This is a genomic window from Planococcus soli (assembly GCF_016881065.1).
GTDB classification, from domain to species: domain Bacteria; phylum Bacillota; class Bacilli; order Bacillales_A; family Planococcaceae; genus Planococcus; species Planococcus soli.
In genome coordinates this window covers 1-57,671 of the sequence record NZ_WXYN01000008.1, presented here as the reverse complement: position 1 = coordinate 57,671, position 57,671 = coordinate 1, and the positions used below count along the sequence as shown (strand labels likewise).

Genomic DNA, 57,671 nt, shown 5'->3' with positions numbered 1-57,671 from the left:
CTCGCAAACAAAGCGGGCGATTCCGGACAAGGTTCAAACTGAAAATCTGCTGCACGACAAGCCGGTTCAGCTCGGAAATATGTACTTTAGAATTTCTGAATTGCCGATTTGCCCATTATTCATTTGCTGCTCCGTAAACATCCGTTCCTGTGTGGAAGCCATCTGCAATAACTGTATCCCGCATATTCTCGGCCGTTACCGGAATCGGCGCCAGAAGAATGGATGGCACATCGATCTTGCCGTTGTTAACAGATCTAACGGTAGTGACGGTTTCCCCTCTTGCCATCCTGACAGCCAAAGCAGCTGCTTGTTTGGTTAAAGTCTGGATGGGTTTGTAGACGGTCATTGTCTGTGTTCCGCCGACAATCCGCTGTGCGGCTGCAAGTTCTGCATCCTGTCCCGCTACCGGAATTTCCCCTGCTAAGCCTTGTGCTTCCAATGCCTGAATAACTCCGCCCGCAGTCGCGTCATTTGCAGCGATGACCGCATCGATTTGATTGTTGTTCGCAGCGAGCGCTTCAGTCATATTGAGAAATGCTTTTTCCGGCGACCAGTCTTCGGTCCATTGGTCGTAGACAATTTTAATGTCTCCCCGATCGATGGCTGGCTGCAGTACATTAAATACGCCTTTTTTTATCAGGTGAACATTATTGTCGGTCGTTGCTCCTCCAATATAGACGTAATTCCCTTTTGGCACCAGGTCCAAAATCGCCGTTGCCTGCATTTCGCCTACTCGCTCGTTATCGAATGATACGTATAGATCGATATCGGCATTTTTCACCAGACGGTCATAAGCAATAACCTGAATTCCGGCACGGTGCGCAGTATGGACGATTGCCGCTGTCGCCTCTGCGTTATGCGGCACTATAACCAAAAGGTCGATGCCTTGTTGTATCAGCGTTTCAGCCTGCGTAAGCTGCAACGCATCATCGCCGTTGGCTGCCACAATCTCCACTTCGGCACCCAAATCCTCTATTGCTTCCTTGAACAAAGCCTGGTCTTTCAGCCAGCGCTCCTCCTTTAGCGTATCCATGGAAAATCCGATTTTGATGGTCTCTTCATCCACAACCGGTGTTTTTTCGGGAACGGCTTTGCTGGCAGGCACGCCGGCTGTGCAGGCAGCAAGCAAAAGACTGATGAATAAAAACAAAGCCAAATGAATTTTTTTATTCATCGCTGTGATCTTTCCTTTCCGTCAGAAGTGTCCGGCGGTATTCCTTTGGAGACACCTCATTCATCTTTTTGAACACTTTGCTGAAATAATTCGGCTCATGGTAACCAATTTCAAAGGAGATTTCCTTTAAGCTTTTCTGCGGGTCTCCCAATAGTTTTTTTGCTTTGTCCATACGGCAGGAAGTCAGGAAATCAATGTAATTGATGCCCAGTTTTTCTTTGAACATCTTGCTCAGATAAATCGGACTCAGCTCTACTTTGCGCGCCAGCGCGTCCAATGAAATGTCTTCATGGGAATGATCCATAATATACTGCTTGATCTGATGGATTTTATCCACTTCAAGGCGGTCATAATGTTCCAGGTAAACCCTTTTTAATCCCTCGATCACTTGAAGTGTTTCGCCAAGCAGCTGCCGATGATCTTTGGCTTGGATCGTGTAATAGGGGATCGTGGCGTCAATGCCCATTTCTCCCATAACCCTCGCGGTGACCCATAAAAATTCAAGTGTTCGCTGCTGGGTCCACAGGATATTGGCTCCTTCCTGCTCGAAGCGCCGGATCAAGTCCATCACCAAGCGGTCGATCGACTCCCATTCTCCTAACCGAATAAAATCGAACAGCCTTTTCTCCTGCTGCTTGACGAAAGCTGCATCGCCCGCTTTTTCAAGAGATGGAACATCAGAGGAGAATCGGTATCTTGCTGGCAGCGACAAATCCATCGTGGCGATCAGGGATTTCTGGTAGGAATTCCGGATATCCTCCAACGATTCACAGACCGGACCCACGCCGACAAACCAGCCATCCTGCCGGTTTTCCGAAATCGACAAGATTGCTTTCACCAGCGAAACTGCCTGGGAACGAAACGACTTTTCTTTATTCCGAAAGACGATGATAGGCAATTGGCGGCCATACAACGCCCCGATCCATGCACTTTCAGTTTGGCGAATTTTCTCTTTTACTTGCGGGTAAAATTTCTCCAAGCCTTCCGGCACCAGCACCGTCATGACGAACTTTTCTGCAGTCGCCGGTATTTCCAATAAATCCACGAGCAGTTCGATATGGACATCGTGGACATGGTCGAACAGCAATTGAGTAACGATATCGGTTTCCACAATAGCCAAAGCTTTTTGAAAGTCTTCCTGCTGCTGGTGTTGAACAGCGGTAGCCTGTTCTTTTCGGGCTCGCTGCTCCAACAGTTTGCCAACCGTCGCCACGATTTCTCCGGCTTTGCTCGGTTTCAGCAAATAATCTTTGACACCCAACTTAATTGCCTGACGGGCATAATCAAACGTGTCGAAAGCCGTGACCATGACGAATTGAATATCCCGATTTTCCAGCTGAATTTTTTCTATTGCTTCGAGCCCGGTCATTCCCGGCATCATAATATCCATAAATATCCAGTCTGGTTTCCAGGACTCCGCCAAGTCAATCGCTATTTTGCCGTTTCTCGCCTGTTTGATATCAAAATCGTTATAGGAGCGCTGCAAAATAGCCTGCATGCCGTCCCGTTCAATCGGCTCATCATCTACTATCAACAGCTTGATCATGGTTAGTTGTCCCCCTGACTTTCGGTAATTTCAAAATAATTTTGGTTCCTCGTCCTATTTCACTTTCTACAGCCACCAAATCATCCTTGCCATAAAACAGCTGCAGCCTTTTAACAACATTGGCAAAACCAATGCCGGTCGAGTGGCCTTCGGCGGGCACAATTGTACCTTCGAGCAGCTGCTGTCGCTTATCCGAACTCATCCCTTTGCCGTTATCCTCGATTTCAATCCATACTTCATCTTGTTGGTCTTTGATGCGGAACCATATATGGCCACCATCTTCTTCCGGTTCAATTGCATGAATCACTGCATTTTCAATAAGCGGCTGCAGCGTGAGGCCCGGAATCTGCAAATTTAAGCAGCCGGAATCCAGCTCCGTAAAAAACTGCAGCCGATCGCTGAACCGCGCTTTCTGGATTTCCATGTATTGGCGGAGGACAAATTCTTCTTCAGCCAGCGTCACAGCACGGTCCATGCGCTTTAAGTTATAGCGCAGCAAACTGGCAACACTGACCAGCAAGTCGCTGGTTTCTTCAGCGCCATCCAAGTAGGCTTTTTTTGATAAAGTATTCAAGGTATTGAAGAGGAAATGAGGATTGATCTGGCTTTGCAGGTTGTGCAATTGGCTTTGCTGAAGCAGCAGCTTGCTGTCCTGCAGCTCCCGTTCCAATTGGGCTTTCTGCTGGATTTCCAAAATCATGCCATTGATATTCCGGCGCATATGATTAAAAGTTTTAGCCAAAAAAGAAATTTCGTCGTTGGAATCCACATAAATTGTCTGATCAAAACGGCCCTTCGCCAATTCGTTCGCCGCTTTCGTCAATTGATGGATCGGCTTAGTGATGCTGAGTGAGAACAAGTACGTAAACAGCAATAGCGCCGCTGTAATCAACAGCAGCAGCCAGACACCCAGTTTTTTTAATTCCGCCGATTGCTCGATGATTCCCCTGTAAAAGCCTTCGTACGTTTTCAACTCTGTATCAATAATGGTTAGCGTCATTTCTGAAATATACATGGATATGCGGTTAGCTTCCGTAAATTCCGTCAGGGAAGCTTCGGTGTCTCCCTCTTCTTGAAAACTTACGGATCGATCCACTGTTTCTATAAAACTGCCGATAAGGTGGCTGTAATTTGTCAATGCAAATTCATTTTCCACATTCCGCAATCCATAGACCGTCGATTGAACGTCTAGAAGGCGTTCTCTGCTGGCTTGCAGACTAGATTGCGTATCATCTGAGGGCATCAATAAGTAATTATTCAAATCCGTCACCATCTGCTGGCTTTCACTGGTGATTTCATTCATCTCCAAGTAGCGCTGCAAAATGTCATTGTATTGAGTCTGTATTTTTTGATTGTAGAAGGTCAGCGTCAGCCATATGGCAATCATCATCACCAACACCACGAGTGCAAGCATCCAGATCTTTTTCTGAATTGTATTCATGGCTGAGCTTCCGCCCCTTTCACGATGCGGATATCAGTGGTATATCCCGCAGATTCCAGAGGAACCACTTCATTTCTTAACCATTGCATCATCAATTCAACACTTTGCTCACCCATCTGTTCGGGCGACTGCTGAATCATTGCATCGAGCTTGCCTTGTTCCAGCAGGGACGCCGTTTCGGATCCATCATCAAATGAATAAAGGTAGTATGGCTCTAATTGGGCGCGTCTGCTGATTTCTTTCATCATCGGTCCGACATGATTGGCATTCAAGGCAATAAATGCCTCGACAGCCGGGTGCTGGTTGAGGATATTTTGAGTGGCAGCAACGATTTCTTCATCCGACTTTCCGCTTTCTGCATAAACCGTTGAAATATCGGCATGCTGCGCCAGACTTTCCGTCACTCCCTGCAGCCGCTGCTGTTGGCTGTATTGCTGCTCGATATCGCCAAGCACCACGACCTGCCCGCTCCCGCCCATCTCCTTAACCAATTGTTCTGCCAGCATTTTTCCGGCAGCATAATGGTCAGATCCTACAAAAGTTTTGCGCAAACTCTCTTCTACCGGTACGTCATTGGCAACCGTAATAACAGGAATGCCATAAAACGCCGCTTTCTCTTTCGTCAACGCCTTAAACTCATCCGTATCCAGCCCTTGCACGATCACGCCATCCACTTTGGAATGCAGAGCGATTTCGATCTGCTTTAAAAAATCTTCACGGTTATTACCATAGCTTCCCCAAACATCCAAAATCACTCCTTCCTGTTCGGCTTGCGCTGCGGCTCCTGCTCCAACTTTTTCCCAGAAAGGCGTTTCCAGCTCTTGCGTGATTAGTACAAGCCGGTAGCTTTCTTCATCCGCCGGAACTGCGGCAGGCAATTGCCAGTCGGATCGAAACGCGCCTTCTGCCGACCATAAGGTGAAAAATCCAAGAACTGCACAGAGGGAGCAAAGGACGATTATGACTTTTTTTCTCACGGGATTTGGCTCCTTTTCGGTAGTGAACTCTTTCCATCTTACCACTTGGCTGAAAATTCACAATATGTCACCAGATGAGCAAAAAGCATCTCCCAAAAAGGAGATGCCGCTCTATTTTCTTTGCTCTCAAACCCGCCTAAGCACGCTGACGGCGCGTCATTACATCAAATATCACAGCCGCCGCCAAAACGCCGCCGCGAATCATGTATTGATAGGAAATTCCGGTGCCCAAAAGGTTCATCCCGCTCGATAAGCAAGCCATAACCACAGCCCCGATAATGGCTCCTGTGACACGTCCCACACCACCTGCTGAAGAAACGCCGCCCACATAAGCAGCTGCAATGGCGTCCAACTCGAACAAAGTACCGGCCGTAGTTGTTGCCGACTGAAGACGTGAAGTAAACAGCAATCCGGACAAAGCTGCCAGCATGCCCATAGAGCCGAACACGATATAAGTGATTTTCTTCACATTAATACCGCTTAAATGCGCTGCTTCCGGATTACTGCCGACTGCGTAAATATTGCGCCCTAACACGGTCTTTGTCGTCAGGAAATGATAGATGACCACGACCAGCAGCATAATGACCATGGTCCATGAAAATCCGTTATAGCCTGCTAAAATCCAGGTAATGTAGGCAATAATCAAAGAAACCAGCAAAAGCTTGATGAGGAAAATGCCGCTCGACATGACGTCAAACCCATAAGTCATTTTATTTTTCCGAGTGGAAATTTCACTGTAGATGTATAAGATGATGGCTGCAACGCCGACCAGCAAAGAAAGCAGGTGAAGGCCGTTGACCAGCATCAGTGAAGGAATAAAACCGTTGCCGATGGCATTGAATTGATCATTGTTGATGATGATTGTTCCGGTATCTTCCGTGACGTTCAGCAAAGCTCCACGGAAAATGAGCATGCCCGCCAGTGTTGCTACAAAAGCCGGGATTCCAAGCTGCGCAATCAAAAACCCATTGAAGCAGCCGATCAAAATCCCAAACAGCAAAATGACGGGAATGGTGATCCAAATGGAAAAACCAAGCTGCGTCATGAAGATGGCCGCGACAGCCCCTAAAAAGCCGGCAACAAAACCTACGGATAAATCGATGTGGCGGATAACGATGACCAACGTCATGCCGACAGCGAGGACAGCAATATAGCCTGCCGAGTCAAGCAAGTTGCTGATGTTCCGGGAAGAGATGAACAGGCCATCAGTCATGATTGTAAATGTCAGCATGATGACGATCAACGCGATGTACATGCCGTAATCGCGGATATTTAGTTTTACGATGGATTTGGCTTCCGTAAATAGATTCATTGTGACTGCCTCCTATTGCGTCGCGAGCTCCATAATGGTCTCTTGAGTCGTTTCTTCAATTGCCAATTCGCCTTTTACCGCACCTTCAGCCATGACGTAGATGCGGTCGCTCATCCCCATAATCTCGCCAAGTTCCGAGGAAATCATGATGATGCTGAGCCCTTCTTTGATCAGTTCGTTCATGATGGTATAGATTTCGAATTTTGCTCCAACATCAATCCCGCGGGTGGGTTCATCGAGGATGAGAATTCTCGGTCCTGTGAACAGCCATTTGCCGAGCGAGACTTTCTGCTGGTTTCCGCCGCTCAATTTGCCGACAACTTGTTCAAGTGAGCTGGCTTTGATGTTGAGCGATTTTTTATAATCTGTTCCGACTTTCACTTCTTCGTTCAAGTTCAGGATGCCTTTTTTGGAAATGCCTTTCATGTGGGCAGCCGAGACATTGATTTTGATGTCCTGTATCAGAAACAGGCCGTCGCCTTTGCGGTCTTCCGTCACATAGGCAATGCCCGCTTTGATGGCATCGCTGGTGTGCTTGAAGTTTTTCTTTTCCCCGTGTACTTCCAGCTCTCCTGCGAGCTTGTAGTTTTTAGGATTGCCGAAGATGCTGAGTGCCAGCTCTGTCCGGCCAGATCCCATGAGACCTGCAATGCCAACGATTTCTCCTTTTTTCACTTCCAGGTTGATGTTCTTTGCCACTTTTCGGCCCAGTTGCGTGTCGTAGGCAGACCAATCTGTCAGCTTTAACACCGTTTCGCCGATTTTCTTGTCCGGCCGTTTCGGATAGATGTCTTCAATTTCACGGCCGACCATATTTTTGATGATGATGCTTTCAGTGATTTCACCTTTTTGCGCATCCAGCGTGCAGATCGTCTTGCCATCCCGCAGCACCGTGGCTTTGTCAGCTATCGAAATCACTTCTTTCAATTTATGTGAAATCATGATGCAGCTGATGCCCTGGCTTTTCAGTTCCTTCAATAAATCCAATAAATTTTCGCTGTCATTTTCGTTCAAGGCAGCCGTCGGTTCATCGAGAATCAGCAGTTTCACGTCTTTGCTGAGGGCTTTGGCGATTTCAACCAGCTGCTGTTTTCCGACGCCGAGATCCTTGATCAAGGTTTCCGGCGTGACATTCAGTTTTACTTTTTTCAGCATGCGAGTCGCTTGAACGACGGTTTCATTCCAGTCGACAAAAGGCCCTTTTTTGATTTCGTTGCCCGCAAAAATGTTTTCGTATACAGTCAAATCCGGGAACAGGGCAAGCTCTTGGTAGATGATGCCGATTCCGGCCCGGACACTGTCATTGATTTCGTTGAACTGCTGTACCTCTCCTTCGAAAACGATGTCTCCTTTATATGTTCCGTAAGGGTAAACACCACTCAGAACTTTCATCAAAGTGGATTTTCCAGCTCCATTTTCACCAATCAGGCAGTGGATTTCTCCCTTTTCGACTTTAAAGCTGACATCGGAGAGGGCCTTTACGCCTGGAAACTCTTTGGTGATATTGTTCATTTCCAAAATATAATCATTCATGCAATTGCCTCCCTGCTTTAAATACGAGTGAAACGGAAGAACAGCGATAGAAGTTCTATCACTATTTTTCCGCTTCGTCGTACTTTTACTCTAGCCCTGTAAACTCACTTGCTTCGTAATACTCGGAATCGATCAATTCAGCTTTAACGTTTTCCTGGTCGACAACAATGACCGGTGTCTGTTTCGCTTTTACTTCTACCGATCCATTGTCATAAGTTCCAGTCGTTTCAGGTGTATTGCCGTCCAATACTTCAACTGCCATACCCATTGCATCTGTAACCAATGAACGAACATCTTTAAAGACCGTCATGGATTGCTTTTCGTCAATGATGTACTGGATCGATGCTTTCTCTGCATCTTGTCCAGTAATCAAATAGCTGGATACCGCACCATCTGAAGCGAATACATCTGCGATCGAACGAGCCGTCCCATCATTCGGGGCAAGAACTGCTACATCGCCTTTCATGTCATCCCCTACAGAAGTCAAATGTGTTTGTGCTTTGTTTTTGGATTCATTCGGGTCCCAGTTGGTCGTAACCTGGCCGATGATTTGGCTCAATTGCTCACGTGAAAGTTCTTTCGTATCTTTTAATGCTTCCGCTTCGCTGGAGTTGGCTACTTTAAACGTGCCATCCGCGATTTTCGGCTGAAGCACTTCCCATGCTCCCTGGAAGAACAGGAAGGCATTGTTATCTGAAGAAGCTCCTGCATACAAGTAAAGAGGAATATCCGTGCCTTCAGCATTGTCGACCAGGTACTGTGCCTGAGCCGCTCCCACTGCCAAACTGTCAAATGTCACGTAATAATCGACTGCATCCGTGTCTGTGATCAAACGATCGTAGGCAATGATGGTCACATCTTCTGCTTTTGCCGCTTCCACTGCTGCTGCAGCTGCTGGCCCATCGTGAGGAGTAATGATCAGGACCTTGATGCCTTTGTTCAACAAAGCTTCAACATTTTCTTTTTCTTTTGCTGAAGATCCTTGGCTGAATAGAATTTCGGTCGAATAATCTGAATCTGCCAATGCATCTTTAAAGCGCTGTTCATCCTGAACCCATCTTGGCTCGTCCTTGGTCGGCAATACAATTCCTACGTCGACAGCTGACGAAGATCCTCCTCCACTGGCGTCGCTATTACATCCGGCAGCTACTAGGGCAAATACCACAAGCATCATCAGAAACAGAACACTTTTTAAACTCTTTCTCATTTTTTTCCCTCTCCCTTTGAATAAATTAAGTACTACTTTAGTATAAATTCAGTTTTCATTAATGAAAGCGCTATCACTAGCACTCTTTTAACATTATCTGTATTTTTTCAACTTTCTATAACTTTTTTGCACAAAAAAAGCAGGTCCACTTGCCGATCAATCCGACAGGTGGAACCGCTCTTTTATTTTCTGTATTTGATCGCCAGTCCTTTAAGGAAGTTGCGCGCGTAGCGATCGCCGCATTCTTTGTAATTTTTGTGGCCCACTTTTCGCAGCAATGCGCCAAGTTCCCCTCTTGTTACGGTAACGCCGGCTAAATCCCAAATTTCCAGGACATCTTCACTGTTCAGCTGCAAAGCGATTTTCACCTTTTTCAACAGCAGGTTGTTTGAGCGTTCGTTCGTCAAGGCTGGAATCTCAGGCTGCCCGGGTTTAGGCTCCTGACGGCCTCTTTTGAAAATGATCAGGCCATTCAAAAACGACTCAAACAAATGGTCGTCCGCTTTGATGTAGTCTTCGTTAACCGGCTCAGCCCAGATGCTGTTATCGTCTTCTTCGTCGCTTTCCGGCGTTTTCGTCAGCACTTTCAGCACTTCTTCTTTGCTCAGTTCCACGCCGCCCAGCTTGAAAATCTCGACCATATCTTTGTTTTTTATGTCCAGCGCATAGCGCAGCCGGATCAATAAATCATTGTTATCCATTCTATTTGCCTCCTGTTGACTTCCCATATTGATGTCTATCCACATTAAATCCAATTCTAATAATAGCACATATTTTCGAGTCCATCAGGCTTGCAAATAAACTGCAAAAAAGACAGCTTATATGACTGTCTCGTGGTTTTCCCTATTCTTTATAGCTTTTAATTGCTTGACCTTATCCTGCAGGTCCACAATAATTTCCAGAGACTCTTTATCATCTTTTGACTCTTCATAAAAAAACTGCAAATCGCGCTCCATGTCTGCCAAACGTTCGTTGTAATGCTTGAGTTTCTCGGCAATAAGCAACCGCTTTGCTTCTTCTACATTCTTCATTTCTTTTTACCTCCGCCTTAAATGACAAAAGCTTCATTTTCTTCAGTATTCCCCTTTTCATACCTTCTAATCAATTCTTTTTGTCTTTTCTGTGTCTAAAGAAGCAAATAAAAATCGTTTAGTCTCTTATCTTGAACCTTATCACCCAATAACCACTCTGAATCATCCTGCTCACTATTCGTTCATGTTATGGGATATGTCTCCCGGCACTCGCCTGCTATACTGTAAAGTAGCAAATGCAGATGGAGGTTGTGCAACATGAAAAATAACGAGATTCAAACTAAATTTCCGCATGACTTTTTGTTCGGCGCAGCTTCTGCTTCCTACCAAGTAGAAGGTGCCGCCAATGAGGACGGCAAAGGCCCTACTAACTGGGACGTCTTTTCCAAGATTCCCGGTAAAACTTTTGAAGGAACAAATGGCGACATCGCCGTCGATCATTACCACCGCTACAAGGAAGATGTCCGATTAATGGCTGAGATGGGCCTTGAATCGTACCGTTTTTCCGTTTCATGGGCGCGCATTTTGCCTGACGGTGATGGCGAAGTGAATGAAAAAGGCCTGGAATTTTACAACAACCTGATCGACGAATGCCTGAAATACGGCATCGTTCCTTTTGTTACATTATATCACTGGGATTTGCCGCTGGCACTGGAAGAAGATGGCGGCTGGACCAGCAAGCGGACAGCCGAAGCATTCGTCAAATATGCGAAAATCTGTTTCCAATCGTTCGGCGACCGTGTCAAGCATTGGATCACGTTCAATGAAACCGTCATGTTCTGTGGATTGGGCTATTTAAAAGGCGCTCATCCACCCGGCATCCAGAACAATGAAAAGAAATACTTCCAAGCCACGCATAATGTTTTCTACGCGCATGCCAAGGCTGTCGAAGCTTATAAGAAGCTTAAGCAATACGGTGAAATCGGCATTACCCATGTATTCCTTCCGGCTTACAGCGTCGACGGCAACGAAAGCAATTTAGAAGCTGCCCAGCACGCCAATGAATATGAAACGTTCTGGTATTACGATCCGATTTTAAAAGGAGAATACCCGCCGTACGTCGTCAAGCAGCTGGAGGAAAAAGGCTGGACACCCGACTGGACCGACGAAGAGCTGGACACCTTGAGAAGAAATGCCGACAACAATGATTTTATCGGCCTCAACTATTACCAGCCGGTCCGTGTGGAAAAAAACTTCGAAGCGGTTTCGTCCATAGAGCATTCAAGAGAAAGCTCCACACTGGTACCCGGCAGCCCTTCTTTTGACGGCTACTACCGGACCGTCAAAATGGATGATAAAACTTATACCAAATGGGGCTGGGAAATCTCGCCTCAAGGATTTTTGGATGGACTGCATATGTTAAAAGCGCGTTACGGCGACATCAAAATGTATGTTACTGAAAATGGGCTCGGCGATGAAGACCCGATCATCGACGGCGAAATCGTCGATGTTCCGCGCATTAAATACATTGAAGAACATTTAAAAGTCATCAAACTCGCCATAAGCCAAGGCATCAACCTGAAAGGCTATTATGCCTGGTCGGCTATCGATTTGCTGAGCTGGCTAAACGGCTATAAAAAGCAATATGGCTTTATTTATGTCGACCATAAGGATGGACTGAACCGCAAGAAAAAGCTGTCGTTTCACTGGTACAAAAAAGTGATTGAGACACGTGGAGAAGATCTATAAAACCAATAATAAAACCAGCCGTTTGTGAAATCGATTGATTTCACAAACGGCTGGTTTTTCTTTTGAGCACTATTCGTTACTCGCGTTTGATTTCCGCCAGCACTTTCTCATACATGGCATCAACGCCGATGCCAGTCAACAGCGGCACTCCATCAATCACTTTGTCTTTTATGTTATTCGGCACCAAAGTGGTCGACAGCACAACATCGTATTCGTCAATCCGGCCGATTTCATCACTGACTTTCGACTGGTAAATTTTCACTTCCTGGCTCAAGTTATTATCTTTCAGCCATTGTTCGACTTTTCCTTTGACCACAGTCGAAGTGGCAATGCCTGTGCCGCACATAATCAATAATTTTTTCATTTAATGTCCTCTCCCTCTCCTGTTGCTGTCTGTTTCTGGCGTTTCGGCTTGATTTTATTCTGGTAAATCAGTCCGAACAAGATCAATAACCCCAACCCTATCATGCCGTACCAGCTGAGAATTTTAGGAATCCAAACAAAGATAAAAGTTGTCCAAACCGCTCCATCGATCAAGGACGAAATACTGGTGTTCTCGCCCATCTCGAAATTCGATGCAATGGCAGCGTCCGTAAAGAGGGGCGCAATCCATGTAGCGATATAGAAACCAACGCCGATATAAATCGATCCGCCAATTACCGTCCGGATGATATTCCCTCTGAATATCGGTACCATTAAGCAGATCAGGAAGGGGATGGAGGCAAGGTCTGCAAACGGCAGAACGGAATTTCCCGGCAGCAGGACGGCCATAAAAATGGTGATCGGCACTATCAGCAACGCGGAAGACAGCACAGCCGGATGGCCAATCGCCAAAGCGCTGTCCATGCCGATGTAGAGGTCTCTTCCCGGGAAACGTTTTTTGACAAACTCGCCAGCCGCCTCCGAAACCGGTATCAACCCTTCCATCAACAAGGCAACCATTCTTGGAAGCAGAACCATGACGGCACCAGTCTGAATAGACAGTTGCAGGATGCCTGGGATGTCGTATCCTGCCAACACCCCGATCAGGATCCCGATCAATACGCCAATGATGGTGGAGTCGCCCAAAATCCCCAGTCTTTTTTGGATCGATTCCGGATCGGCTTCCAGCTTGTTGAATCCTGGAATCCGGTCAAAAACCCAGTTCATCGGCATCGCCACAAAAGCGGACGGCGCCGAAGTTCCATGTGGAAAGGTGATGTTCTGGAACCCGTAAAATTTCTCGATATGCTTGGCCAAGACGTCTGCCATCAAATAAAGTAGCAGCAAGTGAACAATGATGGTCAAGACCCCCAGCCAAAAATCCGAAGTCAATGCGTAGACCAAGGAGCCGGTGAATGCCACGTGCCAAAAATTCCAAATGTCGACGTTCAGCGTTTTGGTCAAGCCAAAAGTCAGCAACAGTAAATTGACACCAACTCCCAGCGGAATGGCCAAACTCCCCAAAGACGTGCCGTAAGAAATTGCAGAAGCAGCTGGCCAGCCTACGTCGATGGTGTTTAACTCAAATCCGAAATTATCGACCATCGACTGAGCGGCTGGTCCCAAGCTCGAAACCAGCAACCCGATGACCAGGTTGATCCCGACAAACCCAATCCCGACAATGATGCCGGCCCGAAGTGCTTTGCCCGGTTTGGTGCCCAGTACCAGTGCAAAGATAAAAATTAAAATTGGAAGCAAAACAGAAGCACCAAGATCTACAAACCATTGCAGGAATCCCATCAACTTCACTCCTCGATTTTTGTTGTATTTATCGAAAGAAAAGGGCTATTCAAGCGGTTTTTCAGTGATTTTATACTTTGCCTGCTACTAACTCATTCAGTGCTCCAACACTTTCGATCCGGACCAGCTTCGAGACCATTTCCGGGTCCTGGATCAGTCCCATTAACTTCTGCAGCATTTCAAGTTGGTCATCCGGATTCTTTAACGCGAGCATAAAAATCAGCTGCACATCCACCAGCTTGTCGTCTGTTCCCATCATCAGAAACTGCACGGGGTTCTTCAAGCTGGCAAAAGCGACAGTTGATCGATGCACCATGTCGCCATCGGTATGCGGAATCGCCACACCATAGGGCTCAGTCGGCAACCCCGTCGGATAGGCCACTTCTCTTTTGAGTATGCTCTCGATAAAGCCTTCCTTGACATAGCCTTGGTCGATTAGTCGGCTTCCCAACAGCTGCAAAACTTGTTCTTTTGAATCTGCTTCCAGTTCTATAATCGCCAGCTCTTCTTCTATTCTCATTAGCCACTCTCCTTTCCTGGTCTCTTTTGTGCTGTTTCGACAAAAAGCGGCAGCTCGGCATATGTAGGGCAATGATGGCATTCAGTGTCTGGGAGTTGGAAAGTCTTAGCTTTTACATATGTTCTTATTCAGCACATTTGATATTAACTTCATTATAAAAGCGCTTTCAATGGAAAGCAATAGAGAATACAGAATAGTTTGTTAATTAGGGTTTTTCTATTTTTATTCTTATATTCTTTCATAAGAACAAAGTAAACAAAAATTAAAATAAGTCTTCACGGACTAATACAACCTGTGGCCAAAGAAAAAAACTGCCCCCCATTTTAATGGGAAGCAGTCTTTTAGTTATTTTCCGGCTCTGTCCATATCGGACTCTCCAGCTACTTCGATTCCTGTTTCTTCTTTTACAACAAAGAACGATTTAAAAACAAGGGCTGCCAGAGCTGCTCCGATCAAAGGAGCGACAATGAATACCCAGACTTGAGCGAGTGCATCACTGCCAGCAAAAATAGCCGGAGCCAAACTTCTCGCCGGATTTACCGAAGTGCCGGTCAGCGGGATGCCGATAATGTGAACCAATGTCAATGTTAAGCCGATGACAATTCCTCCCATGTGAGAAGTTGCCCTGCTTGAAGTCACACCAAGAATGGCCAGGACAAAGATGAATGTAAGGATTACTTCAACGACAAGCGCTCCTGTCAGATTTAATCCCACTGCACTCAACTCTCCATAACCATTTGCACCAAATCCTTCCAAGCTCGTCGAATTGGCGTTGACAAAAGCAAGAACCGAACTTCCGGCCAATGCCCCTAACACTTGCGCGGCTACATACCCACCAAACTCTTTAATAGTTAGATTGCCGGACATCAGCACAGCCAGTGAAACTGCCGGATTGACATGGCACCCTGAAATGTGGCCGATGGCATACGCACCCGCTACAATTGATAGGCCAAAAGCAAATGCAATGGCCAACACGCCGAGAAATCCTGTGTCTGTCCCTCCTGTATATCCTCCCAAAACAACTGCTGCGCCCGTACCTAAAAACACCAAAATAAAGGTGCCGATAAACTCTGCCAAATATTTCTTCATCAAAACCCACTCCTCTGACCTGAATAGATTTCCGAAAGACTTGTTTTCACCCGTTACATTAAAGCGAGAGTGCCTGGCATTCAGAAAGTGATATGATCTTTTTCATCCGGACAGCTGCGTCATTTTATCTAAGAAGTTTTCACGAAGGCGAAACTGGAAACCTGCCTGTAGACTCTTTTAAACAAGCTTTACTCCTTTCCTATTTCCTTCTATTTGTTCTTGCCCTCCTTTTATCATCAGCTCTTTTTATTTTTTCAATTCTCGTAGCAAGTTTTTTTGCTTTTATTGTAATTTTATACCCAAAAAAACGCAAGAAATTCCTTAAGCTGTAAAAAGACTTCCCATCAATTCATTGAATTGATGGGAAGTCTTTGTCAAGAACTATTTTTAGGATTATTCAAAGCTCAACTGTGTTCTGCAGCTTGCACCAAATTCTCTTCTTCCAGAGAAGCCTCGAAGTCATTAAGCAAAGCACGCACTTCATCCGTCGTTTCTGTATACATCAATTGATTTCTCAATTCCCCAACCCCGCGGACGCCGCGGACATAGATTTTAAAGAAACGGCGAAGCGGTTTGAATGAAATCGGTTCGATGTCTGTAGAATATTTGTCGTGAAGATCCAGGTGCAGCCTCAACAGATCAAACAATTCTTTGCTGCTGTGTTCTCTCGGTTCTAATTCAAAGGCAAACGGATTGTGGAAAATCCCTCTTCCGATCATGACGCCATCGATGCCGTATTTATCGGCAAGCTCTTGCCCTGCCTGGCGATCCGGGATATCCCCATTGATCGTCAAAAGTGTATCCGGCGCTATTTCGTCCCGGAGTTTTTTGATTTCCGGAATGAGTTCCCAGTGTGCAGGGACAGCACTCATTTCTTTTTTGGTGCGCAAGTGGATCGACAGATTGGCGATGTCCTGCTCCAATACATGAGTCAGCCAGCCTTTCCACTCGTCCACATCCGTGTAGCCGAGGCGCGTCTTGACACTGACAGGCAATCCACCCGCTTTTGCTGCTTGAATAATCTCAGCCGCATTGTCGGGGTAGCGGATCAATCCGCTTCCTTTTCCTTTGGCTGCGACATTCGGCACCGGACACCCCATGTTGATGTCGACTCCTTTAAAGCCCTGCTTCGCCATTCCAATACTCATTTCACGGAAATGCTCAGGCTTGTTTCCCCATATGTGAGCCACCATCGGCTGTTCGTCTTCTGTAAACGTCAAACGTCCACGTACACTGAAAACCGCTTCGGGGTGACAATAGCTTTCTGTATTCGTAAACTCGGTAAAAAATACATCCGGTCTTGCCGCTTCAGCCACTACATGGCGAAACACGACATTCGTAACATCTTCCATTGGCGCCAACACAAAAAACGGCTTCGGCAAATCACGCCAAAAATTCTCTTTCATATTCAAGTTTCAATCCTTTCATTACGGGATGAAAAGCCAGGCTTTCATCCGAAAATTCCTCTTAGTTTTATCGTGAAAATCAATAATCGTCATCTATATCTATAATGCCATCCCTTTTTTTCTTAACCTTATACAGTTTACACGAATCGTCCGTTTGTGGAAAGCGGCGGGCTTTAAACATCGGTGTATATGTATAATTGGTACTTGTTTATTTCCCGGGGACAATTTAGGAAATAAGAATACTGAACCGGCAATAAAAAACCTCTCCACAATTCGGCGAATTGCAGAGAGGTTTATACTATTGACAGCTGTTCGATACCAGCTTCTAGTCTTTGAAATGATGTTTCATGCTTTTATCAAGCTGCTCAAATACCTTTTTTACAAGTTCTTTAGGTACTTGGGAATACTGATCTCCCATGCTCACTTCAAACGAACACGACTGTCCTCCGTTCGCTTTTAAATGAGTGGTTATTCCAACTCCCATTTCTTGTTCCAACTCTAACAACATAGATTCTATTTGCTCTTTAGCTTGCTGGAAGTGGACATGGAACATATTTGAAACAGGAAAAACAGGTAGTGTGGAAGTGCCATAGCAAGAATTAAACGCTGCCGCAAGTTCCTTGGATTCTTCGAAATACTGTTCCATTTTGTGTGAACGCAGATCAAAGTAATAATTTGCTGCGATAATGTAAGGGTACAAACTAATTAAATCACCGCCATGCCTTCTTTTCCAAACTTTTGACTGCTCCGTAAAATCTCGATCCCCGGCTAATATCGCACCAGCAATTCCGCCTATCCCTTTGTACAAAGATAGGTACACACTATCAAACAGCGCACAAACTTCAGCCGCCGTCTTTTGATAATAAGGCAGAACTTCAAGCAGCCGCGCTCCATCTAGATGCAGCCTGATTTGCTTGTCACGGCAATGCTGTGAAATTTGTTCGAGTGTTTCAAAGCTCGGCAATTGCCCGCCGATTTCGCGTTGCGGCAGTTCCAGTAGCACAGCCCCTACCCCGTCTTCCATTTTCAGTACATCATCCAATTCGATTACGTGGTCACGATCAGTTAGAAAAACCGATTCAATGTTATGTAATTTTTTTAGCCCATCTTCTTCATGAATTTCTAGATGGCTAAGCGGATGGTAAGCTACTTTCTGTAGCCCTTTTTCATCACACCAGATGCGCAGAGCAATTTGTTGGGCCATGGTGCCGCTCGGAAAAAAGACAGCGCTCTCTTTTCCTAATAGGGCAGCCATTTTCTCTTGAAAATCCTCGATCACTTTGCCTTTTCCATACAAATCACTCAGCAACTCATCATCTGCACGTTGAATAGCTTCTTTCAACACTTGAACATCCCGCGCACCATGGCCCGTCAACTTGTAGGTGGATTGGTTGTATACGTTTTGCAATTGACTTAGTTCTCCCATTTTGTAAACTCCCCCTCAAGTTCTGCTGTCCTATCAAGCATAACTTATAGATTTATTTTTTTTGAATCCGTGTGCGTGTTGGAAGAACCGCTTAGAAAAAGCTATATGTGTTTTTCCCAGAATTTTTTGCACGATACAATGCCTGATCTGCATTTTTCAAAAGCGCCTGTAAATCATACCTGCCATTTACCGGATACGTGACAATTCCGATACTCACAGAAAGTTGGTAGTCGGCATCCCATGTACTTAAGCTTTCGAGCAACTTTTCTGCCTGTCGAGTCATATCTTCCTTGCTCGATACCGCAGCGAAATAAACAACAAATTCATCACCGCCAATTCTGACGACAAAGGAATCAGAATGCTGCCTGACAAATTCCTGAAGCCTTGAAGCGACTTCTTTTAATACCAGATCTCCAGCATCGTGGCCATGCACATCGTTCACTTTTTTGAATCCATCCAAATCCATGAAAAACATTGTGCCCCCGTGTTCGGCATTTTGCTCGTAAAACTCGGATAAATATCGTCTATTATAGAGATCCGTCAATGAGTCGCGGTAAGCAAACCGTTCCAGATTTAAGTAATAAGAAAACATCCGAACAATTCGCTGCAATAAGTTGATGCTTTTTTTATCAAAATGACTGGTTTTATCATTTACCGCACACAATGTCCCAAACTTTTCTCCGTTTACTAGCGAAATTGGAATACCTAAATAAGAGCGGACATTAGCTCCCTCAAGCCCTGCTCTTAAGTAATCTAATTCGTTTGCTTCTCTCGTGTCTTCAAAAATCGCCGGTTTTTTTTTCTCGAAATCGACCTGGTGGCACAAGGAGTCGCTAATATTCAACATCATGTTTTCAGCCATTGGTATACTGGTTTCATGGTCAGAAAGCTTCAAAATCAGTTGTTTACTGCCATTAATAGAACTTAAATAAAACAAATGATCCGGCAAAATTTCTTTGGCCAAGCCAAGCACATCACTCGCCAGTTCTTCAAAATTCTTGTACATCTCTAATTCCTGAAATGTGATCTCCATAAAGCACCTCGATTGTTATTATAGTTTACTTTCTTAGTAATTCAGGTAGGTGAAGTAAAAAAATAACAGAATTGAATCTGCCCTATCGACTTTTATTTCATACAATATTTAACTATATTCACTTAAGTTTAGCATAAATATTGAGAGGTGTTTAACAATGTGGCTGAGGGGTGGTGCGTCAGGACACTTTCAGAAAGTTCATTTCTGGCTCTGTTCCAAACGACAAGGTTCATGCCGGAATTTATCTCCTACTCTTCCTGAAAAATTATAGAAACTATTTAAACAATGCGATTTTACATCCTCTTAGCCGTGAGCAGACCAGGCATTTGGACTGGCAAAGAAAAAGACAGATAAAAACTCTCAACCTCATACGTATAGGTTAAGAGTTGTTCTCATGCATAAAATCGCCTGCTCTACGAAAAGAATTTATATCTGTTCTTTCCTGAAATTTTTGCATCATACAATGCTTGGTCTGCATTTTTTAAAAGTATTTTTAAATCGTCAGTGTGGTCAACCGGATATGTCACAATTCCCATACTGGCAGAGAGGTGGTATTCTTCATCCCAGTCATTTAAATTATGAAGTACATCTGCTGCTTGCTTGCTCATTTCTTCTCTGCTGGAAACATTGGAGAAATGAACGATGAATTCGTCGCCTCCCAATCTAACCACAAAGGCATCCTGATGTTCAGCTGCAAAAAGCTGAAGCCTAGAAGCGACTTCTTTCAATACTAAATCCCCTGTATCATGGCCGTATAAATCATTGACCTTTTTAAATCCATCCAAATCAAGAAAGAACAGCACCCCACCCGCTTTAGCATCATCTTCAAAAAACTTCGTAAGGTACCGTCTGTTGTATAGTTCGGTCAGCGAATCTCTATAGGCAAAGCGTTCCAAATACAAATAATAGGAGAACATCCTGACGATTCTTTGCAGCAATTCGACACTCTTTTTGTCAAACTGGCTTTCTTCATCGTGCACGGCGCACAAAGTTCCAAACCTTTCGCCATTCATCAAAGAAATCGGGATTCCCAAATATGATCTGATGTTGGCCTCTTCAAGTGCATCTCTTAAACTGTCCAAACTGCTTTCTTTTCTTGTATCCTCGTAAATCAATGGTTGTTTGTTGTCAAAATCAATTCGATTGCACACGGTTTCGTTAAGGTTTATAACCAGTCCTTCGGTAATGACAATATTTGTATCATCATTCGAGAGCTTCAGAATCATTTGCTGCGTGTCGCTGAAGGAAGTTAAATAAAGCAATTGATCTGGCAATATTTCTTTTGCCAGATCCAGTACATCACTGCTCAACTCATCAAAATTTTTGTACATCTGCAACTCTTGAAATGCCGTTGCCATAAAGCAAACACCCCCTTATTGTCATATTTTTCTTTTATCCGGCAATCAGATGTCAGGTAAACACAACAAATTCATGTCTGTTTTTCATTTTTCTAAAAGTCCTGTATCTTACAGTATTTCTTAAAGCTTAACATACAAGTGGAAGGTGCGTTCAACAACTTTTCCTCTTGTATAACGGCATCGGAAGACCAGAGTTTTCTTAGGTGCCAAAGCTCCATTCGCTGCATTTTAACCAAATAAAAAAAGAAGAGTCCATTACGGATTCTTCCTCACTTTACACACGAATCAACTTTACAAAAAATTCAATCAGCAACCCAACTCAACCCGGTTGTTCCTTCACCAGCATGTACAGCTACACACACGCTCAATGAAATAACCTGCACTTTTAAATCCGGAAACTCCTGCAGCAGCTCGTTTTTCCAGATTTCTGCATCATTGGCATTATTGCAGTGAATCACAGCCACTTCCGGCACAGCACTCCGTTCCATATCTGCACGAAGCGATAAAGTCACCTTTTCTTTTGCCCGCTTGTTCAACCGGACTTTTTCTTTCATGACCGGTTTGCCGTCCTCAAAACTGATGACCAATTTAATGTTCAGCAAATTGCTGACAAATGCCTGTGTTCCCGAAACACGCCCGCTTTTATGCAATTGCTTTAAGCTTGAAGGAATAAAAGACAACTTCGATTTAGTCGTCATTTCAGTAATAGCTTCAACTACTTCATCTACACTTTTGCCATTGGCCAACAGCTTATCACCAGTTTCAATCATTTTCACCATTGGGAAAGAACCAATCTTGGAATCGATTGGATAGACTTTGAAATCGGACATTTTTGCAGCTGCCTGCGCGCTTTCAAACGTTCCTGAAAGCCCGCTTGATAAGTGCAGCGCAATCGCAAAATCATACCCTTCTTCTTGAAGCTTTTCATATAAAGAAATCATTTCGCCAATTGCAGGCTGCGAAGTTTTCGGTGAGGCTTTCGCTAAACGTAATTTATCGTAAAACTCTTCTTGTGTAAGGTCAATCGATTCACGAAACGATCCATCAGAAAAAACCACACTAAGAGGCAGGATGTGTACATTGTGTTTTTGGATAAAAGCCTCATCCAGTTGCGCAGCAGTATCTGTAATCCAAGCGATTTTCTTCATTCAAACTTCTCCTCTAAATGCAAATTTACTATCAAAGTATGCGGTCTACAGCTAACTTACAGGACAGCCGAATAGAGCGCTAGTGACAGTCGTCACATACGGAAAAAGTTGTGAATTAGCCGACATGATTTGAACATATTTAGGTTTCCCCTTTTTATTTGTAGGAGAATCGGTAGAGAATTTCTGACAAAAAAACCTCTCGCCAATTCAATGAATTGGCGAGAGGTTTTCAGGATTTAGATTTAATATGACCAATACATGACCCCTGTTCGATGAAACATTCTTTAGTCCTTGAAAAATTGAGAACCTGAAGAATCTGTTACATCATGCCGCCCATATGTGGGAGCATATTTTGCCTTTTCATAGGATGTAAAACATAGCGCTCTTAAAAATTTTGGAACTAACTAACTTATAGAATCACAATCTAAGGAGTGATTCTATGGAAACCGGCAATTTAAAACTGATTTTTATAAAATCGAATCCTTTTCGATCAAGATTATTCAACTAAACTTCTTTCTTTAAAAAAGATAAATGGGCGATTTTCATCAATACAAAACTAATTAAGCTTATTCCAAATAGCAATATTAATACTGGTAATTGTAGATATAAAAATAAGATGGTGACTATACTGGCTGCCATTATCAAAGTATGCAAGGGTCGGGCAATGACAAGAATGAATGCGTGCTTTGGGTACTGCCAAAGCTTTAAATCATAGTGAACAAATACTGAGAAGATATACAATAAACTGAGAAGGTATATGAATATAACAAGCATCGTCACACTCATCAGCATTATATAAAGCGTCTCCTGATTTATATAGTGTAGTACTTTAAAATCTGTATATAATACTAATCCAATAAACAGCATAATATAACCAACGACGTTGGATGCTATGAACTCCGATTTAAATTTATCCCAAAACAGCTTTATAATGGAACCATTGTCTGATTCCATGATAATAAGCCTCATTACCGCAAATAACGCCGCAGTCGCAGGGAAAATTCCTAATATAAATAAACCGAAAAAGGAAAACAATAACCACAACAAGTTTAACAATACTAAATTAAATCCAAGATTTCCTATTCGTATATACCATTGTGTGCCATACATAATTTCATGGACCCCCATTTAAGCTGGCAAAATCGATTCTTCAGCTGATGGCATTAACTTCTTTATCCTATATATTATATGACTTCATCTAAAGTTGGAATAGCAGAAATTGCACCTACTCTTGTACAAACAATCGCACCCACTTTATTGCTTAGATAAGTTATTTTTTTTATCTTCTCAAAGTCCTCCAGGACTTTTTTTGCATCCTTCTCTTTGGCAAGCTGGTACAGCATTGCGCCAACAAATGCATCCCCCGCACCAGTCGAATCTACGGAATCTATTTTAATACTTGGAACTATTTCTTGCTTATGGTAATTAGAAATCAAAGTTCCCTCTTCACCTAGTGTCAGTGCAATTAAACTCGTTCCCATTTGGTGTAGAAGCTGAATTCCGCTACTAAGATCCTCTGTACCCGTAATAATCTCTAATTCTTCTTGACTGACTTTTACAAAGTCAGCTAGTGCAACTCCTTGTTTCGTTAACTCTATAAAATGAGTTTTCTTCCCTTTCCAGAGATCTGATCTGTAATTAGGATCAAAAGAAACAAATTGCCCATTTTTTTTTGCCAACTTCATTGTATTTAGGTATGTAGATTGGAACGGCCCTTCCAGTAAAGCAGTTGCAGATCCAAAATGGAGAATGGCAGCTTCTTTTAATTTCTCCATATCCAATTCTTCTTCCTTCAAAAATGCATCGGCACCTCTGTTAAAAACAAAATCCCTTTCTCCATTCTCCATCAAAGAAACAAAGGCAAGTGTAGTTGGATTAACATTATCAACTACAAGCATGGAAGTATTAACATTTATTTCTTCCAAAGTATTTTTTAGAAATTTTCCAAATGGATCGTTTCCAACTTTTCCACAGAATAAGGCAGTTCCACCCAATTTCACAATGGTGGCACATACGTTAGCGGGTGCTCCGCCAGCCTGTTTTTCAAAGATATTTCCCTCCACTAAATTATCTCCCGCATCTTTACAATAAAAATCGATTAACAACTCTCCAATACAAACTACAGACGTATGTTCACTCATACTTTTACTCCCCTCGTTAACATGTGAAATATTATAAAAAAGAGGAAACAATCAAATGCTTCCTCTTTTCTAAGTAACTTAACAATATTAAACTTCACATTTTATAATGTTGCATTTTTTGCAGGAATTGCAACATAACCATTCTTAACGGTCATATTTCCACCCTTACTATAAAGTGTTATGCTTTCACAGGTTTCGTCAGGATATACTAAACTCGTTATAGCATAAGCGCCATCATCGATAAAGATTTCTATCGAACATTTATCAATAATCACCCGTAGTTGAACATGATTTCTCTCGCTCATTTTAAGTTCTTGATCCGTCGAAAACATATCGGAAAATTCTACATTTCCAGAATTTCTTCTATTCAATAATATAACGTGATTTTGTGCATCATACTCGATAGTGGTGGTGTGGGCTGCCGTATGATTCAATGTAAAACCAAATTGATCCGCATCATTCTTTATATCCAGGAACAAGTCTACATATCTCTCATTCACTTCAATTCTCTTTGGATTGGAAGGATTTACTTCATAGTTTTGAATATCTACAGTTCTTTCAAAATAAGAAGTTAGTTCTTTCACAGGGTATTGAATGACTTTATATTTCCCTTCTATGTTACGAAGACGGAGCTCTCTTGGAATCGTCATCTGATTTCTCCATCCATCCGTAGGCACCACATTGGCATACCTCCAGTTGCTCATCCATCCCAGATAAATCCGGCGCCCATCCTCCTCCGGGATATCTGAAAAGCTTACACCAGCATAATTGTCTCTCCCATAGTCTAGCCACCTGATGTCATCATGTTCTGATGTGAAGACAGACCCATTAAAAGCACCAACAAAATACTGTGTGCGCGAGCCCATGTTTGATATTCCATTATCACCGATACTGACGATCAAAATCCACTTTTCTTCTTCTGTATCTTCTGCTTTTAATTTAAATAGATCAGGACATTCCCAAACCCCATCATGGGAACCTACATTATCACCAAACTCACTTTCAAACTCCCAATCTATTAAATTTAATGAAGAATAAAAAGAAATAGTTTGGCTAGTAGCTAATGACATAATCCATTTTTCTGTTTTCTCATGATAAAAGACCTTGGGATCTCGAAAATCACTTTTTGACGCATGAGAAAGTACAGGATTGCCCTCATATTTAACCCAAGTTCGTCCATTGTCTTTACTATACGCCAGACTTTGCGTTTGTTTTTGTACGATTTCAGCACTAGCTTCCTGGTGGTGCGTAAAAATAGCTACTAAACCTGGCTCATCCGGAAAGAATCCTGTCGTATTATTCCAATCCACCACGGTACTTCCAGAAAAAATAGTTCCGTGCTCATCCGGATATAATGCTATTTCAAGCTCTTCCCAGGCAATCAAGTCCTTGCTGACAGCATGTCCCCAGTGCATTGGGCCCCAAATATTTTCATTGGGATTGTGTTGGTAAAACAAATGATATTCACCTTTAAAATATACTAATCCATTTGGATCGTTTAACCAATTTTTTTTCGTTGTAAAGTGCAAACTAGGTCTGTATTGTAGTATTTCCTGTTTTGTCAATTAGTTCTCCTCCATTACTTAGCAGTACGGTCATAACCTTTTTGTTTAATTTCCAACCATTCCTGTAAACCAAGACGATCCAGCTCCTCCAGGTATTGGTCCCATTCTTCCTCTACAGTTCCCTTTCCAATCCATTCGGCTTTTTTCCGCTGAATATATGGCAATAAATCTGCTTCTATTGTAGAAAGACGCTCTAATTCTTCTAAACTGAAAAATACTTTCGGATATATATTTTCCGCTTTCATATGCGGAACCATGACTTCTTTCATTAAATCCAATCTCTCGGCAGCATCATCTGGCTTTGTCGTGATTTCCCCATAATAACTGTCCAGTATTGCCAATGGTCCTCCAACGGAAGTTCTCTCTCTTAATTCAACAGGTGCAGTTCCTTCTAGACCGAGATGTTTTAACATATTTTGCTCTTTATCAAGTTCAAAGATATTCTGCATATCTTCATCTCCATAAGTACCCCAGTTGTTTTGCACAGACTGATGAGGGTCATAGAATTCATCAACCCATTTTGCCGTTAATTCAAGATTTTGGTTGGCACCTGTAACAACCATTTTCGAACGATCAAAACCCATCCCATTTGTTCTGGCAACATTTTTTTGTCCATCCGGACCTTCTAAAGGCGGCATAAGCGCATAATCGTCATTCGATCCTGAAATGTTTGCTTTATCCCAGGTAAAATACATGCCGTAGCGTCCTTCTTGGCCTTTAGCTACATAAGTAGACCAGTCCTGTTCAAAGGCTTCGATATCAATTAATTCTTCCTTATGCAGTTCATTCATGAAGTTGATAGCTTCTTTGTATCCTTCATCGCTGGATGTCAATTTAACTTCTCCATCATTAGTTACAACGGTGTGATCCCAATTATCACCCAGACCAAACGAACCGAATAAGAATCCTGGGTCCTGTCCTCCGTCATTTATAATAAATGACATAGGAATTGTTTGTCCGTCACCAGCAAGATCATTCTCTTTGAAGGCGATTAGCACTTCTTTTAATTCCTGAGTTGTTTTAGGCATTTCCAGTCCCAATTCATCCAGCCATGTTACGTTTATCCATGGGAAATTATCTACTGAGTGAATACTTTCTTTTCCTTGTCCCAGTTCCTCTATCCAAGGGAATGCATAGATATTTCCGTCCGGTGCAGTCATCATCTCTTTATACTCTGGAGCTTTTTCCAGAACTGCTTGCAGATTAGGCATGTGATTTTCTATTAATTCGTTCAGTGGAATAATAGCACCATCGTCTGCCAAATTTAATAATTCATAATCACTATAACCAGCATTGCTAATTGCATCTGGCATATCCCCACTAGTCATTGCCAGATTCCTTTTCTCAGCAAATGTTTCACCTGTAAAGTTTCTCCATTCAATTTGAACATTTGTATTCTCTTCCGATCGCTGATTAATCAACTTTTCATTTGGATCTTCAGGTGCTAGAGGCGAGCTTTGTGTCATAACCTTCAGTGTCACTTTTTCTTCTAAAGGAAATGCAATGTCAGAAAGTCCATAATCCTCTGACCAAGTATTCTTATCATTGCCGCTACATCCCGAAATTACTGTTCCGATAATCAGCAGCAATGAAGCTGCTTTCAAAACCTTTTTCATAATAATTCCCCACTTTCTTTATTTTAATGAGCCTACCATTACACCTTTTTCGAAATACTTTTGGAAAAAAGGATACATAATCAATAATGGTAAACTTGAAACTACAATAGAAGAATACTTTATCATTTCTGCAATTTTTTGAATCTCAGCTCTTGCAAGCTGATCTGCAATCATGCCAGGCTGCACTTCGTTCTGGATAAGAATTTCACGCAATACCAGCTGTAATGGATAGAGTGATTGATCTTCGAGATAAATCATTGCGTTGAAATAAGAATTCCACTGGCCTATAAAAGCATATAAAGCCAGTACAAAAATAATCGGTTTGGACAGCGGCAAGATAATCTTCAAAAATATTTTGAGATCTGAAGCACCATCAATTCTTGCTGCTTCCTTCAGTTCATTTGGCAATCCTTTAAAATATGTTCTGGAAAGTATTATATTCCACACACTGACTGCCCCTGGTAGTATGATTGCCCACGGTGTATTGATCATACCCAACTCTTTAATCAGTAAATATGTAGGGATCATCCCGCCATTGAAAAACATGGTTACAATAAAGAAAAGCATAAATAACTTTTTTCCAGCTAAATTGTCAACGGATAAAGCGTACCCAGCAAGGATGGAAAACAAAACAGAGACTATAGAGAATCCTCCTGCGTACATAATAGAGTTAAGAAAGCCTCTAACGATAGAACCATCCTCGAATATTCTTATATAACCATCAAGCGTCCAGTCATCAGGATTAAGTGATATACCTTTTGTCAGCAAGACATTCGGACTCAGAAAGGAGCCAAACAAAACATACAAAAGTGGAGCAGTAATAATGAGCACAATTAAAATTAAAATGATTTTGTTAATTAAGAGGAGCATTCTATCTGTTTTCGAATTATTTACAAGGTCAATTTTAGATTTCATTGATTGTGCTCCTTTCTAGTAAAGTGTTTCACCATTTAACTTTTTGACAACAGTATTAGCAATTACCAGTAGAAGCAAACTAATAACAGAATTAAACAATCCTACAGCAGCTCCAAATGACCAATCTCCTGCCTGAAGTCCTCTTTTGTATACATAGGTATCAATAATCTCTGAAGCAGGCAAGTTCATGTCAGTTTGAAGTAAATACGCTTTTTCAAAACCAACTCCCATAATTCCTCCAATTGCCAAAATAAATAGGACGGCTATAGTCGGTTTAAGAACTTGAAGATCAATATGAATGATTCTTTGTAAAAGTGAAGCACCATCAATTGTTGCAGCATCATGAAGCTGCGGATCAACATTCGAAAGTGCAGCAACATAGATAATTGATGAAAAACCTGCAACCTGCCAGACACTGGATGCAATGAATACACTTCTGAAATAAGCCGGATCTGTCATAAAGGCAACGGGCTCATCCATAAATAAAGTCAAAAATTCATTAATCGGTCCTGCTGGTGATAAAAAGATAAAGAGCATCCCCGATATGACTACTGTTGAAAGAAAATACGGCGCATAAATAATTAATTGAACATTTTTTTTAACTTTAGCCCTTCTCAGCTGATTTAACATCAGCGCCAAAATAATAGGAATTGGAAACCCGATAAGAAGTTCGAAGGCACTTAATTTTATCGTATTCATGAATATTTGCTGAAAGTTGGGAGATTGCAAAAAATTAATGAAATGATCGAAACCAATCCATTCACTTCCCATAATCCCTTTAATAGGACTGAAATCTTTAAATGCAATTGTAACCCCATACATTGGTATGTAATTAAATATAAATACTAAGACAACAGCTGGTACTAAAAACAAATACAAGACGAAATTTTTTTTAATGTAGTTTTTACGGCTCTCTTTATTTTTTGTTGCTTGAATGGTTTTCTCTGATGCTATTCTAGCCATGATATCCTCCCCCTCCTTAGGCTCCATTAATAAAACGCATTCTATGATTCCATTAACCACTACTACGTTAACGCTTTCATAAGAGTGTAAAGATACAAAACGTCTATTTTTTTAAACATGTCAACCGGTTGACATGTTGTCTTATAAATCTGATTATAGTTAACTCCCCTTTTCATGTCAACCGGTTGACATGAAAAAACAAAAAATTTAAAATATTGACTAATCATGCTTTTTATGTTGTTTCACTTTCGATTAACTTTACTGGTAGCTTCCATTCAATTTTCGATTCCGTCTCACCATTAATTTGTTTCAGTAATAGTTGAACTGCTAAATCTGCAATTTCCTTTACTGGCTGCTGAATCGTACTTAGTTCCGGCAACAGCATTCTGGTTATTTCTGAGCCATCATAGCCGATCACTTTCAAATCAGCAGGTATATTTATGTTCCTTCTTTTTGCTTCTTTCATCACACTTGACGCTATAAGGTCATCACTTGCAAAAATACCATCAATATTTGGGTTCTCATTAAAAATAGTTTCTATAACATTTTCACCTATTACATAACTCTGGGGATAACATTGATTTTCTTTCATTACGTCTTCGTAAGCTTCTCTTCTTAAATTTGCAGGGGTTTCCAAAGAAGGAGAACCGTTAATATGAATAATCTTTTTACAACCTTTATCAATTAATAATTGAGTAGCCTTTTTCCCGCCATCATAATTATCACTGGAGACAACCGGAGTATTTTCAGATAAATATCGATCAATACCAACCAATGGGAGTTGCGGGTTGTCATATTCTAGAATCCCTCTGTTGTGAGATCCTGCTATAATTCCATCCACTTGGTGTCTTTGCAGCATTTCCAGGTAACTCTTCTCTTTATCTTCACGACCTTCACTGTTGCATAATAATACTTTGTAGCCTAAGGCTTCACTGATATTCTCTAAATGGAAAATCAGTTGTCCATAAAAGGGATTATTTGTAGTTGGAAAAATAAGGCCAATGATAAAGGTCTTATTAATAAAGAGTGACCTAGCTATTTCATTTGGATGATAATTTAACAATTCCATGGCTTCATGTACTTTCTTTCTTGTCTTTTCGCTTATGTACCCCCGATTATTCAGCACTCTTGAGACAGTTGTCTTCGAAACACCAGCTTCGTTAGCAACATCATCTAATTTTACTTTTTGATTTACATTTTCGTTTGTATTTTTCACTATTCATCACCTTTACTATCTCTTTGCTAATTCAGCTTTTATTAACCTATTTGAAATAAATTAGATAAGCCCATCCCGGTGCTATAATACTTGGAAAAAATATTTTGCGATTCAAGTGGTATTGCAAGAATAAGTTTTGCTCACTATTCATGTGAACGCATTCATTTCATCATTTTTATATCTTTTGATAAGCACTCCTTAAATAGACCTTACCTTCTTATTCAAATCTCACAAAACAATGATAGGTTGAAATACTTACACGATAACATGTAATAATAGCCATAAAAATATTTCTTTAAACATAATATCTAAAGAAATGTAACGATGCAACTTTTTATAATTAGAATTATTCCTTAAATACAACTAACTTTCGGCTTACACTTAAATCGAAGGATAATTTCATTTAAATAAATGAAGATATATTTACAAAACTATCTTCTTATATATAAATGTTGCCTTTCTGTTACTTTTTCATTTAAAAAACGAGGTCTGCCATTAGGCAAACCCCATATTATTAATATTATTTAATTGAGCTTACATCATGCCGCCCATTGAAGAGTGGTAGATATAGCTTTCTATAGGGTAGTGAAAACCCTATTATATAGAAGGTTTTCATTTTCACGTTGTATAGAAAACTATAGGAAATCATTTCATTGTTGCCGGATTGTTGCCCAGCCATACATAAAAGACAATGATATTTATTCCTCATCTTCCTCAGAACTTATTTTTTCAATAAGATCATAAATATTAATTGGCGGAAAAGTCACTGGATTTATTCCTGCTAAGGAAGTGAACGTCGTTACATAACTTCTGATATAAGGGATGGTGATATTCAGACAATTCATATAGAATTCAGACAATTCTTTCCCTGTTTTCTCTGAATTGAAGTGTCCTTGAACAGTCATCTCTAAATAAAATGGCTGATTTTTCTCTTTAAAATCTTCATCAAATACAGTAGTTACAACTCTAACTATTCCATCTGTTTTATTTTCTTTGTTTATATAGAAAGCAGGTTGGAAGTTCACTTGGTAATGAATATCTTCCCCCTCAAAGTCTGTATTCACTTCGAAATCTGTATCGACTATTTTTATATCAATAAAATCGATCAACTCTTCTATCATATACCTACACCAAGTTCCTTTTCTTCTTCAATTTTTAGTTCTTCAAAAAGATTCAAATGTATTGCGTACTCTTCATGATAGTTATATTGTATGAAATTAACTTCTTTAGTATGGGTTTTTTCTTTTATTTGTCTATAGGCAGAGAGACTTTGAACTTTAGAAGTCTTTTGAAACTCAAAATCTGTTGATTTAGAACTTTTTACTTCCACTAATACAGCCTCATTCTTTTTAATTGATGGAAGTTCATTTACTCCTGTATCAAAACCATGATTTTCGAAAACCTCTTTGATCATATCGTCCGTTAAAGTACTGAAATAATCAACAGCAGTACCTTTAAATTTATATCCCATTAAAATGCACTCCCTTCTTCACTAAATTTACATCGCGAAGACATAATTCAGTTCCATTAGCAAAATTAGAACCAAAGAAGTGTCTCTTCCCTTTCATATATGAGTAATTCAGTGTTGGCGTATATGTGTCTTTTACAACCATTTTTATAACTTTTTTATCCATTTCCAAAATTGATTTAACAAGTAGGTCGATTATGATTCCATCGATAGAATCTCTATTACCTTTTAAATTGGGAAACTTCTTTTTGGCATGCTCTATAGCTTGCTCTCGTAATTGGAAAAACATATCAGATGCTTCATCTTGATTAAAGTCTAATATTTCATCTTCCTCAACCTCAATTACACATTCAATTACATTTATTCGACGCCCTCTCTCGAACTTATCAACGAAATCATAAGCCAGCATTGGGTTATCTATAAAGAAATATGTTCCTGTACCGAGATCACCAGGTAGAGCTAAAGGATCAAAACTTTTCCTTTTTAACTTCTCTCCACTTAATAAATTCCGAATAAATTCTTCGCTACCGTGATACGCAGTGATTACTTTTTTCATTTTCTATATCGCATCCCATTGCCTGATTTCTAACAAGCAAAAACTTGATTTACGGGATAAAGCACTCCTGTGAAAATCAAGATCATATAATAGCATATTCCCTTTTTCCTTCATAGTAAGCCTCTCTCCCCCTTCTCAGTAGCGTTATTTGTAATTTTAAATAACACTAGTGTTATATATATTATCATTCTATCTTAAACTATGCACATTTGAATACCCCCGACTAGATTGGGATATAGGTCTATGTATTCTGTTAAAGAAACCTTCTTTAGGGCTATAAAAATAGCCCATATAGTCATTCTTTGTCATTTCTACGACCTTTTGAACTCTAAAACACCTAATTACCCCTCTAAAAAAATGTACTGTTAGAGGCCCTCCTGAGTGCTTTAAAAATGATGAAATTTATTTTTCCGAAACAGATGAAATAAGTGTTTCAAAAAAATTATACTTATTCAGCTTTTAACCACAAAAAAGAGCATCCTTTTGGATACTCTCTCATAAAATTTTATTCTTTAGATAGATTTTGAATTTGGAAAAATAAATCCGTTGCTTTTTCTTCACCATCAAACCACTTTTTAATTAGTTCATCAGTAGTCATTTTGAAGAGATCCACAACATATTCCATCTCCACACTGTTATTACTTACATCCAAATAGTCTACCACAGTGCCTTTAACTTGTTTATGCCCCATTTGAAGGCTTGCGAGAGGAAGTTGTTTTAACAACACTGCAAGTTTGTCATCTTGAACATCTTTTATCTTCATTTTACATCCCCCCTTCCTTCTCCTTAATATTCAACAAAATAGTAGAGTTTCCCTTTATTTTTTAGCGTCTGTCCACGCGTTCTTTTATTTACCACTCATCCATTAATTCTTTCATCACTATCAGGCTTTCCTCATAAAACCAAAACCGCTTACCTTTTTCTTTACGTCGCTCCAGTAACTTCATTCGTGGATCATCAAGAAATTCGTTCTCCAAGAAGGACTTACTCATACAGGTTCGTTTCGCCATTTCGTTTATATCCCAAGTAAAGAGAACTTGCTGAATAGCTTTGTCTAATTTTTCATTAACCTTTCGGCGAATCTCTTCTTGATTTACGTTTATTCCTACTTCAATAATCGGCAGGTTTTTCCCCTCCTCATTCCTTTAATATATTTGAAGATTCTATTTCACTACCTTTAATCCCTTTAATATGTAAAAAAACAGCCGAATTAACGGCTGCTTCTCTCATTTTTATCTAATTCCATTAAGATACATATTTCTTGCCGAGCTTGCACCAAGGGTTTCATTCATTGGATCATCAAGAGCATTAGAAAGCTCCTTGCCATCAACATAAAAACCTGTATCTTTTCTCAGCAATTGCATCAGTAACTCGTTCTGTTTCATCAGCATCTCGCCTTGTTTCATTAAGTATTCATTGGATTTCAGTATGGCTGCATGAATTGCATTCCCACCGCCACCGACATTCGGTAATTGATTCGGACGCGTGATACCTTTATCGTTCCCTGGCATTAGTTTCTTTCCAGCAATCGCGAGTAACTTCATCGCATCGGTTCGGCGTGATGGGTGCATAGGGATAACCATTTCTTGTCTTCCTTTTTCCCCCACGCGGACCAGCTGTTCAGAATTCACCAACCCGCCCGTTTCCAAACCGTTCGGGTTAATGTTTACGCCGTTTCTTCTTACCTCGTAATGTAAGTGAGCCCCAGTAGAACGCCCTGTTGATCCAACTGTACCAACGGCCTGTCCTTTACGGACGTTCTGACCGACTTTAACCATATTCCGTTGGTTATGCTGATAGAGACGGTCCATAATACCAGATTGAACTCTTACAAAATTACCGCGGATTCCATGGAATCCAGCTTGAATGACTTTACCGGCAGCTTGTGCTGGAATTAATGTTCCTAATCTTGCTGCCCAGTCATCCCCTTGGTGCATTTGTCCAATTCCAGTTACCGGATTAATCCGGAAGCCGCGACGTGAAGTTAAACGAAAAGCAGAACCAAAACCGTGTCCACTGCCTGCCTGGGTACCAGAATTGTCAATCTTGCCTTTCAAATAACCAAGAGCATTCGATTTTACCTTGTCATATCCACCTTTTGCCATATCTCCGACGAACGAACCGCCGATAGGAGAGGATATTCCTAGTATAGACAATGCTGTACTTAGTAATTTGCCCGGATTGCTGACATGATCCCATACGTTGAACGCTGCATCTTTTACTTTACCGAGGGTTTTCTTTCCGCCAGATATCGCTTTGCTGCCAAAATCTTTGGCTCCTTTATATAGGCCGCCGAAGAAATCACTGATTGAGCTATTGCCCATATTGTACTTTGGAATATCTCCTAGCAACTCCCTTGTTTTCGTTGCCGAAAGAACCTGTGAACCTTTTGGCAAGTTCATAAGTGTGTCTGTATCAGGACTCAATCCCAAGTCACCGCTTGGTGTCTTGATCAATTCTCGTCCTGCATTGGATCCTCTTCCGTCGCCTAATAGTGCAAGTCCTCCGGGATGTGCTTTAGTGCCATGAGCATATTTTTTAACTTCCCAAGAATCAATGTGGCTTTTTTTGTCGACACCGATTTTACCAAGAACCCAGTTGATTCCACTAATAACGCCATTCACTCCAGCGCCGAGTCCAGAAGACAATTTATTAGAGACAGCTTTAACTCCGTCACTGACTTTGGAAGCCATCGAGCTGATGCCACTGCCAATCCGTCCCGGCAAATTTTTGGCTCCCGTCACTAGGCTATCAAAGGTTCTCATGATGCCATCCTTCGCATCTCCTGCCCAACTCTTGATGTTTCCACCCCAACGTTTAAAATCAGCGAGAGATTCTTCATTCGTTTCTCTAAATCGTTTTTTCACAGCGGTTTTATAAGCATCAACTTTTTCTTTTGCCCCATTGTTGAAATTGTTCCAGGCATCATTGAAATTGGTTCCCCAACTTTTAAAATCAGCGAGATTGTCGGCATTTGTTTCCTTAAAACGATTCTTGACATTTGATTTATAAGTTGCGACTTTTTCTTTCGCGCCTTCATTGAAGAGATTCCAGTTTTCATTAAAATCCGTTCCCCATTGCTTGAAATCATCCATGGAGTTTTTATTCGTTTCTTTGAATCTGGTTACGACACCTTCTTTGTAAATATCCCATTTCGAAAGGATCTCACCCGTCTGCCAATCAACTTCATCTACATGTTCACCGGCTTGAAGTTTCGCTTCAGTAACCACACCCTCGTGCATATCTTCCGCATGTCCAATAGCAGTGTCCTTCGTCTTCGTAGCTTCTGCAATGATCTTTGTTGCCTGTTCTGCTGTAATTGTACCGGTTTCGTCACGTTCACGGATGGCCATAGCCACTGTTTCATTATATTTAGTCTCTGCGTCTGCTTTTACTTTATCCCTTGCATCCGCAGAATTTCTGGTCACAGTTGCTGCCTGTTGTGCACTTAATTCGCCTGATGTGGCTGCCATGCGTTCCATGATTACTTTTTGTTCCATTTCATTTTCTGATAGATACACAACAGCCGATTGATTCATTTGTTGATGTAACGTATCAATCTGCAGCAATTCACTTTCGGTCAGTTCTCTTTTTTGAGTAGCTGCCGTTTCTACAATCCGTTGAATCTCGTCTTCATGCGATTGCTGGACGGTCATTGCAGCTTCCTGTCGGTTTACTTTCAACTGGAATGCTTTTGCTTCCTCTTCTTCCGTCAATGTCGACGAACTAGCGAAGAAAGTTTTCAACTGTTCGTTTTCCGCTTTGTGCCGTTCCTCCATAGAATTAAGTATCTGATCGTTCATATTCTCATACTTTGTGAGTAATTCGTCTGCCATCACTTCAGTAACTTCTAAGCCATTAATTTTCATGTTCATTAGACTCAGTGAAGCACCATCCGATAATTCAAAGAAGCTCCCTAATGCCTTTTGCGTGCTCTCTGATACACCTTCACCGAACCGATCGACCTCGGGAATAGCATCTTCTCTGAAGTGTTTCACTAAAGCTCCTGTCGCAATACCAATTCCTGCTATTGCAGCTATTCCCAAACCGATAGGTCCAGTTGCGAATGCCGCTATGGCCGTGCCGACTGTTCCGAATGAAGCTGCCAAACCTCCAGCTCCAACAATCGCCGTAGACAAAGGACCCACAACAGTCATAACCCCACCGATTGCGCTGGCCACGAAGCCAAGTCCTGCAATCAGGGGTCCGGCTGCTGCTGCGATCCCTCCGAACATCACTATGTTTTTCTGTGTCTCTGGTGAGAGTTCTGTAAATTTCCCTGTGATATTTCCAAGCGAAGCCGCAACTTTAGGCAGCCACTCTTCAGCCACGTCGACCAATATTTCTCCAACTGGCAATAAGTCCTCCTGAAAACCGCGGAAAACTGTTGTTGCCTTAGCACCTAAATTGTCATACAGTGCATCACCGGCTCTTTGTGTAGCGCCTTCTACACCTTCAAGATTTTGTTCTACCCCTGAAAAGAAGCCTTGAAATTGTGGTCCTAAATCTTCAATTGGAGTCCCGAACAATGCGATAGATGCTGCTGTTTTCTTCGTAGGATCTTCAATTCCTGCAATGGCTGCTGAAACTGCCATGAAAGATTTCTGAGCTTCTTCACCGCCCCCGTTAATGCCGGAAATAATCTGATCAGAATTTAATCCCAGTCCTTTTAGTGCATCCTGAACATCTTCTGACCCTTCGCCCATTAACAGGAAACTTTCTTTAGCTGCGTCGCCTAGGAGATCGAAATTAAAAGCGCCACTTTGGCTTCCTTCTATGAGCGTAGCCATGAAGCCTTCTGCATCGTAGCCGAGTGCAGCAAATTGTGGCGAGTATTCGTTAAATACATCCAACAACTCTCCGCCATCGCCTTTAGCATTCTGTAAGCCATGTGTCATTAAGTCGAAGGCTTCTGTTGCCGTGCCGCCAAACGCTTCCATGACCATACCTGCTGTATTCGTGCTTTGCGCTACATCAATTTCAAAACGATCGGCTAAAATACCGGCATATCCCGTTATTTTTTCAATTTCTTCTGTCGGCAAGGCTGCAAGATTTTTCGAAACCGTAACTACTGCTTCAGCAGCATCATTTACGCTTCCTGAGAACCCATTTGCCCAAAGGTTCTTCGCTACCCCTTCCAACTCTTCAGCCTTTTCAGCAGTAATTCCAAGACCAGATTGAATCAGTCCCTGGGCATCATCGAACTCATTGGCTGTAGCTACAGCTGCCAGTCCAAGTCCAACAATTGGCGCCGTTAAGCCAACAGTTAAGCCTGAACCGACTCCTTTCATGCCTTCACCAAATTTGCTGAACTTTCCACCGGCAGTATTCATTGTGTTTCCGAATCTGCCCAGTGAACTTTCTGCTATCTCTTGCTCTCTCTGGAAATTCTCGAATTCCTCCGAAACTTCCCCGATATGTCTTTGCAAATTATTAAAATCTGCGGATAGGTTGTTGTAAGCTGCGCCCGCTTTATTCGCTTTGTCACTACCCTCTCCATGAATTTCAATCATCCGTTCATGCTCTCTCTTAGCAGCATTGACAGCTTCTTTTGTGGCGTCTAGTTTCTTGTTCATACCACCGAGTCTTGTTTCGTATTTCTCGGCAGACTTTTCGCTTTTGCTGAAAGCGCTCATATTGTTCTTCATTTCAGCGTCTATGCCTTTCAAATTACCTTTCAAGGTTTTCAACCCTTGTTGAATTCCTGCGGTATCAAGGTTAAGACCAATCGATAACCCTTGTATCTGCTCCATTCCCTCACCTCTCTTATGGTTGCTCGCTTTACTCACTGGCTTCCATAAAAGAAAAAGAAGCCCGGCCACAGTAAAGCGGCTGGACTTCTTGAGTCTCTGGTTTATTGACGGGATTCTAGATCCTCTGAAGAAAATTTATTTTGAAAAATGGTTGTATTTTGCACATTTAGAGCATTTAATTTCAGCATTCCCTTTGATTTTTGCCAACTTTTTATTGCAATTCATACATCTAACCTCGGTTAATATAGGTTTTTGAGCTTCTTTTACGTCTGCCTTCAAACGGTACCACCTCCCCCCTATTTGAAAGATCTGCTGTAGAGATCACATAATTCAATGCTTCACTTGTTTTTATTAATATTTCCTTTATGTCATAACCCTGCTCAAGCTGTTCGACAGTGAATTGATGTCCAAATATGGAGCACACCAGAGGGTAACATTTCGGTAAAACCACCTCATTCGGTGCATCCGAATCAAATTCTTTTTGCATTACCATTGTTTTGTTGAATGTATCCCAACTAACGAAGCGAGGCGCAGTAAATTTCTTTATTTTCCCTTCGGTGTATATACGGATAACAAGTTTTCTCATTCGTTTTTCTCCACCTTTTTTTAATCTTCTTCGAGCATTTCTTTAAATGGATCGTAGAGTTCCTCTTTTTCAGGTACTACCAGCTTCATCCGACTATCAATTGTCATTCCTAACTGCGAAGCAATTAAGCGAATTTCTGAACTGGCTTTGACCATAGCGTTAAATGATGGATTTGGTTTATTCGTACCAGCTTCAATCAATCCACACTCCTTCAAATTCTCAGATGCTTCCAAAAAAACGGAGTAGAATTGACAATATAATACGACCAAGGTCTGATCCAATGCGGCAATTGGCAATTTTTCAAGCAACGGTACAATTCGCTTATATTCTTTTTTACTTTTAACGCTCAACCAGGTTGGGGGAGTTTTTGAAATTCCGGCAAATTCTTTTAGCGCTTTTTCTTTATTAAGCCTTCTTTGCATCTCTTCTTTTGTAAAATTGGAACGGCTATTGTCTAATAACACGTGTTTTCGAGCCATAATTTCACCTCTATTTCTATTTATATTTTTGAAAATCTCGCAAAACGGAGAAAATCAGGAAAAAGAGCCCCGACCGTCCCCGGTCGACTTTTTTTGTTAGGGTCAAATCAACTGGGGGGACTTTAAAAAATATTTAATTTTTTATTTCGTACTCAATCATCAATGCAATTCCAATTAAACTGATTCCACTTGTGAAAAACCCTAACGATATATTGAATGTGTATAGTGCCAGGTTCACTAGGAGAATTCCCAAGAGGAATAGAATAGGTTTAACCAGATCAATGAACTGTTTTGTTTGTTTATCCATCTTGGTCTGTCTTTTTTGACTAACCAATTAGTTCTTCATTAGATACGCCAAGCAGACTTGCAAAGTTGACGCCGATCTTTTTCATCTGATAGGCTTCTTCTTCCCCACTGTTTCGCATCTCGCTCATCTCTTCTAATAAACTTAAGACTTCTTTATCGGGATTAGAGTATCGATGCTTTTTAGATCTGTAGAAGATAAGAGTTTCTGGATCAGGTTCTTCATGCCAGAAGATAAGGTAAGTATCTAAGATACGTTTGATCTCCTTCTTCAACTCCATGGCTTCTCTGTTGGCGTGTTCATACTGACCGGACCATATTACTTTCGTACTAGAATATTCTAAGCCATGCTCTTCTAAGTCTGCGATAAACTTAAATGTGAAGGCATTATGCTTCTGAATGACAACCATATACTTCTTAACTGTTGCACGGTCTGCTTCAGACAAACGCGGTGCGCTACCTAACTTCTTTTGAAGTTCTTTCTGTGCCTGATGCGCTCTTTCTCCGTACTGTTTACGTAAACGCTGACCTTGTTTGATTTCATTGAATTTAGCTTTAATCATTCTTCAACACGTCCTTTTCTTTTTTGTAGGTTATATTCCATGTAGCTGATTACGTAATTCACCTTGCCTAGCTTTTAATTTTGCTCAAATGTATTTTCAATCTCTCAAAATCCAAATTTGTTTTCTTGAAACTGTTATAGTCCAGCCAGTGATGGCCGAATGTCTGGCTCTTTTTATAAGCTGCCGTTAACTTATTTAGATAAGTAGTAATTTCTTTTGCTGCCAGTACATGTTCTGCAGCTGCCTGGGTTTTCAATTCCTCTATTCCGAGCTGTGCCATTTTTTCTCTGATTGTTTCAGAAACATTTAAGCTAAGCGCCTCTAACACTTGATCGCGTTCGGCTTCAAGTTCTTCAATGCTGGATCGGGTGGAATCGCGTTCTGTCTGCTTCATCGGCCCTGACAATGTTTGTTTCAATTTATGAATCTCGTTGGGAATTTCGACGTTTCTTTGCTGCACTTGTTTTTCTTGTGCAATCAATCTTATTTCTTCAGCAGTTATTGTTTCCATTACGGAATTAAATGCAGTAATCGCCGTTGTATTTGTTTTATAAAGTGTAGGTGCTTGGATTGTTTCCGTTTCTAAAAATGTCATTGGTTGTTCTCTCCCTTTGTGTGTAGTTGATTACGTAATTCTACTTGCCTGGCTTTTGATTTTGCTTTCCATTCTTGGCGCGCAATTTCTTCTGGATCTACTTCTTTCCATTCATCATTGGAAAAAACATATTCAACCCTTTTAATGTTTGGCTTACGCTCATTTGTTTTCCGGTGCTTCATGTAATCCAACTGTGCTTGAAGGTTTCGTTCTCTTTCTATCCTTACTTCCTCTTCTTCAACCTGTGCGTTGATACGAGACAGCAATGAAAATACAATCTCAGGTTTCACGTACTTTTTCTTTTTAAAGTAGCGAATCATAATCAAGCGATCCTTCTCGTTGGCCACTGACAGGAAGCTTCTCCACCGCACATCACGTTCATACTCTTTCTGAACCTCGGTATCGTAGCGTTCCTTTAGTTCAATGATCCGAATAGCCTGTGCATCAGTGGCAGAACTGACTGTTGTCGGGTTGCCAATCTTGTCATAATTTGTTGTTGGATATGAAATACATTCATACAATTCTTTATGGAATTTATTACGATACTTTTCTAATCTTTTCGCCTTAGTTAATGCTTCTGCGATAAGAAACAACTGCCAAGAAGTTATATTCAATTGATTGTCCGTAAAGTTCACTTGCTCACCGCCCTTTCATGATGATGTGCTGCTGCCATTCTCTGAGCGATAAACTTATTTCAAAGCCAGCCCAATCTTCTAGCAATAAGAAGATTAACTTCCTTCTTCCAGTGCTTGATTGTTCTCAAATCCGCATTCACACGCTCTGCTGATACTGATAAAGATTGTTTTGTATTGCCCCAATAATGTTCCTGGATGAACCGTTTCTTTTCATCAGTTAAACGGTCCATTACTTCATAGATCGCGTTAACGATACGAGCACTCTCTTCTACTTTTCTTAATCGATAAACAGCCGTGCCATCTTCTGGAGTTAATGGCTTGTCTCCGGTCGATATGTTTTTAAGTTCTGCTGTAGAGAAAAGCAATTCATCTATATATTTTGTTAGCGCTATTGATGCAGTCATTGTTCAACCTCCGTATCTCTTAATGTAGTAATCTATGTTGTATTCTCTGTAGTAATCTCTGTTAATGAAAGTGACATATTGTTATTTTCCATAGTGACAAAATGTCATTATCCAAAGTTACAAATAGTTATTTTCCATAGTGACAACTTGTAACGGATGTAACGTTACAGGTAACGTTACTGTCACGTGACAGTAACGCAGAGTCACGCAACAGAACAAGAACTAGATTTAGAACTAGAAAAAGAAGTTGTGGTTATTGTTGATAGTGACATTGTGTAATTAAACTCTAAGCCCGGTTTTCATAAAACCATTCGCTGCGGGTGAAATCACCCTGAGTAAAAGGTTGGAGTCAAATTGACGTGACCCTTTGAGCTGACCATCTGTTCATTTTGAACAAGTGGTCTGTTCATACCTTTTTCTGCTTCAATCCATAGGGTGATTAGTAATCACCCCAAATGATATCAAGAAGGACTTCTCCTCAAAATTGAGTAGATCTTTTGGAAAGTGACATTTTGTCACTAACCAATCAATTGAGCACATCTTTGACTAACCATCTGTTCATTATGAACAGGTGGTCTGTTCACACTATTAGAGTTCATTTCCATTACATATTTCTTCTCTTTTTATTTCGTTTATAAATATCTTGAGCTAAACTATGCATTTCGTCTTGAGGTTTGGAGCGAAGAAGGTTTGTAATAACCTTGCCTTCCAGATACTTTCCTTCCGGTGATTTATAACCTTCATTTCTCAGGATCTCACTGACTTTAGTTACGCTTCCAAATTCCACATACAGTTTTAAAGCTTTCTGTTCAAAGGTTTCCGGCTGGTATCCATCCATAAAGGTAATGAACTGCTTTAAACGGCCAATTTCTAATCTTGCTTCATCGTTTGTCATCTCTTTTATTCCTCCTTTTGAGCTTCTCTCGTCACATGTTCTGTTAAAGTCGAACCCGGAAAAATTACTGCGCCCTGCTTGATTTCAAGCGTTTTTCACTTTTTACTTTTACAATCCCGAATTAAAGAAAAGTCATTATCCTCTTTTACAAATTAAAATCACTTAATGCTTCATTTATTGAGTCCTGGTTAATTCCAATATATCGAAGCGTTATATCTGGTGAAGAATGGTTAAATATCTCCTGAAGAATCGCTACATCCTTTTTTTTCTTGTAAAAGTGATAGCCAAATGTCTTTCGAAGTGTGTGGGTTCCGATATGCTCAAGTCCAAACTCTTCTGCCGTTTCTCGTAACATTTGATATGCTCTCTGGCGACAGACAGGCTGATTCACACCCTGTCTAGATGGGAAAAGATAATCGCCGTTCTCCATATCTTTGCAGTATCTTTTCAATTCAACTTGTAAACGCTTGGAGATCGGCAGAAACTTTCTTTTTTTTGTCTTCCTTTCAACTAACACCAATTGCTGCTTTCCAAATACATCTTCCTTCTTAAAGTTCAATAAGTCTGATATACGCAAACCTGTGTTAATACCGAAGTTAAACAACATGTAATTCCGTTCATTTTTTTCCTTTAAGTGTTTTTTTATAGCTTCAAGCAATTCTTTATCCCTTATTGGTTGTACATAATTCATTTTTCCACCTCCAATCTTTAACCGGCGCAAAATCCACCCCGACAATATATTGTTTCGAAATCTAGTACCTCATCATGAACACCTCCAGTAACTTAAGGGATTGCTGTAAATGACAAGGTACTCTCTCAATACAAGATGACAACAATTATCCCTCTCTCCTAATTTCAGAAGTGTACTTCTTAATTGAAGGAACAGAGACTCCTAATTCTGCTGCTAGTTCTTTTTGTGTAGCCATCGGACGCTCTTTTAGTAAAGTAGCTAGTTGCTTTAGTTTGTGTGCTTTCTGAGAGCTTTTTTCTGCTTTGTATTCTTCTTTTGTAACAGATCCACGCTTTGTTCTTTGGTACTCAGTATTTCTACTGCGCTTTTCTGCTTTATCGATGATGGTCAATAGGTGCCTTTGTTCTTCTTTTGTAATATCTAACCACTCGATAACGCGTTCATTCGTAATTCTGAATGGTTCCTCGCTGTCGTAGTATCTTTCAGCACTCTTTGTATCAGCAATTGCTTCACGCTCTTTAAGTGGCGTTTTGAACGTTGTATTTAGCTCTAACATTGCTTCTACAGCGTCCTCTTTACTTTCGGACTGGACCAATGCCCAATAGCGATACAAAAAAAGCGCATATTCGCGGCTACCTTCCATATGGCCATTTCGCAGATTTACCAATTTGTTTAAATCGCCCATACGAGTCTTTCTAAGCGTGTATTCATTAAATAGGCGTCTGATTCCACCATTTACTTTTTCGCCTGCCTTGGGCTTTTTTGTGTTGATTTTATTCGGCCTTTGGTTCTTTTTAGGCTTCTTTACCACTTTTAAAATGTCTGGAAAATATTCTTCAGCCATTTCTTCAAGTCCATAACGGTAATCGTGGAGAATTTCGCACGAAACAATTGCATTGTTTTTGCTGTTGATTGAACCAGCGAGACGAAACACTCTCGCAGCATCAACTGCTTTTGGATCAGCACCCAAAGTTTTTACGCTATTAAATATTGCTTTCTGCAGCCTATTCCATCTTTCTACAGCCAAACCACTAATTGAATCCATCAGCCAAATCAGATTCAATCCCCGACCACTGTGAATAATTAGGTTTGGCGTTGGAATACTTTGACCAAAATAATCAGCTTTCAATTGCGCTTCAATCTGTTCTGCTGTAAAAATAGTGTTCTGGCAATCTATATCAACAAATGCTGTGCGAATCTCCTTTAAATTAGTGATTAATCGTTTAGGAGTGTAAAAAGTATTCATACTGAAGTAACTGTCGTAAGTTATCCATTCATCCAGTGAATCTGCAATAACTTCAGCTTTATAATGTCGTTGATAGACACCGCTATCAGTCTTTCTTAACAAGGCTATAAAACCAGGGGCATCAGCATGTATAGCCTTTATTTGTGTAGTTGGATTTGTTATACTTAATTCGCGTAGTCTTTTACCGTTGTCTGCCAGGACGTTGTCGGTAAAGGCTATTTTTTCTATGCCCAATTCGCCCCTCCTTTCTTCCAAATCCGGAGTAAAGCTAGTTCATTAACCAGGGCATTATGAATACTAGAACAATTATTATGGCCAAGCGATTGGGCTATTTTTCTTTTTTAACGATTTCATCAAACATAACTTCAGATACCGCATGAGATTCTTTTGTTCCCTCTACTAAATCATTAGAGGCATGATACAAAAGTTTTGCTAAGATTCTTAAGTGTCGATGCCAATCACGATGATAGATTCGTAAATTCTCCTCATTTTGCAGATTGTTCATTTCATCCACAAGTTGTAAAAGCTCTGTAGAGATGTCATCCACCGTTTCAGTTGCTGAGCGGGTTTTCCCGATTGAGTCGTCAAGTTTATGAGCAAGTTCTTGTAAGTTTGTTTTATTAGTAGTCATTTTTATTTCTCTCCCTTTTCTTTTAATTTGCTCGCAGTGTAGCTAGTAATTTCTCCGCCTTGACTCCGAACATTCTTATAGAACGTTTCCATAAAGCAATCTACCTGGCGTTTATTAAAAAGCCATTTAGCGCCTAAACGGATAGCTCCAAAGTCTTCTTCATGGAGCAAATGCTCCACAATTGAGCTCCAGCTCATATTTAGATATTTTTGTAATTGTTTACTGTTCATGAAGAACACTGTGTCCTCGATTTCTTTCATCTTTTCATCTAATTTTTGAAGGTACGCAGCTTTTAGTTCATCTTCATCAATTTGAACCTGAATCATTTGGCTACCCCCTTACTGGTAGCTACATCAACCACTTTGATTAAAAAAATATCTTCCGTTTTTACCCCTAATCCTTTTGCTATTTTGTAAGCGACTCTAGCGGAAGGATTTCTTTTCTTATTCATTATTTGCGATAAATAAGGATGCGAAACACCTATCAGCATTGAAAATGATCGCATGCTTTCTCCTTTTTTTGCCAACATTATTTTCGTTTCTTCGCTACTCTTCAATTGAATATTCATGTTTCCACTTCCTTTCTTGATTTTAATCTTAGCAAAAAAGCGGTAACTGTGTCAACCAATAATTAAATAAAAGTTTGACTAAGCTCCCACCTGATTATAGACTGTGTACATAAAAGAAATTGAAAGTAGGTGATTTAATGGATTTCGGAGAAAAGTTAACCGAAATAAGGAAGAGTAAAAATCTTTCACTAAGAGAAGCTGCAAAACGCTCAAAAATTTCTCATCCCTATTTGTCTCAATTAGAATCGGGGAAAAATAAAAAGCCTAGTCCTGAAATTATTAGAAAATTAGCTGATGGTTTAAATTATTCCTATAACGAATTAATGGATTTAGCTGGTTATGGTGAAACTGTTCACTATAATACTTTTCGAGAATTGTTTGGTGACTTAACAAAAAATTCTATGCAAGATATTATTATTCGCATGCCAGCAATGAAGGTTACTAAACAAGATGGTTTAAGTATGGCCGGCCCTCTCTCTAAAGAAGAAGCCGCTAGAAGGCTATTCGATTTAAAAGATTGGTTAGAACTTGATATGGATTTATTCTATGACAGAAAGAATCTTTCCAAAGAAGATAGAGAGAAGATTAAAACAATGTTGGAAATATTGCTTAAAAAGGAGTGATCCACCAATGGCCCATTTCCGCGAAAAGAACGGCTCCTGGGAGTACATCATCAGCGCCGGCAAAGATCCAATAACAAATAGGTACACAAAAATCAGAAAATCTGGATTCAGAACCAAAACCGCTGCTAAGAATGAGGCTCGCAGAATTGAAGAGGAATTGAAACAAGGAATATATGTGAAAGAGTCGTTGACTACCTTTGGCGACTTCTTTCAACAGTGGTTGACTCACTACGAAAAGAGAGCAAAAATAAGCAGCGTGAGAGCTCGGAGAATCGCTGGTAAACGACTGATAGACGACTGGGAACATTATCCCCTTAGCCGAATTACAATGGCCATGTATCAAGAACGACTCGACAAATTAAGCACACAGTTCAGTGTTAACTACTTGGACAGTATCCACACGACTGGCCGCATGGTGTTTAATCACGCGCAGAAGTTAAAACTGATAAAGTTCAACCCTACTGAGCACTACGAAAAACCGCGAATGGTGAAAGATGAAGTAAATGAGGAAGAAACACCCCTGGAGAACTTTCTTGATCGGGATGAGTTGATGGAGTTTCTCCTATTAACGAAGGAATCCGGATTACCTGGTGACCTATTGCTGTTCACCACACTGGCCTATTCTGGATTGCGCATTGGGGAATTGGTTTCACTGAAGGAATCAGATATTGATTTTAAAACTAATGAAGTCAACGTGAATAAAACTTACTACAATCCAAAAAACAGTATAAAAGAATTTAAGCTTTTAACACCAAAAACTCGCGGCTCTGTGCGTAAATTCGAATTAGATCCATTCGTCATCCAGTTGCTTAAAGAGCATATAAAACAACATAAAGAAGTAAAAATGAAAAACAGAAGAGTTTACAAGGACCAAGGTTTCATTTTTGCTGATGCTCAAGGTTATCCTCCCACCGTAAAAAAAGTGGCTATCCGCCTGCAGCGTCTTATGAAGATGATGAAAACCGATAAGCACATTACGCCTCATAGTTTTCGGCATACGAATATTTCCTTGCTTATTGAAGCTAACGTTCCAATCGGGGAAATTCAAAGAAGAGCCGGCCACACCGACATTACTACAACGATGAATATTTACACGCATATGACAAAACACACGAAAAGTCAGGCATCGGATTTATTCAGTAGCCACCTATCTGAAATGACAAAAAAACTGCAGTAAAATATTTTTTTGAAATCCATTGTTGCCGGATTGTTGCCCAAAACAAAAAGAAAACCCCGAAAACCTTGAATTAACAAGGATTCGGGGTGTTTTCTACATCATGCCGCCCATGCCGCCCATATCAGGCATTCCACCCATTGGTGCTGCTGGTTCCGGGATGTCTGCGACTACTGCTTCAGTCGTCAAGAACATGGCTGCAACAGATGCTGCGTTTTGTAAGGCTGAACGCGTAACTTTGGTTGGATCGACGATTCCTTCTTCCACCATATTGACCCATTGTCCGTTAGCAGCGTTGTAGCCAATGCCAACTTCTTCAGATTTCAGACGGTGAACGATGATCGAGCCTTCAAGACCTGCGTTTGTTGCGATTTGGCGAACTGGCTCTTCCAGTGCACGAAGCACGATGTTGACGCCTGTTGCTACGTCGCCTTCCTGTGTTTCAAGAAGTTCAGCCACTTTGTTGTAGACGTTGACCAGAGCCGTACCACCGCCGGCAACAATTCCTTCTTCTACAGCTGCACGAGTTGAGTTTAATGCATCTTCAATGCGAAGTTTGCGTTCTTTCAACTCAGTTTCCGTAGCTGCTCCAACTTTGATGACTGCAACGCCGCCAGCTAATTTCGCTAAGCGCTCCTGCAATTTCTCTTTGTCGAATTCAGAAGTTGTTTCTTCAAGCTGTGTGCGGATCTGTGTCACACGAGCGACGATGTTTTTCTGGTCGCCGGCGCCTTCCACGATGGTTGTGTTTTCTTTTGAAACAACCACTTTAGACGCGCGCCCAAGCTGAGCGATGTTTGTTGTTTTCAATTCAAGACCAAGGTCTTCTGTAATCACTTCTGCGCCCGTAAGTGCAGCGATGTCTTCAAGCATTGCTTTGCGGCGGTCACCGAATCCTGGAGCCTTAACAGCTACGGCATTGAACGTTCCGCGCAATTTGTTGACAACCAGTGTTGCCAATGCTTCTCCTTCAACATCTTCAGCGACGATCAACAATGGCTTGCTTTGCTGAACCACTTGCTCAAGGATTGGCAGGATTTCCTGGATGTTGCCAATTTTCTTGTCCGTAACCAAGATGAACGGGTTCTCCAGAACTGCTTCCATTTTATCTGAATCCGTTACCATGTATGGAGACTGGTATCCACGGTCAAACTGCATACCTTCTACAACGTCAAGTTCCGTTGTGAAGCCGCGTGACTCTTCCAACGTGATGACGCCATCGTTGCCGACGCGTTCCATTGCTTCCGCAATCAGTTTGCCGACTTCTTCGTCGCCGGATGAAATGGCTGCAACTTGTGCAATTGATTCTTTGCCTTCGATTGGCTTAGAAATAGCTTTCAATTCTTCAAGCGCATTTTCAACGGCCAATTCGATTCCGCGGCGGATGCCGACTGGATTCGCGCCAGCTGTCACGTTTTTCAAGCCTTCACGGATCATTGCCTGTGCAAGAACCGTAGCGGTCGTTGTACCGTCACCAGCGATGTCGTTTGTTTTAGAAGCCACTTCCGCAACAAGTTTCGCTCCCATGTTTTCAAAAGCATTTTCCAGTTCGATTTCTTTCGCGATTGTCACACCATCATTGGTGATTAACGGCGAACCGAATTTTTTCTCAAGCACGACGTTGCGCCCTTTTGGCCCAAGTGTTACTTTTACTGCATCTGCTAATTTATCTACGCCTTTCAGCATTAAACTGCGTGCATCTTCACTGAATCGAATATCTTTTGCCATGTTTAGCTTCCTCCTGTGTCGTTGGTTTATTTTAGCCTAAAACTGCTAATATATCGTTTTCACGTAAAATCAAATATTCTTTGCCTTCGTATTTTAATTCAGATCCTGCGTATTTCGAGAAGATGACGCGGTCGCCAGCTTGCACGTCCAATTCTGTGCGCTGCCCATTCTCACGGATAAGTCCATTTCCTACAGCGATCACATGGCCCTCCTGCGGTTTTTCCTGTGCTGATCCCGGCAAGACGATACCGCTTGACGTTTTTTCTTCCGCTTCGATGAGCTCAATAATTACACGATCTCCTAGTGGTCTTAACAATTGAAACACCCTCCTCAAATTATCTAAATGTTCTCGCTTAGCACTCTCAACCTTTGAGTGCTAACCCAATAACAAGTTTAATAAAATCTTCTGTCTTTTGCAAGCATGAACCATCATGATTTTGAATTCTTTGCGGTTGTTCTTTGAAAGCTCTACAATAGAAGAAGTATCAATTAGCGAAAGGAATTACATCATGCCCACCAACCAAAAGAAATTTATAGACAACTTTTTAAAAAATGGCAGCTCGTCCAAACCAAACACCAAAAAGGACAGCGGCTATCGGACAAAATCCAAAGGCAAAAAAACCCCGCTGTATGTGTTGTTGATTTTCATTGCCGCACAGCTTTCACCGATCTTGTTTATTGCTCCTACTTTGAGTTACTTTCAGGGGCAGGGCATGGACCGGGCAGCAGCCGGCGCCGCCACTTCAGGCTGGCTGATTTTCCTGACGATGGGCATCGGTTTTGTCATCACGCTCCTCGTCATTTTCCGGGACAAGCGCTTCTTTGATATTTGGAGAGGTGCAAAATCTTCGGTCTTCATGTCCGTCGTCTGGGGCCTGCTCGGCTTCTTGCTGTTATTGATCGGACAGTCGCTGGCTGCCATGATTGAAATGGCGATGGGCATCGACCCTGGCTCTGAAAACACCGCGTCGCTGGTCACAATCGCAGAAGCGGTGCCGCTCGCGATCGTCTCAATCGTGCTGTTCGGCCCAATTCTCGAGGAATTGGTTTTCCGCCGCGTACTGTTCGGCTCGCTTAACCAAACCACCAATTTCTTTTTCGCAACAGCCATCAGTGCGTTGGTGTTCGCTTTGATCCATTTTGATTTCACACACTTGCTGTTGTATTTCACTACCGGATTGATCCTGGCATTCCTGTACCAGAAAACCAAGCGCATCATCACGCCCATCATCGCCCATATCTGTTTGAACGGATACGTGATGCTGATTCAACTTAATATGGATAAAATCCTCGAGTTCCAAAAACAGATGGAGGAGCTTCAAACGGCAGGGTTTTTCTTCTTTCAATGACTAGTGAACTATATAANGCCAGTCTTCTTGCTTCGCCTAGCCCCTGGGCGCGCCGGCGCTAAGAGATAGAGTGAATTCGAAGCGAGTCTCTTTGTTTCTACTATATCTATAAAAGATATGGAACAAATCAGCGGAGACTCCCGCGGGATTTCGGCGCAAGCCCGTAGGAAAGCGGAGCTGATTTGTGGAATATCACGAAGATTATTAGTCCAACTTATATAGCATTAAAATAAACGGGCTATGCGGCTTATATGCTGCATAGCCCGTTTTTCTGCAACTGAAGAACAGGTCCTCAATAAGAAAAAGCCTTCCTCGATTCAATTCGGTGGAAGGCTTTGTTGTTTGATGGCTTCTTGCTGTTCTTCGATGATTTGCTGCTGCTCGGCTTTCAAAAACTTGCGGTAACCGATTTTGGCGATGATGACACTGAACTCATAGAGGATGATCAGCGGCAAAGTCACTATCATATGGGAAACAATGTCCGGCGGTGTAATGAACGCCGCGATGATCACCAATCCAAGATAGGAATACTTGCGGTATTTCGTCATCAGCATCGGCGTAATGATGCCAAGCCTCGTCAGAAACAGCATCACTACCGGCAGCTGAAAAATCAGGCCGAAAGGCAAGGTGATTTGGAACAGAAACTGGAAATATTCGTTGATGCCGATCGTTTCCTGAATATCCATGTTATCAGAAATACTCAGCATAAATCCGATGACATAAGGAAACAGGATCAAATACGAAAACGCGATGCCTCCCAAAAACAATAACAGGGAAAACGGAATATAGCTGAGTGTCGCTCTCCGCTCCTTGTCGAGAAGGCCAGGACTGATAAACGCCCAGAACTGATACATGATGAGCGGGGATGTGATAATCAGCGCTAAAATCATGGTGACCTGCATGAAAATTTTCAGCGGATCGGTAATTTTAAATGCGTTCAAGGTAAGATCTCTTGCTTCTTCCGTGTATTGTAAGTATTGAATCAAAGGCTGGGCAATAAAAAAGCTGACAATAAGCGCCAATATAAAGAAAACGACTACAATGGTCAGCCGTTTTCTCAACTCAACTATATGTTCAACTAAGGTCATATCTTTTTCAGTCATCGGACAAACATCCTAACGTATTTCCTTTTGCTCATCTTTCTTCTTCAGTTCTACTTTTTTATCGTCGTCATCGTCGTCTACAAGTCCTTTTGTGGCGTTTTTGAACTCACGCAGAGACGAGCCGAATGCTTTTCCAAGTTCCGGCAGCTTTTTGGGACCGAAAACGAGTAAGGCAACAACACCAATAACGATGATACTCATTGGACCTGGCATATGTGGCACCTCCTGTATTATGGCTCTATTTTACATCATTCGAGCCGGTTTGGCTATTTGGAACGGGCTTGCAAATGTGAAGGTTTTAAGTCAATGCTGCTTAATCTGATAAATCAAACTCTGCAGTTCAACCGACAGATCGATGGTCTGGACACGGATATGGTCGGGCACCGAAATGCGCACCGGTGTAAAATTTAAAATCCCTTTGATATCGGTCTTCGCCAAGCGGTCTGTCACTTCCTGAGCCGATCGCGACGGCACGGTTAAAATGACCAGCTCTACACCATATTCTTTAATTTTCTCTTCAATCTTATCCGGGTGGTACGTATCGATGTCGCTGATTTTTTCGCCATCCTGCGGACTGTTGGAATCGAACGCCACAATGATCTTCGTATTGTGGTTGCGGTGGAAATTATACTTTAAGAATGCACTGCCGAGTCCCCCGACACCGATCAGGGCAACGTTGGTAGCTTCATCCTGATCCAGGGTCTTCCGAAAAAACAGCAGCAGCTCCTGAACATCATAGCCATAGCCTTTTTTTCCGAGTGCGCCCAAATGTGAAAAATCACGGCGGATGGTAGCAGAATCAATTTTCATTGCTTCGCTCAATTCCTGCGAAGAAATCCGTTTCTGTCCGGCATTCGCGAAGTTTTGAAGAAAACGGTAATACAGCGGCAGCCTTTTCGTCGTGGCTTGCGGAATTTTAGATGTCTCGTGTAACATACGCTTTCGCATCCTCCTGAGGTGTTGTCAAATCGCTTTCATCTTACATTAGGAGCCTTGATATGTAAAGGCTTGTGCAATTGCGAACAACCGTCTCATCAGCTACACTTAAAGAGAATAGAGGTGACCTACATGATTGTACTGCAAGTAAACCAAGTCCATAAATCATTTGGCGCGGAAGAAATTCTTTCGGGCGTCAAATTGGAAGTCCAGCACCGTGACCGAGTCGCATTGGTAGGCCGCAACGGCGCTGGAAAATCGACCTTACTGAAAATCATCGCCGGTGAAATGTCCTACGACAGCGGCGACATCAGTACGCCGAAAGATTTGACGATCGGCTATTTGGAACAGCAAACGAATCTCGAATCGGATGCTACCGTCTGGGATGAAATGATGACAATCTTCCACCAGTTCCGCGAACAGGAAGCGACTCTTCGGCGCTTGGAAGCGCAGATGGCTGAACCTGACATATACAATAATCCTACAGAAAATGACAAGGTCATGAAGGAATACGACCTGTTGCAGCATGAGTTCAAAGATGCAGGCGGCTATCAGTATGAATCGGATACACGCGCTATCCTGCACGGCATGAAATTTTATCCGGACGACTTTGACAAAAAAGTGGTGTCGTTATCAGGCGGCCAGAAAACGCGCTTGATGCTGGCGAAGCATTTGCTCAGCAAGCCTCAGCTGCTGATTCTTGATGAGCCGACCAACCATTTGGACATCGAGACGCTGAGCTGGCTGGAGAACTACTTGAAGAATTACCCGGGTGCTTTGCTGATTGTTTCCCATGACCGCTATTTTCTCGACCAGGTCGTGACGCTGGTTTACGAAGTGTCCCGCCACCGCGTCAAAAAGTATACCGGCAACTACAGCCGCTACTTGGATGAAAAAGCGAAGCAATACGAACTGGACCAAAAGCAATTCGAAAAACAGCAAGGCGAGAAAGCCAAGCTCGAAGATTATGTCCAGCGAAACTTAGCGCGGGCATCAACGACCAAAATGGCACAAAGCCGCAGAAAAACCCTGCAGAAAACTGATTGGATGGATGCCCCCGACGGCAACGAAAAATCTGCCCGCTTCGGCTTCACTATCGGCAAGCAAAGCGGCAACGATGTCTTGAACGTCCAGTCTCTGAAAATCGGCTATACCAGCAAACCGGTTTCCGAGAATATTGCACTTAAATTGTACCGGCAGGAAAGTCTTGCGCTGGTCGGTCCAAACGGCGTCGGCAAATCGACTTTGCTGAAAACCATTATGAAAGAGTTGGAACCGCTCGCGGGCGACATCCATTACGGCACCGGCATCCAGTTTGGCTATTACGATCAGGAACAAGCTAATTTAAAAGGCAATAAGCTGGTGTTGAACGAACTATGGGATGATTACCCCCTTATCAACGAAAAAGACATACGCGGCATCCTGGGACGGTTCCTGTTTACTGGAGATGATGTGCTAAAGCCTGTCTCGACATTATCAGGCGGCGAAAAGGCCCGTGTTGCCCTGGCAAAGCTGATGATGCAACAAGCCAACGTTCTGCTGCTCGATGAGCCGACCAACCATTTGGATCTCGACAGCAAAGAAGTGCTGGAGAATGCTTTATTGGACTACCCAGGTACTTTGCTTTTCGTCTCCCATGACCGCTATTTCATGAACCGGATCGCGACAAAAGTCATTGAACTCACACAAGACGGGACGACCGAATATTTGGGGGACTATGATTATTACGTCGAGAAGAAATTGGAAATCGCTGAGCTGAAAGCTCTCGACGAAGCCGGTTCGGTTGCTGAAGCGAAAGTTGAGGCTTCGGCCTCTACTTCTCAGATTGACAAAGAAGCAAAAAAACTGGAACGCCAGCTTGTCCGCCGATCCGAAGAAGTCGAACAGGCCATGGAAAAACTGGATCTTCAGATTGCCGAAATCGAAGAGCAATTATGCGAACCGGAAATCTTCCAGGACCACGAGCGGGTACTGCCGCTTCAAAATCAACTTGAAAGTTTGAAATCCGATCACGAACTAACAATGACCCAATGGCTTGAATTACAGGAAAAAATTGAAAATATTTAATTTGAACCGGCTGTTTTTTCAGCCGGTTTTTTTATTGCTATATATAGGTCAATAGGAATTCTCGAAATATTTATTTCCACAGATTTCTCCACAATGCTTCGCTTGTCTAATCAACTGTCAACAGACTTTTACACATTATCCACAGTCAAAAGAAATGTTATCCACATAGTTTTCCACTTAGACGTACACAATATATAGAATATGCCCCATTTACCCCCTAGTTGTAAACAGTTTATTCACAAATTGTGCATAAGTACAAATGTTCTCTATTGACAGAACAATTTTATTTTGCATTGTGAAAGTCTGAATTTTATGTAAAAAAAAGCAAGTAATTTCACACATTTCAGAAGTCCTGAAATGATGAAATTACTTGCTTCTATTAAATCCATGATGTTAAAGGCATACCTGGACGGCCATTCATGGCCATATTGCCGTAGAGTCCTTTTTCGTACATGATGGTTCCTGCTGCGGCAATCATCGCCGCATTATCGGTGCATAAAGGCAATGAAGGAATATAAAACGGAACTCCTTTTTCCTCAAATGCCTCTTCCAACGAACGCCGCAATCCTTTATTCGCTGCGACCCCGCCTGCGGCAATCACTTGACGAACTCCATACTCTTCGGCTGCACGCATCGTTTTCCCAGTGACGACTTCCACTACACTGTTCTGGAACCCGGCTGCCACACTTTCAGGAGCTACTTGTTCCCCCCGCTGTGCGGCATTATGCATATAGTTTAAAACTGAGGATTTCAATCCACTAAAGCTGAAGTCATAAGACCCTTCCTCCAGCCAAATCCGCGGAAATACTACTGCTTCGTCACTGGCATGAGCCAAGCGGTCGATATGGGGACCGCCGGGATAAGGCAAATTCAGCGTACGGGCAACTTTATCATAAGCTTCTCCCGCCGCGTCATCACGTGTTTCACCGATCACGGTAAAATCTCCGTGTTCTTTCATATGGATCAACTCAGTGTGGCCACCAGAAATCACCAGGGCAAGAAGCGGAAATTCCATTTCCTGTTCCAACCGGTTTGCGTAAATATGCCCAGCGATATGGTGGACGCCAACCAAAGGCAGTTGGTGCGCAAAGGCAAAAGCTTTTGCTGCGTTGACACCTATTAGCAAAGCACCAACTAGGCCCGGGCCTTCCGTTACTGCTACTGCATCCAATTGATGCGGGTTCATCCCCGCCAGCTGCAACGCTTCTTCAATGACCAATGTAATTTGTTCCACATGGTGCCTAGAAGCAATCTCCGGGACCACACCGCCAAAACGTTTATGGCTTTCGATTTGTGAAGCCACCACATTTGAGACGATTTCCCTGCCATTTTTCACAATGGAAGCGGCCGTTTCATCACAGCTTGTTTCAATTCCCAATATATAAATGTCTTTATTCATCAAAATTCACCCACATCACTATGGCATCTTCGTAATTGTCCGTATAATACCGCTTACGGATGCCACCATTTTTAAAACCTAACTTTCGGTAAAGATTTTGCGCTACGACATTGCTGACACGAGCTTCCAGGGTCATCAATACAGCGCCATGCGCTTTTGCTGCATCAATCGCCGCCTGCATCAGGCCTTCACCGAGTTTTTTGCCTCGCTGATCGGGATGGATGGCGATGTTCGTAACATGCGCTTCATCTATCACCAGCCACATGCCACAGTATCCCACGATGCCTTCATCCGTTTCAGCTATCACGTAATAGGCATGCTCATTGCTGATCATTTCATAGTAAAAAGCGTCTTTCGTCCAAGGCAGGCTAAACGACAAACTCTCTATTTCATAGACCACTTCGATGTCCGCGATCGTCATCTTTCTATACCTGACTGTTTCATTCATAAGATTTTGCCTTCTTGCGCTTTATTGTAATTGGCTTCTGCTTCTGTAATGCGGCGATACTCAGGAACAGCATGGTGAACATCACTTTCCACAGTATCTTGTGCCAGCAAAATTAGATTTGATGCGCGCGGCAGCCGGTTTTGGACTCCACTGAAATGAGCAGCTCCACCCAGCACTTCAATAATTAAAGCTTCGTGCAACGCTACATCAACTCCGGTAAATAATATAGGCAGCCCGAGTTCTTTGGCTTTCAATAGGAAGCTCTTTACATCACTATGCTGATCGGCAATCACTGGCTCCAGACTGACTCCCTCGTACAAACCAATAAAGGCTGTACCACGGCGAGCGTCCATAATGGGGCAAACGAGCCCATCAAATCCCTGTCCATTTGCAGCCAGAACTTTTAAGCTGGAAACAGGATGCAGCGGAATTTTCAGCGACCATGCCAGGGTTTTTGCAATCGTCAGGCCAATGCGTACGCCCGTATAAGAACCCGGACCTTCCGCTACTGCAATATGAGTCAAATCGGCAGGCAGTACTTTGGCTTTTTTCATCATTTCCTCTATTGCCGGCATAGCCGTCAGTGAGTGATTGATTTTTAGGTTGGATGTTTCTTCTATTAAGACCACACCATCCTCCATTAACGCAATTGCCAATGGAGAATTTGAGGTATCGATTCCAAGATAGATCATAAGTTTAGCTCCCTGCAAAGTTTTTCATAGCGTCTGCCAATTGGATGCAGTGTGATTTTGCGCGATTCTTCAGACTGCCGATTAATGGTGATATTTAAGCGCTCTATTGGCAGGTACTCTTCTATAAATTTTGCCCATTCAATCACAGATACCGCTTCACTGCTGAAAAACTCGTCAAATCCGATGTCTTCATCACTGTTTTCCAGACGATAGACATCGAAATGATTCAATTCCAGGCGGCCGGAATATTGCTTTAAGATGGTGAAGGTTGGACTGTTGACCATCCGTTGAATTCCCAGTCCTTTTGCTAAGCCTTTGGTGAAGGTTGTTTTGCCGGCACCCAGATCGCCTTCTAAGGTCAACAGATCGCGCGGCTCCAATAATTGTGCCAAAGCAGCCGCAAAAGATTCGGTTTCCTCTGGCGAATTCAGCGTAATTGTATAAGTCATTTCTCACGTCACCTCGATTGAGTCTTTACATAGTTTAGCGAAATTGCTGCGGTAAATCAAAATATATCGTTTTTCGTTCGGCAGTTGGTTTTATTTTCTAATGAAGAACAAAAAAAATAAACACAGCAAGGTCGCTGTGTTCATCATCAAAATTACGGTCCCGACCGGGATCGAACCGGCGATCTCCTGCGTGACAGGCAGGCATGTTAACCGCTACACCACGGGACCAAAAAAAATAGACCAGCGACGTCTTACTCTCACAAGGGGAGACCCCCAACTACCATCAGCGCAAAAGAGCTTAA

General features: G+C 42.0%; 58 protein-coding genes and 1 tRNA gene (1 of these 59 running past the window's edge). 6 read left to right on the top strand and 53 right to left on the bottom strand.

What is annotated here, in order from left to right; genetic code table 11:
- Positions 1-42: the 3' end of an NAD(P)-binding protein gene (locus GJB59_RS04090; RefSeq protein WP_185960095.1), read on the top strand. It extends 603 nt beyond the left edge of the window; 42 of the gene's 645 nt are visible here — the last part of the coding sequence; its start codon lies off the left edge, out of view; the stop codon is at positions 40-42.
- A gap of 73 nt (positions 43-115) precedes the next feature.
- Here the strand turns inward: GJB59_RS04090 and xylF are convergent, their stop codons facing one another.
- The 9 genes from xylF to GJB59_RS04045 form a co-directional block, all read right to left on the bottom strand.
- Positions 116-1,174, bottom strand: a complete 1,059-nt coding sequence (xylF, locus tag GJB59_RS04085; protein ID WP_142829114.1) for a D-xylose ABC transporter substrate-binding protein — start codon at positions 1,172-1,174, stop codon at positions 116-118.
- Complete coding sequence (locus tag GJB59_RS04080; protein ID WP_142829112.1) at positions 1,167-2,720, bottom strand: response regulator; 1,554 nt, start codon at positions 2,718-2,720, stop codon at positions 1,167-1,169. Before GJB59_RS04080 ends, xylF begins: the two co-directional genes overlap by 8 nt.
- The gene (locus tag GJB59_RS04075) at positions 2,695-4,161 is read right to left on the bottom strand and encodes a sensor histidine kinase (protein ID WP_142829110.1); all 1,467 of its coding nucleotides are present in this window, start codon (positions 4,159-4,161) and stop codon (positions 2,695-2,697) included. Before GJB59_RS04075 ends, GJB59_RS04080 begins: the two co-directional genes overlap by 26 nt.
- Entirely contained in the window at positions 4,158-5,138 is a 981-nt protein-coding gene (locus tag GJB59_RS04070; RefSeq protein ID WP_142829108.1) for a sugar ABC transporter substrate-binding protein, read from the bottom strand. The genes GJB59_RS04075 and GJB59_RS04070 overlap by 4 nt, the downstream gene beginning before the upstream one ends.
- 136 nt (positions 5,139-5,274) lie before the next feature.
- Positions 5,275-6,450 (bottom strand): sugar ABC transporter permease, encoded by a 1,176-nt coding sequence (locus GJB59_RS04065; protein ID WP_142829106.1) that lies wholly within the window; start codon positions 6,448-6,450, stop codon positions 5,275-5,277.
- Positions 6,451-6,462: 12 nt separating this feature from the next.
- The gene (locus GJB59_RS04060) at positions 6,463-7,983 is read right to left on the bottom strand and encodes an ATP-binding cassette domain-containing protein (RefSeq protein ID WP_142829104.1); all 1,521 of its coding nucleotides are present in this window, start codon (positions 7,981-7,983) and stop codon (positions 6,463-6,465) included.
- 85 nt (positions 7,984-8,068) lie between these two features.
- Positions 8,069-9,190: a sugar ABC transporter substrate-binding protein gene (locus tag GJB59_RS04055; RefSeq protein WP_142829102.1), complete on the bottom strand. Its 1,122-nt coding sequence runs from the start codon at positions 9,188-9,190 to the stop codon at positions 8,069-8,071.
- Positions 9,191-9,372: 182 nt separating this feature from the next.
- On the bottom strand, positions 9,373-9,891 hold the full coding sequence (locus GJB59_RS04050; RefSeq protein WP_142829100.1) for a YehS family protein: 519 nt from the start codon (positions 9,889-9,891) through the stop codon (positions 9,373-9,375).
- A 117-nt stretch (positions 9,892-10,008) separates the two neighbouring features.
- Positions 10,009-10,221, bottom strand: a complete 213-nt coding sequence (locus GJB59_RS04045; protein ID WP_142829098.1) for a hypothetical protein — start codon at positions 10,219-10,221, stop codon at positions 10,009-10,011.
- A gap of 258 nt (positions 10,222-10,479) precedes the next feature.
- On the opposite strand from GJB59_RS04045, the gene GJB59_RS04040 reads away from it, so the two are divergent.
- Complete coding sequence (locus GJB59_RS04040) at positions 10,480-11,910, top strand: GH1 family beta-glucosidase (protein ID WP_142829096.1); 1,431 nt, start codon at positions 10,480-10,482, stop codon at positions 11,908-11,910.
- Positions 11,911-11,986: 76 nt separating this feature from the next.
- Here the strand turns inward: GJB59_RS04040 and GJB59_RS04035 are convergent, their stop codons facing one another.
- From GJB59_RS04035 to GJB59_RS03870, 34 genes are all read right to left on the bottom strand, one after another.
- The gene (locus tag GJB59_RS04035) at positions 11,987-12,274 is read right to left on the bottom strand and encodes a PTS sugar transporter subunit IIB (RefSeq protein ID WP_142829094.1); all 288 of its coding nucleotides are present in this window, start codon (positions 12,272-12,274) and stop codon (positions 11,987-11,989) included.
- Entirely contained in the window at positions 12,271-13,632 is a 1,362-nt protein-coding gene (locus GJB59_RS04030) for a PTS galactitol transporter subunit IIC (protein ID WP_203583262.1), read from the bottom strand. Before GJB59_RS04030 ends, GJB59_RS04035 begins: the two co-directional genes overlap by 4 nt.
- A 70-nt stretch (positions 13,633-13,702) precedes the next feature.
- Positions 13,703-14,152 (bottom strand): PTS sugar transporter subunit IIA, encoded by a 450-nt coding sequence (locus GJB59_RS04025; RefSeq protein ID WP_185960094.1) that lies wholly within the window; start codon positions 14,150-14,152, stop codon positions 13,703-13,705.
- A gap of 345 nt (positions 14,153-14,497) precedes the next feature.
- On the bottom strand, positions 14,498-15,244 hold the full coding sequence (locus tag GJB59_RS04020; protein WP_236015410.1) for an aquaporin: 747 nt from the start codon (positions 15,242-15,244) through the stop codon (positions 14,498-14,500).
- Positions 15,245-15,645: 401 nt separating this feature from the next.
- Positions 15,646-16,647, bottom strand: a complete 1,002-nt coding sequence (locus GJB59_RS04015; RefSeq protein WP_142829086.1) for a tRNA dihydrouridine synthase — start codon at positions 16,645-16,647, stop codon at positions 15,646-15,648.
- 325 nt (positions 16,648-16,972) lie between these two features.
- A complete protein-coding gene (locus GJB59_RS04010) occupies positions 16,973-18,073 on the bottom strand; it encodes a threonine aldolase family protein (protein ID WP_142829084.1) in 1,101 nt (366 codons plus the stop codon).
- A gap of 91 nt (positions 18,074-18,164) precedes the next feature.
- The gene (locus GJB59_RS04005) at positions 18,165-19,106 is read right to left on the bottom strand and encodes a sensor domain-containing diguanylate cyclase (protein ID WP_142829082.1); all 942 of its coding nucleotides are present in this window, start codon (positions 19,104-19,106) and stop codon (positions 18,165-18,167) included.
- Positions 19,107-19,519: 413 nt separating this feature from the next.
- A complete protein-coding gene (locus GJB59_RS04000; protein WP_142829079.1) occupies positions 19,520-20,464 on the bottom strand; it encodes a sensor domain-containing diguanylate cyclase in 945 nt (314 codons plus the stop codon).
- A gap of 302 nt (positions 20,465-20,766) precedes the next feature.
- Positions 20,767-21,612 carry a DegV family protein gene (locus GJB59_RS03995; protein WP_142829077.1) on the bottom strand — a complete coding sequence of 282 codons (846 nt, stop codon included), beginning with the start codon at positions 21,610-21,612 and terminating at the stop codon, positions 20,767-20,769.
- 504 nt (positions 21,613-22,116) lie between these two features.
- Positions 22,117-22,722: a YesL family protein gene (locus GJB59_RS19340; protein ID WP_185960093.1), complete on the bottom strand. Its 606-nt coding sequence runs from the start codon at positions 22,720-22,722 to the stop codon at positions 22,117-22,119.
- A 74-nt stretch (positions 22,723-22,796) separates the two neighbouring features.
- Positions 22,797-23,753 carry a carbohydrate kinase family protein gene (locus tag GJB59_RS03985; RefSeq protein ID WP_142829074.1) on the bottom strand — a complete coding sequence of 319 codons (957 nt, stop codon included), beginning with the start codon at positions 23,751-23,753 and terminating at the stop codon, positions 22,797-22,799.
- Positions 23,754-23,854: 101 nt separating this feature from the next.
- Positions 23,855-25,318 carry a glycoside hydrolase family 32 protein gene (locus GJB59_RS03980; protein WP_142829073.1) on the bottom strand — a complete coding sequence of 488 codons (1,464 nt, stop codon included), beginning with the start codon at positions 25,316-25,318 and terminating at the stop codon, positions 23,855-23,857.
- A 14-nt stretch (positions 25,319-25,332) separates the two neighbouring features.
- The gene (locus GJB59_RS03975) at positions 25,333-26,934 is read right to left on the bottom strand and encodes an extracellular solute-binding protein (protein WP_142829071.1); all 1,602 of its coding nucleotides are present in this window, start codon (positions 26,932-26,934) and stop codon (positions 25,333-25,335) included.
- Between the two features lie 18 nt (positions 26,935-26,952).
- Entirely contained in the window at positions 26,953-27,849 is an 897-nt protein-coding gene (locus GJB59_RS03970) for a carbohydrate ABC transporter permease (protein WP_142829069.1), read from the bottom strand.
- Positions 27,850-27,864: 15 nt separating this feature from the next.
- Entirely contained in the window at positions 27,865-28,812 is a 948-nt protein-coding gene (locus GJB59_RS03965; protein WP_142829067.1) for an ABC transporter permease, read from the bottom strand.
- Positions 28,813-29,044: 232 nt separating this feature from the next.
- Entirely contained in the window at positions 29,045-30,028 is a 984-nt protein-coding gene (locus tag GJB59_RS03960; protein WP_142829065.1) for a LacI family DNA-binding transcriptional regulator, read from the bottom strand.
- Between the two features lie 698 nt (positions 30,029-30,726).
- A complete protein-coding gene (locus GJB59_RS03955) occupies positions 30,727-31,149 on the bottom strand; it encodes a protein-export chaperone SecB (protein ID WP_142829063.1) in 423 nt (140 codons plus the stop codon).
- On the bottom strand, positions 31,146-31,499 hold the full coding sequence (locus GJB59_RS03950) for a hypothetical protein (protein WP_142829045.1): 354 nt from the start codon (positions 31,497-31,499) through the stop codon (positions 31,146-31,148). The genes GJB59_RS03955 and GJB59_RS03950 overlap by 4 nt, the downstream gene beginning before the upstream one ends.
- Positions 31,489-32,052, bottom strand: coding sequence for a hypothetical protein (locus tag GJB59_RS03945; RefSeq protein WP_142829042.1), 564 nt, complete (start codon positions 32,050-32,052; stop codon positions 31,489-31,491). Before GJB59_RS03945 ends, GJB59_RS03950 begins: the two co-directional genes overlap by 11 nt.
- Positions 32,053-32,557: 505 nt before the next feature.
- Entirely contained in the window at positions 32,558-32,815 is a 258-nt protein-coding gene (locus GJB59_RS03940; RefSeq protein ID WP_142829040.1) for a hypothetical protein, read from the bottom strand.
- A gap of 88 nt (positions 32,816-32,903) precedes the next feature.
- Entirely contained in the window at positions 32,904-33,062 is a 159-nt protein-coding gene (locus GJB59_RS03935) for a hypothetical protein (protein ID WP_185960092.1), read from the bottom strand.
- A gap of 222 nt (positions 33,063-33,284) precedes the next feature.
- On the bottom strand, positions 33,285-37,805 hold the full coding sequence (locus GJB59_RS19295; RefSeq protein ID WP_142829038.1) for a peptidoglycan DD-metalloendopeptidase family protein: 4,521 nt from the start codon (positions 37,803-37,805) through the stop codon (positions 33,285-33,287).
- Positions 37,806-38,034: 229 nt separating this feature from the next.
- Positions 38,035-38,391 carry a phage tail assembly chaperone G gene (gene gpG / locus GJB59_RS03925; RefSeq protein ID WP_185960091.1) on the bottom strand — a complete coding sequence of 119 codons (357 nt, stop codon included), beginning with the start codon at positions 38,389-38,391 and terminating at the stop codon, positions 38,035-38,037.
- Between the two features lie 20 nt (positions 38,392-38,411).
- Entirely contained in the window at positions 38,412-38,870 is a 459-nt protein-coding gene (locus GJB59_RS03920) for a phage terminase small subunit P27 family (RefSeq protein ID WP_142829036.1), read from the bottom strand.
- 326 nt (positions 38,871-39,196) lie between these two features.
- Positions 39,197-39,736, bottom strand: coding sequence for a hypothetical protein (locus GJB59_RS03915; RefSeq protein WP_142829034.1), 540 nt, complete (start codon positions 39,734-39,736; stop codon positions 39,197-39,199).
- A 67-nt stretch (positions 39,737-39,803) separates the two neighbouring features.
- Positions 39,804-40,331, bottom strand: a complete 528-nt coding sequence (locus tag GJB59_RS03910) for a hypothetical protein (RefSeq protein ID WP_142829032.1) — start codon at positions 40,329-40,331, stop codon at positions 39,804-39,806.
- The gene (locus GJB59_RS03905) at positions 40,328-40,966 is read right to left on the bottom strand and encodes a hypothetical protein (protein WP_142829030.1); all 639 of its coding nucleotides are present in this window, start codon (positions 40,964-40,966) and stop codon (positions 40,328-40,330) included. Before GJB59_RS03905 ends, GJB59_RS03910 begins: the two co-directional genes overlap by 4 nt.
- 59 nt (positions 40,967-41,025) lie before the next feature.
- Positions 41,026-41,370 (bottom strand): hypothetical protein, encoded by a 345-nt coding sequence (locus GJB59_RS03900; RefSeq protein ID WP_142829028.1) that lies wholly within the window; start codon positions 41,368-41,370, stop codon positions 41,026-41,028.
- 604 nt (positions 41,371-41,974) lie between these two features.
- A complete protein-coding gene (locus tag GJB59_RS03895; protein WP_142829026.1) occupies positions 41,975-42,265 on the bottom strand; it encodes a hypothetical protein in 291 nt (96 codons plus the stop codon).
- A gap of 145 nt (positions 42,266-42,410) precedes the next feature.
- Positions 42,411-42,956 carry a site-specific integrase gene (locus GJB59_RS03890; protein ID WP_142829024.1) on the bottom strand — a complete coding sequence of 182 codons (546 nt, stop codon included), beginning with the start codon at positions 42,954-42,956 and terminating at the stop codon, positions 42,411-42,413.
- 145 nt (positions 42,957-43,101) lie between these two features.
- Positions 43,102-44,436: a cystathionine beta-lyase/cystathionine gamma-synthase gene (locus tag GJB59_RS03885; RefSeq protein WP_142829022.1), complete on the bottom strand. Its 1,335-nt coding sequence runs from the start codon at positions 44,434-44,436 to the stop codon at positions 43,102-43,104.
- 94 nt (positions 44,437-44,530) lie between these two features.
- Entirely contained in the window at positions 44,531-44,833 is a 303-nt protein-coding gene (locus GJB59_RS03880) for a hypothetical protein (RefSeq protein WP_142829020.1), read from the bottom strand.
- Positions 44,834-44,835: 2 nt separating this feature from the next.
- The gene (locus GJB59_RS03875; RefSeq protein WP_142829017.1) at positions 44,836-45,159 is read right to left on the bottom strand and encodes a MerR family transcriptional regulator; all 324 of its coding nucleotides are present in this window, start codon (positions 45,157-45,159) and stop codon (positions 44,836-44,838) included.
- A complete protein-coding gene (locus GJB59_RS03870; protein WP_142829015.1) occupies positions 45,156-45,401 on the bottom strand; it encodes a helix-turn-helix domain-containing protein in 246 nt (81 codons plus the stop codon). The genes GJB59_RS03875 and GJB59_RS03870 overlap by 4 nt, the downstream gene beginning before the upstream one ends.
- A gap of 137 nt (positions 45,402-45,538) precedes the next feature.
- On the opposite strand from GJB59_RS03870, the gene GJB59_RS03865 reads away from it, so the two are divergent.
- The gene (locus GJB59_RS03865) at positions 45,539-46,024 is read left to right on the top strand and encodes a helix-turn-helix domain-containing protein (RefSeq protein ID WP_142829013.1); all 486 of its coding nucleotides are present in this window, start codon (positions 45,539-45,541) and stop codon (positions 46,022-46,024) included.
- A 7-nt stretch (positions 46,025-46,031) separates the two neighbouring features.
- Positions 46,032-47,201 carry a site-specific integrase gene (locus GJB59_RS03860; protein ID WP_185960090.1) on the top strand — a complete coding sequence of 390 codons (1,170 nt, stop codon included), beginning with the start codon at positions 46,032-46,034 and terminating at the stop codon, positions 47,199-47,201.
- Positions 47,202-47,294: 93 nt separating this feature from the next.
- Here the strand turns inward: GJB59_RS03860 and groL are convergent, their stop codons facing one another.
- The gene (groL, locus tag GJB59_RS03855; RefSeq protein WP_142829009.1) at positions 47,295-48,926 is read right to left on the bottom strand and encodes a chaperonin GroEL; all 1,632 of its coding nucleotides are present in this window, start codon (positions 48,924-48,926) and stop codon (positions 47,295-47,297) included.
- A 31-nt stretch (positions 48,927-48,957) separates the two neighbouring features.
- Positions 48,958-49,242, bottom strand: a complete 285-nt coding sequence (gene groES / locus GJB59_RS03850) for a co-chaperone GroES (protein WP_006831533.1) — start codon at positions 49,240-49,242, stop codon at positions 48,958-48,960.
- Between the two features lie 115 nt (positions 49,243-49,357).
- Between groES and GJB59_RS03845 the strand changes: the two genes are divergently transcribed.
- Positions 49,358-50,275: a CPBP family intramembrane glutamic endopeptidase gene (locus tag GJB59_RS03845; RefSeq protein WP_236015408.1), complete on the top strand. Its 918-nt coding sequence runs from the start codon at positions 49,358-49,360 to the stop codon at positions 50,273-50,275.
- A 317-nt stretch (positions 50,276-50,592) separates the two neighbouring features.
- Here GJB59_RS03845 and tatC read toward each other — a convergent pair whose 3' ends face one another.
- The 3 genes from tatC to GJB59_RS03830 form a co-directional block, all read right to left on the bottom strand.
- Positions 50,593-51,378, bottom strand: coding sequence for a twin-arginine translocase subunit TatC (tatC, locus tag GJB59_RS03840; RefSeq protein WP_142829006.1), 786 nt, complete (start codon positions 51,376-51,378; stop codon positions 50,593-50,595).
- A gap of 12 nt (positions 51,379-51,390) precedes the next feature.
- The gene (locus tag GJB59_RS03835; RefSeq protein ID WP_142829004.1) at positions 51,391-51,591 is read right to left on the bottom strand and encodes a twin-arginine translocase TatA/TatE family subunit; all 201 of its coding nucleotides are present in this window, start codon (positions 51,589-51,591) and stop codon (positions 51,391-51,393) included.
- 90 nt (positions 51,592-51,681) lie between these two features.
- Positions 51,682-52,314, bottom strand: coding sequence for a redox-sensing transcriptional repressor Rex (locus GJB59_RS03830; protein WP_142829002.1), 633 nt, complete (start codon positions 52,312-52,314; stop codon positions 51,682-51,684).
- A gap of 132 nt (positions 52,315-52,446) precedes the next feature.
- Here GJB59_RS03830 and GJB59_RS03825 point away from each other — a divergent pair, with 132 nt between their 5' ends.
- Positions 52,447-54,381, top strand: coding sequence for an ABC-F family ATP-binding cassette domain-containing protein (locus tag GJB59_RS03825; protein ID WP_142829000.1), 1,935 nt, complete (start codon positions 52,447-52,449; stop codon positions 54,379-54,381).
- A gap of 379 nt (positions 54,382-54,760) precedes the next feature.
- Here the strand turns inward: GJB59_RS03825 and tsaD are convergent, their stop codons facing one another.
- The 5 genes from tsaD to GJB59_RS03800 all read right to left on the bottom strand — a co-directional run bounded on the left by tsaD (position 54,761) and on the right by GJB59_RS03800 (position 57,597).
- Positions 54,761-55,780, bottom strand: coding sequence for a tRNA (adenosine(37)-N6)-threonylcarbamoyltransferase complex transferase subunit TsaD (tsaD, locus tag GJB59_RS03820; RefSeq protein WP_142828998.1), 1,020 nt, complete (start codon positions 55,778-55,780; stop codon positions 54,761-54,763).
- Entirely contained in the window at positions 55,773-56,228 is a 456-nt protein-coding gene (gene rimI / locus GJB59_RS03815; RefSeq protein WP_142828996.1) for a ribosomal protein S18-alanine N-acetyltransferase, read from the bottom strand. The genes tsaD and rimI overlap by 8 nt, the downstream gene beginning before the upstream one ends.
- On the bottom strand, positions 56,225-56,920 hold the full coding sequence (gene tsaB, locus GJB59_RS03810) for a tRNA (adenosine(37)-N6)-threonylcarbamoyltransferase complex dimerization subunit type 1 TsaB (protein WP_142828994.1): 696 nt from the start codon (positions 56,918-56,920) through the stop codon (positions 56,225-56,227). Before tsaB ends, rimI begins: the two co-directional genes overlap by 4 nt.
- Positions 56,917-57,369, bottom strand: a complete 453-nt coding sequence (gene tsaE, locus GJB59_RS03805; protein WP_142828991.1) for a tRNA (adenosine(37)-N6)-threonylcarbamoyltransferase complex ATPase subunit type 1 TsaE — start codon at positions 57,367-57,369, stop codon at positions 56,917-56,919. Before tsaE ends, tsaB begins: the two co-directional genes overlap by 4 nt.
- 155 nt (positions 57,370-57,524) lie before the next feature.
- Positions 57,525-57,597, bottom strand: a tRNA-Asp gene (locus tag GJB59_RS03800).
- Positions 57,598-57,671 lie beyond the last annotated feature (74 nt).

What these genes read in the sequence shown, in the direction of transcription:
- GJB59_RS03835 (WP_142829004.1), bottom strand. Translation starts at nt 51,591, where the DNA reads ATGCCAGGTCCAATGAGTATCATCGTTATTGGTGTTGTTGCCTTACTC.
- tsaE (WP_142828991.1), bottom strand. Translation starts at nt 57,369, where the DNA reads ATGACTTATACAATTACGCTGAATTCGCCAGAGGAAACCGAATCTTTT.
- gpG (WP_185960091.1), bottom strand. Translation starts at nt 38,391, where the DNA reads ATGAGAAAACTTGTTATCCGTATATACACCGAAGGGAAAATAAAGAAA.
- GJB59_RS03875 (WP_142829017.1), bottom strand. Translation starts at nt 45,159, where the DNA reads ATGATTCAGGTTCAAATTGATGAAGATGAACTAAAAGCTGCGTACCTT.
- tsaD (WP_142828998.1), bottom strand. Translation starts at nt 55,780, where the DNA reads ATGAATAAAGACATTTATATATTGGGAATTGAAACAAGCTGTGATGAA.
- GJB59_RS03825 (WP_142829000.1), top strand. Translation starts at nt 52,447, where the DNA reads ATGATTGTACTGCAAGTAAACCAAGTCCATAAATCATTTGGCGCGGAA.
- GJB59_RS19295 (WP_142829038.1), bottom strand. Translation starts at nt 37,805, where the DNA reads ATGGAGCAGATACAAGGGTTATCGATTGGTCTTAACCTTGATACCGCA.
- GJB59_RS03860 (WP_185960090.1), top strand. Translation starts at nt 46,032, where the DNA reads ATGGCCCATTTCCGCGAAAAGAACGGCTCCTGGGAGTACATCATCAGC.
- GJB59_RS04025 (WP_185960094.1), bottom strand. Translation starts at nt 14,152, where the DNA reads ATGAGAATAGAAGAAGAGCTGGCGATTATAGAACTGGAAGCAGATTCA.
- GJB59_RS03880 (WP_142829020.1), bottom strand. Translation starts at nt 44,833, where the DNA reads ATGACTACTAATAAAACAAACTTACAAGAACTTGCTCATAAACTTGAC.
- tatC (WP_142829006.1), bottom strand. Translation starts at nt 51,378, where the DNA reads ATGACTGAAAAAGATATGACCTTAGTTGAACATATAGTTGAGTTGAGA.
- GJB59_RS04045 (WP_142829098.1), bottom strand. Translation starts at nt 10,221, where the DNA reads ATGAAGAATGTAGAAGAAGCAAAGCGGTTGCTTATTGCCGAGAAACTC.
- GJB59_RS04040 (WP_142829096.1), top strand. Translation starts at nt 10,480, where the DNA reads ATGAAAAATAACGAGATTCAAACTAAATTTCCGCATGACTTTTTGTTC.
- GJB59_RS03955 (WP_142829063.1), bottom strand. Translation starts at nt 31,149, where the DNA reads ATGATAGAAGAGTTGATCGATTTTATTGATATAAAAATAGTCGATACA.
- GJB59_RS03865 (WP_142829013.1), top strand. Translation starts at nt 45,539, where the DNA reads ATGGATTTCGGAGAAAAGTTAACCGAAATAAGGAAGAGTAAAAATCTT.
- GJB59_RS03985 (WP_142829074.1), bottom strand. Translation starts at nt 23,753, where the DNA reads ATGAGTGAACATACGTCTGTAGTTTGTATTGGAGAGTTGTTAATCGAT.
- GJB59_RS04010 (WP_142829084.1), bottom strand. Translation starts at nt 18,073, where the DNA reads ATGGGAGAACTAAGTCAATTGCAAAACGTATACAACCAATCCACCTAC.
- GJB59_RS03970 (WP_142829069.1), bottom strand. Translation starts at nt 27,849, where the DNA reads ATGAAATCTAAAATTGACCTTGTAAATAATTCGAAAACAGATAGAATG.
- GJB59_RS04030 (WP_203583262.1), bottom strand. Translation starts at nt 13,632, where the DNA reads ATGGGATTCCTGCAATGGTTTGTAGATCTTGGTGCTTCTGTTTTGCTT.
- GJB59_RS04055 (WP_142829102.1), bottom strand. Translation starts at nt 9,190, where the DNA reads ATGAGAAAGAGTTTAAAAAGTGTTCTGTTTCTGATGATGCTTGTGGTA.
- tsaB (WP_142828994.1), bottom strand. Translation starts at nt 56,920, where the DNA reads ATGATCTATCTTGGAATCGATACCTCAAATTCTCCATTGGCAATTGCG.
- xylF (WP_142829114.1), bottom strand. Translation starts at nt 1,174, where the DNA reads ATGAATAAAAAAATTCATTTGGCTTTGTTTTTATTCATCAGTCTTTTG.
- GJB59_RS04000 (WP_142829079.1), bottom strand. Translation starts at nt 20,464, where the DNA reads ATGGCAACGGCATTTCAAGAGTTGCAGATGTACAAAAATTTTGATGAG.
- GJB59_RS04060 (WP_142829104.1), bottom strand. Translation starts at nt 7,983, where the DNA reads ATGAATGATTATATTTTGGAAATGAACAATATCACCAAAGAGTTTCCA.
- GJB59_RS03965 (WP_142829067.1), bottom strand. Translation starts at nt 28,812, where the DNA reads ATGGCTAGAATAGCATCAGAGAAAACCATTCAAGCAACAAAAAATAAA.
- GJB59_RS03950 (WP_142829045.1), bottom strand. Translation starts at nt 31,499, where the DNA reads ATGGGATATAAATTTAAAGGTACTGCTGTTGATTATTTCAGTACTTTA.
- GJB59_RS04065 (WP_142829106.1), bottom strand. Translation starts at nt 6,450, where the DNA reads ATGAATCTATTTACGGAAGCCAAATCCATCGTAAAACTAAATATCCGC.
- GJB59_RS03995 (WP_142829077.1), bottom strand. Translation starts at nt 21,612, where the DNA reads ATGAAGAAAATCGCTTGGATTACAGATACTGCTGCGCAACTGGATGAG.
- GJB59_RS04075 (WP_142829110.1), bottom strand. Translation starts at nt 4,161, where the DNA reads ATGAATACAATTCAGAAAAAGATCTGGATGCTTGCACTCGTGGTGTTG.
- GJB59_RS03915 (WP_142829034.1), bottom strand. Translation starts at nt 39,736, where the DNA reads ATGATTAAAGCTAAATTCAATGAAATCAAACAAGGTCAGCGTTTACGT.
- GJB59_RS03920 (WP_142829036.1), bottom strand. Translation starts at nt 38,870, where the DNA reads ATGGCTCGAAAACACGTGTTATTAGACAATAGCCGTTCCAATTTTACA.
- GJB59_RS03910 (WP_142829032.1), bottom strand. Translation starts at nt 40,331, where the DNA reads ATGACATTTTTAGAAACGGAAACAATCCAAGCACCTACACTTTATAAA.
- GJB59_RS04050 (WP_142829100.1), bottom strand. Translation starts at nt 9,891, where the DNA reads ATGGATAACAATGATTTATTGATCCGGCTGCGCTATGCGCTGGACATA.
- GJB59_RS03945 (WP_142829042.1), bottom strand. Translation starts at nt 32,052, where the DNA reads ATGAAAAAAGTAATCACTGCGTATCACGGTAGCGAAGAATTTATTCGG.
- GJB59_RS03935 (WP_185960092.1), bottom strand. Translation starts at nt 33,062, where the DNA reads ATGGCGAAACGAACCTGTATGAGTAAGTCCTTCTTGGAGAACGAATTT.
- GJB59_RS03870 (WP_142829015.1), bottom strand. Translation starts at nt 45,401, where the DNA reads ATGAATATTCAATTGAAGAGTAGCGAAGAAACGAAAATAATGTTGGCA.
- groL (WP_142829009.1), bottom strand. Translation starts at nt 48,926, where the DNA reads ATGGCAAAAGATATTCGATTCAGTGAAGATGCACGCAGTTTAATGCTG.
- GJB59_RS04005 (WP_142829082.1), bottom strand. Translation starts at nt 19,106, where the DNA reads ATGGAGATCACATTTCAGGAATTAGAGATGTACAAGAATTTTGAAGAA.
- GJB59_RS03845 (WP_236015408.1), top strand. Translation starts at nt 49,358, where the DNA reads ATGATTTTGAATTCTTTGCGGTTGTTCTTTGAAAGCTCTACAATAGAA.
- GJB59_RS03890 (WP_142829024.1), bottom strand. Translation starts at nt 42,956, where the DNA reads ATGAATTATGTACAACCAATAAGGGATAAAGAATTGCTTGAAGCTATA.
- GJB59_RS03895 (WP_142829026.1), bottom strand. Translation starts at nt 42,265, where the DNA reads ATGACAAACGATGAAGCAAGATTAGAAATTGGCCGTTTAAAGCAGTTC.
- GJB59_RS03900 (WP_142829028.1), bottom strand. Translation starts at nt 41,370, where the DNA reads ATGACTGCATCAATAGCGCTAACAAAATATATAGATGAATTGCTTTTC.
- GJB59_RS03830 (WP_142829002.1), bottom strand. Translation starts at nt 52,314, where the DNA reads ATGTTACACGAGACATCTAAAATTCCGCAAGCCACGACGAAAAGGCTG.
- rimI (WP_142828996.1), bottom strand. Translation starts at nt 56,228, where the DNA reads ATGAATGAAACAGTCAGGTATAGAAAGATGACGATCGCGGACATCGAA.
- GJB59_RS03940 (WP_142829040.1), bottom strand. Translation starts at nt 32,815, where the DNA reads ATGAAGATAAAAGATGTTCAAGATGACAAACTTGCAGTGTTGTTAAAA.
- GJB59_RS19340 (WP_185960093.1), bottom strand. Translation starts at nt 22,722, where the DNA reads ATGTATGGCACACAATGGTATATACGAATAGGAAATCTTGGATTTAAT.
- GJB59_RS03975 (WP_142829071.1), bottom strand. Translation starts at nt 26,934, where the DNA reads ATGAAAAAGGTTTTGAAAGCAGCTTCATTGCTGCTGATTATCGGAACA.
- GJB59_RS04035 (WP_142829094.1), bottom strand. Translation starts at nt 12,274, where the DNA reads ATGAAAAAATTATTGATTATGTGCGGCACAGGCATTGCCACTTCGACT.
- GJB59_RS04015 (WP_142829086.1), bottom strand. Translation starts at nt 16,647, where the DNA reads ATGAAAGAGAATTTTTGGCGTGATTTGCCGAAGCCGTTTTTTGTGTTG.
- GJB59_RS04080 (WP_142829112.1), bottom strand. Translation starts at nt 2,720, where the DNA reads ATGATCAAGCTGTTGATAGTAGATGATGAGCCGATTGAACGGGACGGC.